This window comes from Fibrobacter sp. UBA3718 (assembly GCF_002371935.1).
Lineage (GTDB): Bacteria > Fibrobacterota > Fibrobacteria > Fibrobacterales > Fibrobacteraceae > Fibrobacter.
The window spans coordinates 1-57,671 of sequence record NZ_DFHR01000009.1; the positions used below are offsets into that span (position 1 = coordinate 1).

45 protein-coding genes and 1 tRNA gene (1 of these 46 running past the window's edge) are annotated in these 57,671 nt (G+C 55.9%); 28 read left to right on the plus strand and 18 right to left on the minus strand.

Annotated features, from left to right (window positions below):
* The first annotated feature begins 382 nt into the window (after window positions 1-382).
* The 4 genes from B4A77_RS02600 (at window position 383) to B4A77_RS02615 (ending at window position 7,914) form a co-directional block, all read left to right on the plus strand.
* The gene (locus tag B4A77_RS02600) at window positions 383-2,998 is read left to right on the plus strand and encodes a carbohydrate-binding protein (RefSeq protein ID WP_290738029.1); all 2,616 of its coding nucleotides are present in this window, start codon (window positions 383-385) and stop codon (window positions 2,996-2,998) included.
* A gap of 13 nt (window positions 2,999-3,011) precedes the next feature.
* Complete coding sequence (locus B4A77_RS02605) at window positions 3,012-5,981, plus strand: glycosyl hydrolase family 95 catalytic domain-containing protein (RefSeq protein WP_290738031.1); 2,970 nt, start codon at window positions 3,012-3,014, stop codon at window positions 5,979-5,981.
* A gap of 143 nt (window positions 5,982-6,124) precedes the next feature.
* A complete protein-coding gene (locus B4A77_RS02610) occupies window positions 6,125-6,424 on the plus strand; it encodes an ArsR/SmtB family transcription factor (RefSeq protein ID WP_290726132.1) in 300 nt (99 codons plus the stop codon).
* 2 nt (window positions 6,425-6,426) lie between these two features.
* Complete coding sequence (locus B4A77_RS02615) at window positions 6,427-7,914, plus strand: SO_0444 family Cu/Zn efflux transporter (RefSeq protein ID WP_290738034.1); 1,488 nt, start codon at window positions 6,427-6,429, stop codon at window positions 7,912-7,914.
* A gap of 63 nt (window positions 7,915-7,977) precedes the next feature.
* Here the strand turns inward: B4A77_RS02615 and ispD are convergent, their stop codons facing one another.
* Both ispD and B4A77_RS02625 read right to left on the minus strand, forming a co-directional pair.
* Entirely contained in the window at window positions 7,978-8,697 is a 720-nt protein-coding gene (gene ispD / locus B4A77_RS02620; protein ID WP_290738037.1) for a 2-C-methyl-D-erythritol 4-phosphate cytidylyltransferase, read from the minus strand.
* A gap of 18 nt (window positions 8,698-8,715) precedes the next feature.
* A complete protein-coding gene (locus B4A77_RS02625) occupies window positions 8,716-11,334 on the minus strand; it encodes a DEAD/DEAH box helicase (RefSeq protein ID WP_290738040.1) in 2,619 nt (872 codons plus the stop codon).
* A 78-nt stretch (window positions 11,335-11,412) separates the two neighbouring features.
* Between B4A77_RS02625 and rfbA the strand changes: the two genes are divergently transcribed.
* The 11 genes from rfbA (at window position 11,413) to B4A77_RS02680 (ending at window position 23,575) form a co-directional block, all read left to right on the plus strand.
* Complete coding sequence (gene rfbA / locus B4A77_RS02630; RefSeq protein ID WP_290738043.1) at window positions 11,413-12,300, plus strand: glucose-1-phosphate thymidylyltransferase RfbA; 888 nt, start codon at window positions 11,413-11,415, stop codon at window positions 12,298-12,300.
* A 166-nt stretch (window positions 12,301-12,466) separates the two neighbouring features.
* The gene (locus tag B4A77_RS02635; protein WP_290738046.1) at window positions 12,467-14,530 is read left to right on the plus strand and encodes a family 43 glycosylhydrolase; all 2,064 of its coding nucleotides are present in this window, start codon (window positions 12,467-12,469) and stop codon (window positions 14,528-14,530) included.
* A 78-nt stretch (window positions 14,531-14,608) separates the two neighbouring features.
* Window positions 14,609-15,997: a DNA methylase gene (locus tag B4A77_RS02640; protein ID WP_290729840.1), complete on the plus strand. Its 1,389-nt coding sequence runs from the start codon at window positions 14,609-14,611 to the stop codon at window positions 15,995-15,997.
* Window positions 15,990-16,208 (plus strand): hypothetical protein, encoded by a 219-nt coding sequence (locus tag B4A77_RS02645; protein ID WP_290726118.1) that lies wholly within the window; start codon window positions 15,990-15,992, stop codon window positions 16,206-16,208. The genes B4A77_RS02640 and B4A77_RS02645 overlap by 8 nt, the downstream gene beginning before the upstream one ends.
* A 141-nt stretch (window positions 16,209-16,349) precedes the next feature.
* Window positions 16,350-17,582 carry a cytosine permease gene (locus B4A77_RS02650; protein WP_290738049.1) on the plus strand — a complete coding sequence of 411 codons (1,233 nt, stop codon included), beginning with the start codon at window positions 16,350-16,352 and terminating at the stop codon, window positions 17,580-17,582.
* Between the two features lie 66 nt (window positions 17,583-17,648).
* Window positions 17,649-18,479, plus strand: a complete 831-nt coding sequence (locus B4A77_RS02655; RefSeq protein WP_290738052.1) for a pyridoxamine kinase — start codon at window positions 17,649-17,651, stop codon at window positions 18,477-18,479.
* A gap of 12 nt (window positions 18,480-18,491) precedes the next feature.
* On the plus strand, window positions 18,492-19,151 hold the full coding sequence (locus B4A77_RS02660) for a TatD family nuclease-associated radical SAM protein (protein ID WP_290738055.1): 660 nt from the start codon (window positions 18,492-18,494) through the stop codon (window positions 19,149-19,151).
* Window positions 19,152-19,177: 26 nt separating this feature from the next.
* On the plus strand, window positions 19,178-19,846 hold the full coding sequence (locus tag B4A77_RS02665) for a fibrobacter succinogenes major paralogous domain-containing protein (RefSeq protein WP_173381134.1): 669 nt from the start codon (window positions 19,178-19,180) through the stop codon (window positions 19,844-19,846).
* 121 nt (window positions 19,847-19,967) lie between these two features.
* Complete coding sequence (locus B4A77_RS02670) at window positions 19,968-20,885, plus strand: hypothetical protein (protein ID WP_290738059.1); 918 nt, start codon at window positions 19,968-19,970, stop codon at window positions 20,883-20,885.
* A gap of 70 nt (window positions 20,886-20,955) precedes the next feature.
* Window positions 20,956-22,920 carry a GTP-binding protein gene (locus B4A77_RS02675; RefSeq protein WP_290738062.1) on the plus strand — a complete coding sequence of 655 codons (1,965 nt, stop codon included), beginning with the start codon at window positions 20,956-20,958 and terminating at the stop codon, window positions 22,918-22,920.
* A 16-nt stretch (window positions 22,921-22,936) separates the two neighbouring features.
* A complete protein-coding gene (locus B4A77_RS02680; RefSeq protein ID WP_173381137.1) occupies window positions 22,937-23,575 on the plus strand; it encodes a CatB-related O-acetyltransferase in 639 nt (212 codons plus the stop codon).
* A 3-nt stretch (window positions 23,576-23,578) separates the two neighbouring features.
* Here B4A77_RS02680 and B4A77_RS02685 read toward each other — a convergent pair whose 3' ends face one another.
* The 8 genes from B4A77_RS02685 to B4A77_RS02720 all read right to left on the minus strand — a co-directional run bounded on the left by B4A77_RS02685 (window position 23,579) and on the right by B4A77_RS02720 (window position 31,652).
* Window positions 23,579-24,469: a DUF58 domain-containing protein gene (locus B4A77_RS02685; RefSeq protein ID WP_290726104.1), complete on the minus strand. Its 891-nt coding sequence runs from the start codon at window positions 24,467-24,469 to the stop codon at window positions 23,579-23,581.
* A 174-nt stretch (window positions 24,470-24,643) separates the two neighbouring features.
* On the minus strand, window positions 24,644-25,024 hold the full coding sequence (locus B4A77_RS02690) for an Hsp20/alpha crystallin family protein (RefSeq protein ID WP_173381139.1): 381 nt from the start codon (window positions 25,022-25,024) through the stop codon (window positions 24,644-24,646).
* 317 nt (window positions 25,025-25,341) lie between these two features.
* Window positions 25,342-26,865: a T9SS type A sorting domain-containing protein gene (locus B4A77_RS02695; RefSeq protein ID WP_290738065.1), complete on the minus strand. Its 1,524-nt coding sequence runs from the start codon at window positions 26,863-26,865 to the stop codon at window positions 25,342-25,344.
* A 192-nt stretch (window positions 26,866-27,057) separates the two neighbouring features.
* Window positions 27,058-28,575: a T9SS type A sorting domain-containing protein gene (locus B4A77_RS02700; protein ID WP_290738068.1), complete on the minus strand. Its 1,518-nt coding sequence runs from the start codon at window positions 28,573-28,575 to the stop codon at window positions 27,058-27,060.
* A 205-nt stretch (window positions 28,576-28,780) separates the two neighbouring features.
* Window positions 28,781-30,073 (minus strand): TolC family protein, encoded by a 1,293-nt coding sequence (locus B4A77_RS02705; RefSeq protein ID WP_290738071.1) that lies wholly within the window; start codon window positions 30,071-30,073, stop codon window positions 28,781-28,783.
* A gap of 103 nt (window positions 30,074-30,176) precedes the next feature.
* Window positions 30,177-30,251 (minus strand) — tRNA-Val (locus tag B4A77_RS02710).
* Between the two features lie 50 nt (window positions 30,252-30,301).
* On the minus strand, window positions 30,302-30,766 hold the full coding sequence (locus B4A77_RS02715) for a PTS sugar transporter subunit IIA (RefSeq protein WP_173366093.1): 465 nt from the start codon (window positions 30,764-30,766) through the stop codon (window positions 30,302-30,304).
* 121 nt (window positions 30,767-30,887) lie between these two features.
* On the minus strand, window positions 30,888-31,652 hold the full coding sequence (locus B4A77_RS02720) for a type I 3-dehydroquinate dehydratase (RefSeq protein ID WP_290738074.1): 765 nt from the start codon (window positions 31,650-31,652) through the stop codon (window positions 30,888-30,890).
* Window positions 31,653-31,748: 96 nt separating this feature from the next.
* Here B4A77_RS02720 and B4A77_RS02725 point away from each other — a divergent pair, with 96 nt between their 5' ends.
* Genes B4A77_RS02725 through B4A77_RS02750 form a run of 6 tightly spaced genes read left to right on the plus strand, consistent with a single transcriptional unit; the run spans window position 31,749 to window position 35,740 of the window.
* Complete coding sequence (locus tag B4A77_RS02725; protein WP_072809322.1) at window positions 31,749-32,330, plus strand: ATP-dependent Clp protease proteolytic subunit; 582 nt, start codon at window positions 31,749-31,751, stop codon at window positions 32,328-32,330.
* 23 nt (window positions 32,331-32,353) lie between these two features.
* On the plus strand, window positions 32,354-33,274 hold the full coding sequence (gene ftsY, locus B4A77_RS02730) for a signal recognition particle-docking protein FtsY (RefSeq protein WP_290729860.1): 921 nt from the start codon (window positions 32,354-32,356) through the stop codon (window positions 33,272-33,274).
* Window positions 33,275-33,288: 14 nt separating this feature from the next.
* Window positions 33,289-33,642 carry a hypothetical protein gene (locus B4A77_RS02735; RefSeq protein WP_290726091.1) on the plus strand — a complete coding sequence of 118 codons (354 nt, stop codon included), beginning with the start codon at window positions 33,289-33,291 and terminating at the stop codon, window positions 33,640-33,642.
* Window positions 33,639-34,130 (plus strand): thioredoxin family protein, encoded by a 492-nt coding sequence (locus B4A77_RS02740; RefSeq protein WP_290738076.1) that lies wholly within the window; start codon window positions 33,639-33,641, stop codon window positions 34,128-34,130. Before B4A77_RS02735 ends, B4A77_RS02740 begins: the two co-directional genes overlap by 4 nt.
* Window positions 34,127-35,278 (plus strand): glycosyltransferase family 2 protein, encoded by a 1,152-nt coding sequence (locus B4A77_RS02745; RefSeq protein WP_173366089.1) that lies wholly within the window; start codon window positions 34,127-34,129, stop codon window positions 35,276-35,278. Before B4A77_RS02740 ends, B4A77_RS02745 begins: the two co-directional genes overlap by 4 nt.
* A 3-nt stretch (window positions 35,279-35,281) precedes the next feature.
* Window positions 35,282-35,740 carry a hypothetical protein gene (locus tag B4A77_RS02750; RefSeq protein ID WP_290738078.1) on the plus strand — a complete coding sequence of 153 codons (459 nt, stop codon included), beginning with the start codon at window positions 35,282-35,284 and terminating at the stop codon, window positions 35,738-35,740.
* 447 nt (window positions 35,741-36,187) lie between these two features.
* Here the strand turns inward: B4A77_RS02750 and pflB are convergent, their stop codons facing one another.
* Window positions 36,188-38,449: a formate C-acetyltransferase gene (gene pflB, locus B4A77_RS02755; RefSeq protein ID WP_173382905.1), complete on the minus strand. Its 2,262-nt coding sequence runs from the start codon at window positions 38,447-38,449 to the stop codon at window positions 36,188-36,190.
* 407 nt (window positions 38,450-38,856) lie between these two features.
* On the opposite strand from pflB, the gene alaS reads away from it, so the two are divergent.
* Window positions 38,857-41,502, plus strand: coding sequence for an alanine--tRNA ligase (gene alaS / locus B4A77_RS02760; RefSeq protein WP_290738080.1), 2,646 nt, complete (start codon window positions 38,857-38,859; stop codon window positions 41,500-41,502).
* Window positions 41,503-41,512: 10 nt separating this feature from the next.
* Here the strand turns inward: alaS and B4A77_RS02765 are convergent, their stop codons facing one another.
* From B4A77_RS02765 to B4A77_RS02780, 4 genes are all read right to left on the minus strand, one after another.
* Entirely contained in the window at window positions 41,513-43,375 is a 1,863-nt protein-coding gene (locus B4A77_RS02765) for a glycosyl hydrolase (protein ID WP_290738083.1), read from the minus strand.
* Between the two features lie 157 nt (window positions 43,376-43,532).
* Complete coding sequence (locus B4A77_RS02770; RefSeq protein ID WP_290738086.1) at window positions 43,533-45,419, minus strand: T9SS type A sorting domain-containing protein; 1,887 nt, start codon at window positions 45,417-45,419, stop codon at window positions 43,533-43,535.
* A gap of 229 nt (window positions 45,420-45,648) precedes the next feature.
* The gene (locus B4A77_RS02775; protein WP_290738089.1) at window positions 45,649-47,943 is read right to left on the minus strand and encodes a glycosyl hydrolase; all 2,295 of its coding nucleotides are present in this window, start codon (window positions 47,941-47,943) and stop codon (window positions 45,649-45,651) included.
* A 150-nt stretch (window positions 47,944-48,093) separates the two neighbouring features.
* Window positions 48,094-49,062 (minus strand): aldose 1-epimerase, encoded by a 969-nt coding sequence (locus B4A77_RS02780; protein ID WP_290738092.1) that lies wholly within the window; start codon window positions 49,060-49,062, stop codon window positions 48,094-48,096.
* 34 nt (window positions 49,063-49,096) lie between these two features.
* On the opposite strand from B4A77_RS02780, the gene mnmE reads away from it, so the two are divergent.
* Together mnmE and B4A77_RS02790 are read left to right on the plus strand one after the other, a co-directional pair.
* On the plus strand, window positions 49,097-50,491 hold the full coding sequence (gene mnmE, locus B4A77_RS02785; RefSeq protein ID WP_290738096.1) for a tRNA uridine-5-carboxymethylaminomethyl(34) synthesis GTPase MnmE: 1,395 nt from the start codon (window positions 49,097-49,099) through the stop codon (window positions 50,489-50,491).
* Window positions 50,481-51,344: a GRP family sugar transporter gene (locus B4A77_RS02790; RefSeq protein ID WP_290738099.1), complete on the plus strand. Its 864-nt coding sequence runs from the start codon at window positions 50,481-50,483 to the stop codon at window positions 51,342-51,344. The genes mnmE and B4A77_RS02790 overlap by 11 nt, the downstream gene beginning before the upstream one ends.
* Here B4A77_RS02790 and B4A77_RS02795 read toward each other — a convergent pair.
* Window positions 51,325-52,236 (minus strand): hypothetical protein, encoded by a 912-nt coding sequence (locus tag B4A77_RS02795; RefSeq protein WP_290738102.1) that lies wholly within the window; start codon window positions 52,234-52,236, stop codon window positions 51,325-51,327. The two genes, B4A77_RS02790 and B4A77_RS02795, sit on opposite strands and share 20 nt — an antisense overlap.
* A gap of 33 nt (window positions 52,237-52,269) precedes the next feature.
* Here B4A77_RS02795 and B4A77_RS02800 point away from each other — a divergent pair, with 33 nt between their 5' ends.
* Both B4A77_RS02800 and B4A77_RS02805 read left to right on the plus strand, forming a co-directional pair.
* Window positions 52,270-53,049: a hypothetical protein gene (locus B4A77_RS02800; RefSeq protein WP_290738105.1), complete on the plus strand. Its 780-nt coding sequence runs from the start codon at window positions 52,270-52,272 to the stop codon at window positions 53,047-53,049.
* Between the two features lie 74 nt (window positions 53,050-53,123).
* Window positions 53,124-53,609 carry a hypothetical protein gene (locus B4A77_RS02805; RefSeq protein WP_173382683.1) on the plus strand — a complete coding sequence of 162 codons (486 nt, stop codon included), beginning with the start codon at window positions 53,124-53,126 and terminating at the stop codon, window positions 53,607-53,609.
* Window positions 53,610-53,612: 3 nt separating this feature from the next.
* On the opposite strand, the gene B4A77_RS02810 is transcribed toward B4A77_RS02805, so the two are convergent.
* A complete protein-coding gene (locus tag B4A77_RS02810; RefSeq protein ID WP_290729885.1) occupies window positions 53,613-54,998 on the minus strand; it encodes an MATE family efflux transporter in 1,386 nt (461 codons plus the stop codon).
* A 250-nt stretch (window positions 54,999-55,248) separates the two neighbouring features.
* Between B4A77_RS02810 and B4A77_RS02815 the strand changes: the two genes are divergently transcribed.
* On the plus strand, window positions 55,249-56,394 hold the full coding sequence (locus tag B4A77_RS02815; protein ID WP_290729888.1) for a hypothetical protein: 1,146 nt from the start codon (window positions 55,249-55,251) through the stop codon (window positions 56,392-56,394).
* 12 nt (window positions 56,395-56,406) lie between these two features.
* Here the strand turns inward: B4A77_RS02815 and B4A77_RS02820 are convergent, their stop codons facing one another.
* Entirely contained in the window at window positions 56,407-57,288 is an 882-nt protein-coding gene (locus B4A77_RS02820) for a GGDEF domain-containing protein (protein WP_173365801.1), read from the minus strand.
* Window positions 57,289-57,582: 294 nt separating this feature from the next.
* On the opposite strand from B4A77_RS02820, the gene B4A77_RS02825 reads away from it, so the two are divergent.
* Window positions 57,583-57,671: the 5' portion of a fibro-slime domain-containing protein gene (locus B4A77_RS02825; protein ID WP_290738108.1), read on the plus strand. Its footprint extends 4,327 nt past the window's final position; 89 of the gene's 4,416 nt are visible here — the first part of the coding sequence; its start codon is at window positions 57,583-57,585; the stop codon falls past the right edge of the window.

Sequence of the window (57,671 nt, forward strand, 5' to 3'; positions counted from 1 at the left end):
TTGCTGCGAAAGCCGTTGTTGCGGCAAGCATCGAAGTGAGAAGAATTTTATTTGAATCCATACATCCATACCTTGGTTTGTCCTAAAATTAAATCCCTCTCGAAGTGCAGGGAATGTTTTTCTCGAGCAAAAGTGTTTTCGCTTGAAAACAAAATGAGTTTTGTTTACGGGGGTGTCCGGAAAGTGTTGAAATGTATTGTAAGGACCCTTGCGATTTGAAGAAAAATGTTATAGGAAACTCTCTTTTTTTGCAAAATTTTGGGGAATTGTGGACATCTTATCCATGCAAACTCCTTTATTAGGGTGAAAAATCGGGCTTTTAGGGGGTATTTTTGGGTAAGGGATGATATTGTTGGTGTAAAAACGGGAAAAAGAGGAAATTATGGGAACGAAGTCGTTACTATCCTTCTGTTTGGTGATGTCGGGCATGTCTCTGGCCGCGACGCAGGCAACCTTCTACGTGTCCCCTTCGGGCAATGATGCCGCAGACGGCTCGAAGGATGCTCCCTTCAAGACGATTACGCAGGCCCAAAAGGCTGTGCGTGCCATAAACGGCTCCATGACGGGCGACATCGAGGTGGTTTTACGCGAGGGCACCTACGTGCTTCCGTCAACCGTCAACTTCACGGAAGCCGATGGCGGCAAGGACGGCCACTATGTGCGCTACAAGGCCGCTGAAGGTGAACGCCCGCTGATTACCGGCGGTATGCCCATTACGGGCTGGACACTGCACGACGAAGCGAACAACATCTGGAAAGCCGAAGGTGTGGAAGGCCGTTTCCGCCAGCTTTACGTGAACAACCGCAAGGCGGTTCGCGCATGCTTCCCCAACGTGATTGCCGCAAACGAAAAGGGCAACGGCGGTTTCGACCACGATTTCGTGCGACTCACGAAGGTGGACTCTACGGGCCGCGCCTTTGATGTCTCTGCCGACTATGTCAAGAATATCAAGAACATCGAGGATGTCGAAATCCACCTGATGATTGCTTGGTCCGAAAACATCTTGCGCCTGGAGAAGGCTCAGGTGAACGGCGGTACTGCAAAACTCATTCCCAAGGACCCTGAACGCACCAAGCTGTTCCACCGTGCTTACCCGATGCTTGGTACCGCTTTTGCGAGTAACCCTCCCAAGCAGCAGGTTTTCTATCTCGAAAACTCCTACGATTTGATTGACGCTCCGGGTGAATGGTACCTGGATGAAAAGAATCAAACGCTTTATTACAAGCCCCGTGAAGGCGAAAGCATGGCGACTGCCCACGTGGTAGCGCCCCGTCTCAATACCTTGTTCAGCGTCTTGGGTAAAGATACCAAGAACAAAGTTGGTTACATGTCTTTCGAGGGTCTGACCTTCGCCCATTCCAACTTTACCCGCCCCAGCGAAGAAGGCTTCCTGGATTTGCAGGCGGCAAACTTCAACGTAGACGTGCTTCCGGATCCAAGTCGCGGAAACTGGGAAAAGCTGAACAGCAACAAGTATTTGCTGTGGCGCCCCGATGCGGCGTTCCGCGTTGAAAATGCCCATCATTTCTTGGTGCAGGGGAACGTGTTCTCGCAGATTGCGGCTACGGGCCTGGACTTTGTCTCTGGTACCAACGACGACATGATTCAGGGCAACGCCTTCTTCGAAATCGGTGCAGCGGGCATTATGCTCGGCAAGTTCTATCAGGACTCCACGACCGAAATCCACATCGCCTATAATCCCAGCGACAAGGACGAAATCAGCACCCGCGATACGGTCAAGAACAACCTGGTCACCAACGTGACGAACGAGCATCAGGGTGCCGTAGGTATTGGCGCCGGTTACCCCCGCTATGTGGTGATCGAGCATAACGAAGTCTCTTATACCTACTACTCCGGCATTTCCATCGGTTTTGGCTGGACAAAGGCTCAGACCGCCATGACCAACAACCATGTGAACTGGAACGAAATTCACCATATTGCCCGCCTGCTTTGCGACTCCGGCCCGATTTACACGCTGAGTAACCAGGGCACCGGTAGCGAAATCCAGCACAACTATATCCATGACAATGGAACCTCCAAGTGGGCCGACTACTGGAACGTGCCTATTTACCTGGACGAAGGCTCCAGCGGCTTTACCGTGAAGGAAAACGTGTTCAAGAATTCCCCTGCAGGCGTGGGCCAGAATCAGGCGGGTCAGAATAATCTCCAGCAGTCCAACAACTATTACAGCGACGAAGTCGTGAACAACGCCGGTATCGAAAAGTCCTTCCGTTATATCCGCGACATCAAGGATATTCCTGTGGCGGACTTCAGCAACACCGTGACGCAGGCCGCGTTCAAGGCCGTGATGAGTGTTCCGGGTATTGTGCAGGCCGAAGACTACGATGTGGGTGGTCAGAGCGTTTCGTATAGCGACAAGGACTTCGTGAACGAGGGCAACACCTACCGCGAAGACGGCGTGGACGTGGTGGGATTCGGTTGTGCCGATTCCGCGATGACGCAGGACTGCATGGGTTATGCCATCGGTTACACGCAGGCGGGCGAATGGCTTGAATACAGCGTGAATGTTGTTACGGCAAGCAAGTACGTGTTCCGTGCAAACGTGGCGACCGGGCTTGAAGGCGGCAGCTTCCGCCTGTTCCTTGACGGCAAGGCCGTTTCGGATACTATTCCTGTGCCGCAGGGCGAAGACTGGAATACCTATGCCACCATTGACGGCGAGACTACTGAACTTGCGAAGGGTGACCACGTTCTCCGTATTCAGTTTACGGGAAGCTATGTGAATCTGGACTGGATAAAGTTTGCGCTCACTGCCGAGGAACTTTCTCCCATTCGCCAGACGGATATGCGCCTGGGCCTCGGCGAACGCGGCTACGACGTGTTCGGCATGGACGGCAAGTTTGTCTGTAGAATCGAAGGCGTCGCGGCCATGGACGGGCTCAAGGCGGCCCTCTCCGCGAAGGGAGTGAACCCCGGCATGTACGTGATTCGCGGTCTCGATAGCAAGAAGGCCATTAAAATAAATACGGTCAAGTAAAAGCAGGGTAACTATGAAATCGTTTGGAGTAATGCTGGGCGCTTTCGCCTGTGTATCCTCGCTAACTTTCGCGTCGGCGGATAACCCGCTTACCCTCTGGTACAACAGCGATGCGGCGGGCGAATTCACGAACGCCCTCCCCATCGGCAACGGCTACATGGGCGGCATCATTTACGGTGGCGTCACAAAAGATATTATCGGCCTGAACGAGAGCACGGTCTGGTCGGGCGGCCCGGGCGACAACAACAAGCAGGGTGCGGCAAACCACCTGAAGGATGCCCGCGACGCCATGTTCCGCGGGGACTACAAGACTGCGGAATCCATCGTCTCCAACTACATGATTGGCCCTGGCCCTGCGAGCTTCCAGCCGGTGGGCGACCTCGTGATTACCACGTCGCATTCAGGGGCCACGAATTACCGCCGCGAACTGGACCTCAAGACGGCCATCGCGAAAACGACCTATACGAGCGGGGGAGTCAAGTACACCCGCGAATACTTCGCGAGCTACCCGGACCATGTGATTGTTGTTCGTTTGTCTGCAGACAAGTCGGGATCGGTGAGCTTCGGGGCGACCATGACAACCCCACATCGCAACAACAAGATGTCGAATAGCGGGAACACGCTCATTTACGACGTGACGGTCAATTCCATCAAGTTCCAGAACCGCCTGAACGTGGTGGCCGACGGCGGCACGGTCTCTGTCTCGAACGGGAACATCAATGTGCAGGGCGCGAATTCTGCAATGCTCGTGCTCACGATTGCGACAAACTTCAAATCGTATAATGACGTGAGCGGCGACCCGGGCGCCATTGCAGCCGATATCATGAGCAAGGTGAAGGGCAAGTCTTACGACGACCTGCTTGCGGCGCACCTGAAGGACTACCAGACGATTTTCAACCGCGTGAGTATCGACCTGGGTACTGCCGACGCGAGCGCAGGCGATATCACCAGCACCCGCGTGAAGAATTTCAATTCCACGAACGACCCCTCGCTCGTAGAACTGCATTACCAGTATGGTCGCTACCTGTTGATTGCGAGTTCGCGCAAGGGCGGCCAGCCGGCTAACCTGCAGGGCATCTGGAACAAGGACACGAACCCGGTTTGGGGCAGCAAGTACACGACCAACATCAACCTCGAAATGAACTACTGGCCGGTAGAGACGGCGAACCTCGGCGAGTGCGTGTGGCCGCTCATCGACAAGATCAAGAGCATGGTCCCGCAGGGCGAAAAGACTGCGAAGGTGCACTGGGGTGTTGACGAGGGCTGGGTGGAACACCACAATACCGACCTCTGGAACCGTACCGCCCCGATTGACGGCGCATGGGGCTTGTGGCCCTCTGGCGCAGGCTGGCTCAGCACGCACCTCTGGGAACATTTCCTGTTCAACCCGACTGACAAGGCTTACTTGCAGGACGTCTACTCCACCATGAAGGGGGCTGCGCTCTTCTTCGTGAACAGCCTTGTGGAAGAACCTGAAACCGGCCACAAGTACCTGGTGACGGCTCCGAGCGATTCTCCGGAAAACGACCACGGCGGTTACAACGTCTGCTTTGGCCCCACGATGGATAACCAGATTATTCGCGACGTGTTGAACTACACCATCGAGGCGTCCAAGATTCTTGGCGTCGACGAGGATGTTCGTGCCAAGATGGAGGCGACCGTCAAGAGGCTCCCGCCCACAAAGACGGGCAAGTACGGCCAGATTACGGAATGGTTGCAGGACTGGGACGACCCGAACAACAAGAACCGCCATATTTCGCACCTGTACGGCCTTTTCCCGAGCGCGCAGATTACGCCCGAAGAAACTCCCGACTTGATCAAGGGTGCTGGAGTTACGCTGAAACAGCGCGGCGACGATGCGACCGGCTGGTCTCTTGCGTGGAAAATCAACTTCTGGGCCCGCATGCACGACGGCGATCACGCCTACACGATGATCCGCATGCTCCTTACCCCGAACAAGACTTACAACAACTTGTTCGATGCGCATCCGCCGTTCCAGATTGACGGCAACTTCGGTGCGGTTTCGGGCGTGAACGAGATGCTCATGCAGAGCCATAACGGCAGAATCAACTTGTTGCCGGCATTGCCTTCGCAGTGGAAGGACGGCAGCGTCAAGGGTATCCGTGCCCGCGGCGGTTTCGAGATTGATTCCATGGCCTGGAAGGGCGGCAAGCTCACGTATGTTGCCATCAAGTCCGATGTGGGCCAGACGCTCAACCTGGTGAACGGCTCCAACAAGTTCACGACCGCGACAGTTCCGGGCAAGATTTACGAATTCGACGGCAATCTGAAACTCACGAACCAGCCGTTCGAACCGGTAACGGTTCCGGGCAAGATTCAGGCCGAAAGTTACATCGCGATGGATGGCGTGCAGATTGAAGATGATACTGAGGGAGAGCCGAACCTGGGGTGGATTAACGACGGCGACTTTAGCGAATACCTGGTGAAGGTCCCGACTGCTGGCGCCTACACGCTTACGGCCCGCGTGGCATCTGCCGCCGAAGCGAAATCTACCGTTACGGTGGTCGATTCTACCGGCAAGGTGCTTGCGACGTTTACGGTAGACCCCGAAAAGACGAAGGGCTGGAACGACTGGTATGAAACTTCGACGACAATCGCGCTAGAAAAGGGCGAGCAGAAACTCCGTTTCAATTACTCCGGCGAAAGCACTTACCTCTTGAATTTTGACTGGTTCAGCATTGCGAAGGGGACGGATGCGGTACCGGCGACGCGCCGGGTTGCCACGACGCTTGATGTGCGTCCGGTGCGGATGGCGCGAGCGCCCGTGGCTCTGATGGTGCAGTCGAACGGGGATTTCGAAGTGCGCCTGTATACGGCTAACGGGAATCTGGTCGCAAAAAGCCGGGGTAGCGGTGATGGGCTTGTTGAATTCGGCAAGAACGGTCGTCTGCTCCAGGGCACCTACATTGCTGTCGTTACCAGCGGAAATCTGCAAAAAACGCTAAAAATTCACGCTTTTTAGGCTGAAATAGAAAATTTTTTAGAAAAAGGGCGGTTTGTCTCTTGACAAACCGTCGTTTAAAATGTATATATGAAAATATGAATAACTGTTCATGTATTAAAAACAAAACTCATCGTCACGATGCTGTTACGGGAATCCAAAAGATGGACGTGTCTCTCGATACCCTTTTCGAACTTTCTGAATTCTTCAAGTTCTTTGGCGATACTACGCGCATCCGCATTATTCACCTGATGCTTTCGGGTGAAATTTCGGTGAACGAGATTGCCGAAAAATTGAACCTCGAACAGTCGGTGGTGAGCCACCAGCTGCGCATCCTCCGCACGGCGAATCTCGTGAAGCCGCGCCGCGAAGGTCGCAAAATTTTCTATTCGCTCGATGACGAACATATCGGGCTCATTTTCAATACGGGCCTCACGCACATTCTCCACAAGAAGGGAAAGTAGACATGGATTCCTTCGTCGATATCTTTAAGGTCTTTGTACACGAGTTTATCACGCTGTTTTCCGAGATGGCGCCGTACCTGCTGCTCGGTTTCTTGCTTGCGGGCATTTTGCACGTGTGGGTGCCTAACCACCTGTACGTTCCCAAGATTTCCAAATCGAATTTCATGTCGGTGCTGTGGGCGGCCCTGTTCGGTGTGCCGCTCCCGATTTGCAGTTGCGGCGTGATTCCCACGTCGATTGCTCTCCGGAAGGAGGGGGCGAGCAAGGGGGCGAGCGTGAGCTTCCTCATCTCGACGCCTGCGACGGGGGTGGATTCTATCCTCGCGACGTATTCGCTGCTCGGGCTTCCGTTTGCGATTTTGCGCCCGATAGCGGCGTTTACGACGGCGCTTTTCGGTGGCGTGCTCACGAATTTCGTTTCTCGCGGGGAAGATGCTGCGGCGCAAGGTGAGGCTCACCCCGAAACTATCGACTTTGACGACTGCGATACCGATCATCACTGCGGTTGCGGCCACCGCGACCCTTCGACGGGCTCAGGGACCGAATGCGTCGAACATGACCATCACGATCATTGCGGGTGTGGCGAACATGGCTGCGGTTGCGAATCACGCGATGTGCACCGCATGTCTTTCGGCCAGAAGGTTGTGGAAACTTTCCGCTACGGGCTCGTGAACATGGTGGGCGACGTGAGCAAGTGGCTGCTCATTGGCCTCTTGCTGGGCGCCTTGATTTCGGCATTTGTCCCGAACGAGCTCTTCCTTGCCCTGCGTGAATATCCGCTGCTCTGTATGCTTGCCGTTCTCATGCTCGCGATGCCGATGTACACGTGTGCGACGGGTTCCATTCCGCTTGCGCTTGCGCTCGTGGCGAAGGGAATTACTCCGGGGGCGGCCCTCGTGCTGCTCATGGCGGGCCCTGCGACGAGTATCGCCTCGATGCTTGTGGTAGGGAAGGCGTTTGGCAAGCGGACTCTCGTGGCATACCTTGTCTCGATTGCGGTCGGCGCGATTGGCTTCGGGCTGATTGTCGATACGTTCTTCATGGACACGTTCCTTGCGGCGATGCTCCCGCATGGCTCTGCGGAATGCCATGGTCACGGGGCGCTAGGCGTGTTTGACTATGTATGTGCGGGCCTGCTTGCGGCATTCATGATTTACGCGAAGTTCGGGCACAAAGGCTGCGGCTGTGGGCACGAACATGGTGGACATTGCGGGTGCGGACACGACCACGAAGGAAGCTGCTGCCACGACCACGAAGAGGAATGCGATGAATGCGTTCTCGTGACTTACCGCGTGAACGGCATGAGCTGCAGCCACTGCAAGGCGTGCGTCGAGAAGGCGGTTCGCGTGCTGGACGGCGTGGAATTTGCCGAGGCCGATGTCTCGAAGAAGGAACTTCGCGTGGAATGGCACGATGCGCACGATGTCGATGAAGGTGCGCTCAGGAAGGCGGTGGAAGAAGCCGGCTTCGAGTTCGGCGGGAAGGTTTGAAGAAAAGATGCCCGGCCAAGCCTGGCATGACGAGAACCTATTTCGCGCGGAGTGACGTTTATACTATTTCGCGCGGCTGGCGAAAATCTCGAAGTCTTCGGGAGTGGTGAGCTTGTCGTTCGCGGCGTTGCCCTTCACGATGTAGACGCTCTCGCCGAAGTATTCGAGGATGCTCGCCTCGTCGGTGGGCGTGAAGTTCAGGGGCTCTGCGGCGATGCGCGCGTAGAGCCTTTTCAGTAGCGCGATGGAGGCGGCCTGCGGGGTCTGTGCCATCCAGACGGTATTGCGGTCGATGGTGGATTCGACGCGCCCGTCTTTAGCAATCTTGATGGTATCGACGGCGGGCTTTGCCACAAGGCAGCTGCCCTTGGTTAGAAGCGTTTCGCACACGTCGCGGATGATTTCCCTGCTCACGAAGGGGCGTGCCACGTCGTGGACCAGCACGTATTCCGCATTGCTCGTAAGTGCGTTCACGCCGTTCTCTACGGACTGCCAGCGCTCCGCACCGCCTACGACAATCTTCATTTTGCAGGCGATAAGTTCGCCGAGCTTGCCGGAGTGTTCGCTGTTGAAAATTTCCTTTTCGAAATGATCCTTCCAGTCGGAGGGTACGGCCATCACGACTTCTGCGATTTCTTCCATCTCGAGGAAAGTCTCGAGGCTGTAGCGGTAGACGGGCTTGCCGCCCAGGAGCATCAGCTGCTTGGGAATGTTGCCGCCCATGCGTTTGCCGAGCCCTCCTGCGGGGAGGACTGCCGCGAATCTGCCTTTCAAGTTCTGCATGTCGGTAAAGATATAAAATTACGCTTCGCCGATGCGTAGCATTTTCAGGAGCGGGATTCCGGCTTCGCGGCTGTCGGCGAGGTTTATCTCGAAGTCGATGCTCCAGTCGTTGAATTCTTCCTCGTCCTGCAGCATCTGCTGTATGTGCATCACGTCGCCCTCGTAGGTCACGATGGTGTGGGCGAGTGCGCGACCTTCCACGTCCAGACGGAACTTGTGGTGCTCTGCCGTGTAGGCGGCCATAATCTCGGTGAGCATCGGCTCGGTCCACGGCTTGCCTTCGCCGTCCACGAGCATCTGGCCCTCTTCCAGGTCGTCGGCGAGGCTGTCGAGAACCGCGGCAAAATCCTGCTTCGCGAGGTTGCCCATAATCTGGAAGATGCGCTGGCGCACCATGCCGAGGAATCGTTTCTTGTCGTAGGTGATGTCAGCGGCGGCCTTGTCAGCACCGAAGGCCTTCTCTGCCTCGTCTTCTGCCGTGCCCGATTCCAGTCGTTTCTGGTAGTCCTCGGGGTGGGCCATCTTTTCCCATTCCTCCAGCAGGCTCGAGTCGGTGCGGCGTATCATGTCGCCGAGGTAGTCTTCCATCTCGTGGAGTTCGTCATTCTTGTAGCCGTCGGGCACCGTCTGGCTCAAAACCTTATATACGTAGTTGAGGTGCCGGAGCAAAATCGCTTCCATGCGCTGCAGGCCGTACTGCTTCACGTAGCCGCTGAAGGTGCTGAAGTTCTCGAACATCTCGCGCACGATGCTCTTGGGTTCCACGTTCACGTCGACCCACGGGTGCTGTTCCGCAAACTCGTTGTACGTGCTGTAGATAAACTCGCGGAGCGGCTTGGGGTACTCGACCTTCTCGATTTCTTCCATGCGCTGGTTGTATTCCATGCCCTGCGCCTTGAGTTCGTCGAGCCTTGCGGTGCGCGCCTTGTTCTGCTGGATGCGCAGAATCGCCTCCGGGTTCTCTACGATGCTTTCGCACAACGTAATCACGTCGAGCGCGTATTCCGGGCTTTCGCTGTCCAGTTTCGGGAGCGTATCTACCAGGTAGAGCGAGAGCGGCTGGTTCATCGCGAAGTCGTCTTGCAGGTCCATGTTCACGCGCAGGTGACTGTAGCCCTCGGCTACGGGCTTCACGAACTCCACGATGTTCTTTTCCACCAGGCTTCGGAAAAGCTGGAAGGAGCGGTGCTGCAGCTGCTTCTTGCTCGCTGCACTCTCGTGGCAGTCCTTGATGAGCGTGCGCATCGCCTTGCAGCCGTCGGTCTCGCGGCTCAGGATATTCAGGAGCATCCCGTGATCTACGCGGAAGCTCGAGGTGAGCGGTTCGGGCTGCGCGTCAATCAGGCGCTTGTACGTGCTCTCGTCAAAGGGCACATAGCCGTGCTCGGGCGGTTTGCGCTTCTGGAACTTCTTCCCGGTCTGGCGGCTCTTCGCTTCGAGTTTCAGGTTCTCGATTACATGTTCGGGAGCCTGCGCCACCACGTATCCGATGTTGTCGAATCCCTTGCGCCCTGCACGGCCCGCAATTTGGTGGAAATCGCGTGCGGTTAATATCGCGGTCTTGTCGCCGCTGTACTTGCAGAGCTGCGTGAAGAGTACCGTGCGTATGGGGACGTTCACGCCCACGCCGAGCGTGTCGGTGCCGCAGATGACTTTCAGTAAGCCTTGCTGTGCGAGCTTTTCGCAGAGGATGCGGTACTTGGGGAGTAGCCCCGCGTGGTGCAGGCCAATCCCCTGCTTGAGCCAACGCTTGACATCGGGACCGTAGGGGCTAGAGAACCGCACTTCCTTGATGGCTTCGTTTATCTTGACCTTCTCTTCCTTGGTGCAGAGGTCGAGACTCATAAAGTTCTGCGCATTGCTTGCCGCAGCCGCCTGAGTAAAGTGAACTACATATACGGGTGCCTTGCCCTCGTTCACGAGCTTCTGCACCTCGGTCGAAATCTCTGTGGTGCTGTAGCTGAAATCGAGTGGGACGGGCCTCTGCGAGGAACGGACGGTAACCGACTCCCGCCCGGTATGCTTTGTCATCTCGCGTTCGAAAAATTCAGTTGCGCCGACGGTCGCGCTCATCAGGAGGAATCGAGACTGCGGGAGCGTCAGGAGCGGTATTTGCCAGGCGACTCCGCGTTCGCGGTCGGAATAGTAGTGGAACTCGTCCATCACTATATCGGTAATCGTGAGTTTCTCGCCTTCGCAGAGCGCCATGTTGCTTAAAATTTCTGCGGTGCAGCACAGGATGGGGGCGTCGCGGTTCACGGTCGCGTCGCCGGTAGAAAGCCCCACGTTCTCGGGCCCGAATTCCCTGCAGAGTGCCATCCACTTCTCGTTCACGAGCGCCTTGATGGGGCAGGTGTACACGCTCTTGCGGCCATGCGCGATGCTGTCGAAATGGAGCGCGAGTGCGACCATCGACTTGCCCGAACCCGTGGGTGTATTCAGGATAACGTTCTTTCCGTCCAGAAGTTCGAGGATGGCCTCTTCCTGCGCGGGGTAGAGCGTGGTTCCGCGGGACTGCGCCCATTCCATGAATGCTTCCAGGATGTCCTCGGAAGCGGGCGCGGTGCGGCCTCCTGCCGATTTTGTGGCGAATCTTGCAATGAAATCCTTGAGTGTGGCCTTGTTTTGCTCTGCCATAATGCGCAAAGATAGTTCTTTTGTCCCGACTGTAATTTTAAGATTTCTATTATTTTGAAAAAATAAAAGGAACCTAGCATGAAAGGAATCGTTCTCGCCGGGGGCTCCGGCACAAGGCTCTACCCGCTGACCATGGTCACCAGCAAGCAGCTCTTGCCGGTCTACGACAAGCCCATGATCTACTACCCGCTTTCGACCTTGATGCTTGCGGGCATCCGCGAAATCCTCATCATCTCGACGCCGACGGATTTGCCGAATTTCGAGCGCCTGCTGGGCGACGGTTCTGCGATGGGCCTGAGCCTCAGTTACAAGGTGCAGCCGAGCCCCGATGGCCTGGCGCAGGCGTTTATCCTGGGCGAGGAATTTATCGGTAACGACTGCTGCGCGATGGTGCTGGGCGACAACATCTTCTACGGCAACGGCTTTAGCCCGCTTCTGAAGGCTGCGGTGAAAAACGCCGAGGAGAACGGCCGCGCGAGCGTATTCGGTTACTACGTGGAAGACCCGGAACGCTTTGGCGTGGTGGAATTCGACAAGGCAGGTAAAGTAATTTCTGTGGAAGAGAAGCCGAAGGAACCCAAGAGCAACTACGCGATTACGGGCCTCTACTTCTATGACAACCGCGTGAGCGGATTTGCGAAGGCCCAGAAGCCGAGCGCTCGCGGTGAACTCGAGATTACCGACTTGAACAAGACGTACCTCGACAGGGGAGAACTCGACGTGAAACTCCTGGGCCGCGGCTTTGCTTGGCTCGATACCGGCACGATGGACAGCCTGATCGAAGCGGGCGAGTTCGTGAAGATGATCGAGAACCGCCAGGGCATCCAGATTTCCGCAGTGGAAGAGATTGCCTACGTGAACGGCTGGATCAGCAAAGAAAAACTGCTCGAGTCTGCCGCCAAGTACGGGAAGTCTCCCTACGGTCAGCACCTGCGCAAGGTCGCCGAAGGGAAAATCAGGTACTAGTTCAAATTTGAAGTAAAAATCCCGCTTTTTTGACCAAAATCGCCAGTTTGGCTATTGACAACTTATCCATGCGAACATGCTTTTCGCATGGAATTTTTTCATGATTTGTGGATAATTTTAGAGTGGTGAGTTATATAAATGCCTCTCGGGGCGAAAGGGATGTAACATGAAGTTCGCTAAGACTGCAAAAATTGCTGCTACCTTCATTGGTTTCGGGCTCTGCACCTCGGCCATGGCCGAAAACCCGCTTATCCAGACTTATTATTCTCCGGACCCGGCGCCTGTCGTGTTCGGCGATACGCTTTGCACCTATTCCGGCAACGACGAGGGCGGCAGCTTCTTCACGATGCACGGCTGGCGCGTATCGTGCACCACGGATATGGTGAACTGGACCGACATGAATACCCTCATTTTGGAAGCGGGTGACTTTAACGGTTCTGCCAAGAAAAACGGCGACTGGGCATCTCAATGCATTCGCCGTAACGACAAGTACTATTATTACGTGACCGTGGAATCTACCCGCGGAGGCCGCGCCGTCAACGTAGCCGTGTCCGACAAGAAGGAAGGCCCCTTCAAGGACGCCTTGAACGGCAAGCACCTGGCGGGCCCCAACTGGGACTACATCGACCCCACCGTATTTATTGACGACGATGGCCAGGCATGGCTCTACTGGGGTAACCCGAAGCTCTATTACTGCCCCCTCAAGGAGAACATGATTGAATGCGCAAGCGAAATCAAGGTCTCCGATATGAGCACCTTTAACGGCAAGTATACCGAAGGCCCATGGATTCACAAGCGCGGCAAAAAATATTACATGATTTACGCCGCCGGTGGCATTCCCGAATCCATTGACTATTCCTGGAGTGATTCCCCGACGGGCCCCTGGACCTACAAGGGCGTCATTATGCCGAGTAGCGAACCGGGTTCCGCGTTCACCGTCCACTCCGGAATTGTCGACTTTAAGGGCCGCAGCTTCTTCTTCTATCACAACCAGAAGAACGTGAAGGGCGGCGGCTACAGCCGTTCTACCGCCATCGAGGAATTCACCTGGAATGCCGACGGTACCATTCCCACTATCCGCGCCACCAACAATGGCGTCGTGAAGCCCATCAAGAACCTTGACCCGTTCGTGCGCGTGGAAGCCGAAACCAAGGCCTGGGTTGGCGGCATGACTGTCAATACGTCGGGCGGTTACACCATCATCGAGCATGTCGGTGCCGAATACGGCAATGTGTTCCTCACCAAGATGAACAGCGGGTTCTATACGAAGGTGCGCTCTGTTGACATGGGCGACGGTGCCGACCGCATTATCGTTTGCACCAGGGGTAACGGCGGTAAGCTTGAACTGCATGCCGGTTCCGAAAACGGTGCTCTCCTTGCATCCATGAATATCCCTGCAAGTTCAGCTTGGGAAGAACATACCTTCGATGTGACCGATGCCGCCGGCGTCGACGACTTGTTCTTTGTGGTAAAGCAGGGCGGGTTCGATTTCGACTACTGGTACATGGAAAGCGAAAAGACTGCCGTTCCGCAGACGGCCTACAAGGGCACTGCCGCTGCGGTTCCGGGTAAGATCGAGGCCGAAAACTATGACGAAGGCGGCCACAACAAGGCCTTCTACGACAATGACCGCGAAAACCAGGGCAAGGCCTACCGCGAAGACGAAGTCGACGTGGTTGACATTAGCGATTCCAAGTGCGGAGACGCGGCCTGCACGGGCTATGCCATCGGATACACCAACGAAGGCGAATGGGTCGAATACACCATCAATGTCGCTGCCGATGCCAAGTACGATATCACCGCGAATGTGGCGACCGCATTCGAAACATCTGCGATGCAGCTGTTCATTGACGACAAGGAAATCACCGAACCGGTGGTTGCCCCGAAGGTCGATTCCGTGTGGACTACGTATAAGGTAATTGACGTGGGCTCCGCGGAACTCAAGAAGGGCGAACACGTGCTCAAGCTCCTGATTACGGGCGCCTACCTGAACGTGGACTGGATTCAGTTTACCGATCCGAATACGGTGGCTCTCGGTCAGGAGATTCGTGTTGCTCCCCAGCATCCGTCTGCCTATAACGTGTTCAGCGCGATGGGCAAGTTCCTCGGCCATATCGATAATGCGGGTGCGGACCTCTCCGCAACCCTCAAGCAGGCGGGCTTTGCGAACGGCATCTATATCATGCGCGGTGTCGACCATTCCAGGCCCCTTCGCGTGATGGTGAAGTAAAGGTCTTTTATAACGGATGGCGCCCCGCTAGCGATAGCGGGGTGTCTTTTTTCATCCGTCGCTTCCTATATTTTCATCGTGCAATCGCGAACTTATGCAGCCATAGACCTCAAGTCGTTCTTTGCTTCGGTGGAATGTATCCTCCGGGGTATTGACCCGTTGAAGGCGAAACTCGTGGTGGCCGACGAGAGCCGTACCGAGAAGACGATTTGCCTTGCGGTGACGCCAGCCTTGAAGGCCTACGGGATTCCCGGGCGTGCCCGCCTTTTCGAGGTGAACCAGAAGGTTCGTGAAGTCGAACGCAAGACGGGCGAGAAGATAGAATTTATCATCGCAAAACCGCAGATGGCCAAGTACGTGGAGTTTTCCACGAGGGTTTACAACGTTTATTTGAAATACGTGAGCGCCGAGGATATCCACGCTTATTCCATTGACGAATGTTTCTTGGACTTGACACGCTACCTTAAGTTGTATAAGAAACCGGCGCGCGAACTGGTGAAGACGATTATACAGGATGTGTTCACGACTACGGGCATTACGGCGACAGGCGGGATAGGCACGAACCTTTACTTGTGCAAGGTCGCGATGGACGTGATGGCGAAGCATGTGGAAGCTGATGAAGATGGCGTGCGCATCGCGGAACTTGACGAGATGAGCTACCGCAGGCAGCTGTGGTCGCACCAGCCGATAACGAGCTTTTGGCAGGTGGGGCGCGGGATTGCTGCTCGCCTGGAAAAGTGCTACTTGAATGGTGGGCGTGGAATCCGTACGATGGGCGATATCGCCCGTGTGAGCGTCAAGAATCCCGATGCACTTTACAAGATGCTCGGTGTGAATGCGGAGATATTGATAGACCATGCCTGGGGTTACGAACCCTGCACGATTGCCGACATCAAGAAGGCGAAACCCCGGAGTCGCAGTACCGGCGAGGGCCAGGTGCTGCAGGACCCGTACCCTTTTGACAAGGCGAGGCTCGTGGTGCGCGAGATGGTCGATACAGTCTCGATGGCGCTGGTTTCGCACGACCTGGTGACAAATGCCATGGTGCTTACTGTGGGTTACGACCGCGAAAATGTGGACAAGGGAATTTACCGCAGCGAGACCGTAGTGGATTTCTACGGACGGACAATCCCGAAGCCTGCTCACGGGACGGCGAATATCGGCTACTACACGAGTTCGCAGGCCGTGATGGCGGAAGCCGTGATGAAGCTCTTCGACCGCATCGTGGATCCGAACTTGACAGTGCGACGCCTGAACCTTGTAGCGACGGACATTGTGGATGCGAGCTACGAACAGTACGATCTGTTTACCGACGTGCAAAAACAACAGCGCGAAAAGAAGCGCCTGAAGGCGGAACTGCTCATCAAGAAGCGCTTTGGCAAGAACGCCATCGTGAAGGGCATGGATTTGCAGGAGGGGGCTACCACCATCGAGCGGAACGGGCAGATTGGAGGACATCGTGCGTGACGACTACAGCGACATAATAAACTTGCCGTATCCGCGCGACGATTGGAACTTCCTCATGAAGCATCCGCGTATGGCCGTGGTTGACCGGGCAAAGATTTTTCATCCTTTCGCTGCTCTCCGCGGGCATGCGGAAGCGCTTGACGCGACTGCCGAAAAGAAGCAGGATGCGGTGGAAAACGAGTTTGGCTACGATGACGATTTTGGCGCGTGATTTTACAGATAGTGAAAACGCTATTGATATAGTTATAATTTATAGCTTGGCATAAGAAAGTAGTATTGTCGCGGGGCCTTGTAATGCGGGGGCCGCATTTCTATTTTTTGCGCCGTCTTTTAAACTACATGGAGGCGTTTTATGGAAAAACGTACAGGCTTGTTTTCGAATGGAATCATCTGGTTCGGTGTCGCCATTTCTGTTTCTGAAATCGAGGCGGGCATCGAAATCGGTGCCGCGGCTGCACGCGATTCCTTGTGGCTCCCGCTAATCCTCGGCCATGTGCTGGGCGGCATCCTGCTCTTTTTCGTGGGCCTCATCGGTGCGCGCGTGCGTGTGAACGCGATGGAAACGACCGCCTCCGCCTTCGGTAAGTACGGCTCCAAGTTTTTTGCCGCGCTGAACGTTTTCCAGCTGCTCGCGTGGGTGGCCGTGCTGAACGCGCAGGGCGCTTCCGCCTTGGCGGGGCTCAACCTGCCTATTTCTTTCCCGCTTACGTGCGCCATTCTTGCGGTGCTTATCGCCATCTGGGTGTTTGTCGGACTCAAGCGTTCCGCGAACGTGACGACGGTCGTGATGGCGGCGCTTGCGGTTTTGCTTGCGATTCTTTCTGTCAAGCTGTTCGGGCTCAATGGCGCCGATAGCACGACCGTCGCCGGCGCTGCCGCCGGGGCCGCCGCGGGTTCCGTAGCGTTACTCGGCTTCTGGAATATCTTCGAGATTTCCATCGCCATGCCCATCTCCTGGCTGCCGGTGATTTCGGACTATACGAAGGATGTTGAAAATCCGGTGAAGGCGACGGCGGTTTCCGCGGCGGCCTACACGTTCGCAAGCCTCTGGATGTACATTCTCGGCATCGAAATTGCGGGCATCGGTGCGAACAACAACATCGCGCAGGCCATTCTCCTTGCAGGCCTCGGCATCCCGGGAATCATCATCGTGGTGCTCTCTACCGTCACGACAAACTTCCTTGCGGCCAATTCCGCAGGCGAATCCTCAAAGGCGATTTACGGCAAAATCAACCCGAAGATTGCAGGCGTTATCGTGAGCCTCTTGAGTGCGGCGCTTGCCATCTCGGGAATCATGGAACACTACATCAGCTTCCTCTACCTGATTGCCTCGGTATTCGCGCCCATGGCAGCCGTGTTGCTCGTCTCGTTCTACTTCGGGAAGGTTGGCACAGTCGATGCCCGCGAAAACAGCGCACGCGCCGCATCTCTCGGATTCTGGCTCTGGAACCTTTTCTCTTGGCTTGCGGGTTTCATTGTCTATCAGGTCGCCGAGCACCTTGATTCCGTGCCGCTCGGCCCCACACTCCTCGCCGTTATCGTATCGGCTGCCCTTGCTTACGCCCGCGTGCTTGTGAAGCGGTAGATTCTATTGTTCCACTGCGTTCCGCTCCAGAATGACACCGCTTTAATTTCTAAATTATAACTCGCTATGCCACAGAAGAAGATTGCCCTCATCAACGATATCACCGGATTCGGCCGCTGCTCGGTTGCCGTCATGGCTCCCGTCATCTCGGCCATGAAAATCCAGGCGGTCGCGGTACCTACGGCAATACTTTCTACGCATACGCAGTTCCCCAAGTATTTCTTTGACGATTACACCTCCAAAATGCGCGACTACATCCAGACCTACAAGGACCTGGACATGAGTTTTGACGCCATCGCAACGGGCTTCCTCGGCTCCGAGGAGCAGGTGGACATCGTCATCGACTTCATCAGGACTTTCAAGAAGAAGGGCGTGTTCACGCTTGTCGACCCGGTGATGGGCGACTACGGCAGGCTCTACACCACGTATACGCCGGAACTTTGCGAAAAGATGCGCGCGCTCGTGCATTACGCCGACATCCTCACGCCGAACCTCACCGAACTCTGCTCCTTGACAGGTTCCGACTACCGCGATGGGAATCTTACACCCGCCGAAATCGAGAACATGTGCAGGACGCTTGCCGAACAGGGCCCCGAACACATCGTGGTGACGGGAATTCGCTACAGCAGCAAGCAGATCATGAACTACGTGTACAGCAAGGGCGAAGAGGCTAAAATCGTGATGGCCGACCGCATCGGCGGCGACCGCAGTGGCACAGGCGACGTGATAAGCGCAGTGATTGCGGGCATGTACCTGAACGGCCACGATTTTTACGAGTCGGTGAAGAAGGCTGCCGAATTCGCGTCCAAGTGTATTGAATATTGTGTACAAAATAATGTTCCCGAACACTGGGGCCTGAGCGTCGAGATGTACCTTCGCGACCTCATAGAAGATTAAAGGGGGGGCCAAATGATAGTTTATACCGTGACAGGGAAAGTCGGCCAGGCCGGCTATTTGGATATCGCGAACAGCGGCGACATTGCGGGCAAGAACATCTACGTGAACATGACGAACCGTTGCCCGTGCAGTTGCGTGTTTTGCCTGCGCCAGACGAAGAAGATGATGGAAGGCAATTCGCTCTGGCTCAAGGAAGGTGAACCGAGCGTCGAGCGCGTGATGGAAATTTTCGACGCATACGACCTGAACGCAATCAACGACCTTGTTTTTTGCGGGTTCGGCGAACCGCTTGAACGCCTGCACGACGTGTGCGAGGTGATTGACAAGCTCAAGGCGAAGTATCCGAAGCTCAAGGTGCGTGTGAACACGAACGGCCTTGCGAACCTGATTCACGGCAAGGATATCACGCCCGAACTCGAAGGCCGCTTCGACACGGTTTCCATTTCGCTGAACGCCCCCAACGCCGAAGAATTCCTCGCACTCACGCGCTCCAAGTTCGGCATCAAGTCTTACGATGCGCTCAAGGAATTCGCCGTGCTAGCGAAGGCCCACGTGAAGAACGTCGTCATGACCGTCGTCGAGAAGGTGATGCCCGAAGAGAAAATCGAGATTTGCCGCAAACTGTGCGATGAACTCGGCGTCACGCTACGCGTGCGTCCGTTCGAGGAGTAAATGCTAACCTGGTGCGGAGAATGCTGATGTTGCGTTTGATTGTAATGTGTTTGGCGGTGGCGCTTGCCTGCACGAATTCGTTTGCGGCGAAGTCCGGCGCAAAATCTAAACCAGCAAAAGCATCGTCCGCAAAGTCGAAGCCCGCGAAAACGGCCTCTAAATCCAAGGCGCTCGAGTACAAGGACCCGCGCGACAATCAGACCTACCGCCTTGTGAAAATCGGGAACCGCACCTGGTTCGGCGACAATCTGAATTTCAAGTCCGAAGGCAGCTACTGCCTCGATGACGACGACAACAACTGCATGGCTTATGGCCGCCTCTACACGTGGGATGCCGCCCGCAGTGCGTGCCCTTCCGGTTTCCGCCTGCCGAAGCACGAAGATTTCGAGAGCCTCTGGAACGCAGCCGGTGGCGACTACAATGCAGGCTACCTGCTCAAGACAAACTATGGATGGAAGGGCGACACCAACGGCAACGATACGCTCAAGTTCGGTGCCATGCCTGCCGGCAATCGCTTTGACGACGCCACCTACGGCAACCTTGCCAAGTTTGCCTTTTTCTGGAGCTCGGATGATGCTCTGGAAGATATCGGGCAGGGCGAAGCCCGCGTTTGGTACCTCACGAACAAGTCGATGGCCTTCGGCTACACTTCGAAATCAAAAGTTTTCGGTTTTTCGGTGCGTTGTGTCAAATAGAGCGTTTTTCCTTGCTTTATTGTAAAATTTCAATCGCTTTTACAACGTTTTTTGGGTTAAAGCATCGCAATGTTTCTTTTTTTATTTATTTTTATGGAAACACAAAAAAAAGGAAGAACATATGAAGAAAAAACTTTTCCCCCTCCTTGGATCCCTCCTGCTTTGCGCAGGCTGTGAAATTACGGTAACGGATAACACCGAAATTAGCGAACCCTCTGACACTCCGGTATCTCTTGGTCAGCTTCCCAAGGATTACTATATCAAGGACCTGATGGCCTACACTTGGTCTGACGGTGCTGGTCAGGCAACCGTTTATTCCTCGACCTGTAAGGAAGAGAATTATGAACTCGTCTGGAAGGCCGACAATCAGAAGGAATATGTCGTCACCTTCTTTGATTACCCCTCTCGTGACTCTCTCGAAATGATGATTGGTGCTGCAAGCTTCGGCATGTACTATGATGCCGACATGAGCAATCCGTATCCGGCAGGCCGTATCTACCAGGCCGACCAGATTAACAAGGATGCCATCAGCGGTTTCGTTATCGGCTACGACACCTATGCCAGCGTAGGCTTCATCAACACGGAATGCCCGGTCGAAGATCTCGATTTCGCTGACGAAATCATGGACTTCCTCAAGATCAATGCAAATGACCAGGTAAGTTACAACTGCAATACGGTCACTGCTGCTGGCGTAGATATCAAGCTCGTGTCCAACAAGCCGACCTCCGTTTCTTACTCCATTTCGTTCGAAGGCAACAAGTGTGACATCACCGAAACGCTCCGTTTCGCCTTCTATGAAGATGACTGCAAGGCCGCTTACGATGACTTCCTGATTGACGCAGAAGCCGAACCGGGCCTCCGCTTCGACATGAACGATTACAGCTACAGCCTCGAAACCGAGAGCCTCCGCTGCCTCGACAACCTCCTCGACGACTTCTACATGGACGCCCCGCTCTTCAAGGGCAAGAAGGTCGAAAAGAGGAGCGGCAAGGAATTTGCCAAGTTCCTCAACAAGATGTCGAAGAAGATCCGCAAGTAGTCTAAACGGCAAAGCTTGATAAAGGGATTCCCCGGAATGGGGAATCTCTTTTTTTGTTAGATTTGAAACGATGCCGCAATCTGTCCGCAACATTGCTATACTCGCGCATGTCGATGCCGGAAAGACGACCCTTTCCGAGCGTATATTGTTTGCGGCGGGCGAGGTGCGCAGGCCGGGAAAGGTCGAAGAGGGCCTTGCCACGATGGACTACATGCCCGAAGAAAAGGAACGCGGCATCACCATCGAGAGCGGAGTCGCGCACTTCGAGTGGAAGAACACCTGGTTCAACTTTATCGATACGCCGGGGCATGTGGATTTCGGTGCCGAAGTCGACATGGCGCTCTCGGCCGTGGAAGGCGCCGTGCTCGTGGTGAGTGCGGCAAGCGGGGTCGAAACGCAGACGGTCGCCGCTTTCAAAAAGTTGCGCGAGGCGGGAGTGCGAACCATCCTGTTCGTGAACAAGCTGGATAATCCCGACTATTCGCTTGACGAAACTCTCATCAACATCGAAGAAATCCTGGGCGTTCGCCCCGTGCTGATGACACTTCCGCAATACGAGAACGGTCGCATGTCGGGGGTGCTCGATGTGCTCAGCCAGAGCAGGCTCGTCCATTCGGAAACGGGCGAGGAAGTGGTCGATGACGGCTGGAATGTCGAAGACGGATGGGACGGTTCTCAGGAACTCAAAAAGCATTATGTCGAAGCGTCCGAGTTCGCGAGCAATTTCGACGACGAGGTGCTGAAGCTTGCCGTTGATGGTAAACGCGTTCCGCCCAAGACGCTGCTGCGAGGCCTCAAGGCGCTTGCCAATAGCGATGATTATGCGCTCTGTTATGCGGGATCTGCAATGGAAGGCTACGGCGTGCGGAGCCTTGTCACAGCGCTTTCTTTCTTCTTGCCCGAACCGCCCGTATTTGCCGATGGCGAACTCGGACAGGTGATTCGCTTGCGCCATTTCAAGGGCGTTGGCGAAATTTCGCTGTTCCGCAGCCATGCCGACATGGAGCGCAAGGCGTGGCCCGCGGGTTTTGAGTTCTCGCGCCTCAAGGCGAACTTGCTGCAGCCTGTCGACGAAATCCGTTCGGGCGATATTTACGCGATGCGCACCCCGTTCGAGACAGAACTCGGACAGGTCATCTATGCGGATGGCGCTTCGCCCTCGCCGCAGGCCGAAGCGGCGTCCGACGATGACATGCCGACCTCCATCCGCGACAAGTACCAGCCGCTTTTGCAGACGCGCGTGGAATGCCTCGGCTCTGAAGACTACCACCATGTGGAAAAGAGCCTCAATACGCTTGGCCGCATGGATCCCAGTTTCCGCGTGCAGAAGGACGATGGCGGATTCTGGTACCTGCATACTGTGGGCGAGGTGCAGCTCGATGTGTTGCTTGCCCGCCTCAAGCGCGAATTCGGTTGCGAAGTCAAAGCAGGTAGCCCCGAAGTCCGCTGGCAGGAGCGCCTGTGCCGTAACGTGGGCCCTGTCGAAAATACCTTCCAGCTTGGCCCGCACAAGATTTCGATCAAGCTTTCGGCGACGCCGCTCGAAGGTGATGCGCATGATATCCGCTTGTCTGCGGAATTCCTGGAAACCGCTCCCCGCGAAATTTTGGCGGGCGTCCGTTCGGCTCTCCTGGAATCAACCGAGGTGGGAATCCTTGGCAAGGGAGCCCTTGTCGGTGTTTGCTTCGAAGTCCATGAATTTACATGGACCGAGGGGGCCTTGCCGCCCATGATCAAGAAGGCGTGTGCCGATGCAGTGACCAAGCTAATCAAGCCTGCCGATGTGGAACTTTACGAGCCCATCATGGAACTTTCGCTGGAATGCCCCGTGAACTTTGCGGGTCTTGTCACCGGCGATATCCAGGCCCGCGACGGCAAGGTGAAGGAAATCGGCGGTGATGGCAAGATACACTTCTTGAAGGCGGATGTGCCGCTGCGGAAAATCTTCGGTTACGCTACCGGCGTGCGCAGCATCAGCAAGGGCACTGCGCTCTACAGCATGAAACTGCTTGGTTACAAGCCTGCGACGGTTTGATATATATATTTAGGCTATGAACAATAAAATCCCCAATCCAAATACAGTCCACCCGATTGCTGGCTACGACAAGGAAATCTACGTCAAGCCTACCATCAAGAACCCGAACATCATCGTCGGGGATTTTACCTACATCGCCGACTCGGAATTTGAAAGCCACGTGACGCACCATTACGACTTTATCGGCGACAAGCTCATTATCGGGAAGTTCTGCCAGATTGCCGCGGGCGTAGAATTTGTAATGAACGGGGCGAACCACCAGATGAACGCCGTTTCCACATTCCCGTTCTACACGCTAGAAGGCTGGAACATGAAACCGCCTGCCGCTGGCGACATGCCGTTCAAGGGCGATACCGTCATTGGGAACGACGTGTGGATTGGGCAGAACGCGACTATTTTGCCTGGCGTGCATATTGGCGACGGTGCCATCATTGGTGCAAACAGCGTCGTCGGCAGCAACGTGGAACCCTACGCGGTCGTGGTCGGGAATCCTGCTGAAACAATCCGTCACCGCTTTGACGGCGAATTGACTTCGCTGCTGCTAAAGTTCAAATGGTGGGACAAACCCGTTGAAGAAATCAACGCGTTGATTCCCTTGCTGACGAACGGCGATTTGGAGGCCGTAAAGCGGGAGTTGAAAAAAAGGATGGTGTAAGTCCTACATTCTCGCGGCTTTCGCGCGGCGCCTGAAGTGCTCGATGAGCGGGGCAACGGTTTCCTTGAAGTCGTCGTGGGTCTCGATGCGCACGAAGTCAATCGACATGCGTTGGAACAGTTCCTTGGTCGCCTTGCCCTGGCGCTTTGCCTCGCGGGCGAACGCCTCGCGGAATGCCGCATCGCCGGTGTCAATCAATAGTGTTTCGCCCGTCTCGGGGTCTTCGAGCTCCACGAGGCCTGCGGGCGGGAGTTCCATTTCGCGCGGGTCCACCACGGAGACCGCAAGCACGTCGTGGCGCTTGCGAAGAATCTTGAAGGCGTTCTCGAAACCTTCGTCCAGAAAGTCGCTCATCACCACGACCACGGCACGGCGGTTCAGAATCTTGCCTGCATACTCCAGCGCCACCTGCGTGTTCGTGCCGTGGTGCTCCGGCTTAAAGTAAAGGATTTCGCGGATGAGTCGCAGCACGTGCTTGCGGCCTTTTTCCGGCGGGATGAACAGTTCGACCTGGTCCGTATAAATTAAAAGCCCCACCTTGTCGTTGTTCTTGATGGCGGCAAAGGCAAGGAGCGCTGTGAGGGTCGCCATGACCTCTCCCTTCATCTGCTTGCCGGAACCGAATTCCGAAGAACTGGAGGCGTCGACCATCAAAAGCATGGTCATTTCGCGCTCTTCGATAAACTTTTTCACGTACGGCGTGCCGGTACGCGCGGTCACGTTCCAGTCGATGGTGCGCACGTCGTCGCCCGGCATGTACTCGCGGACCTCGCTGAACTCCATACCGTTTCCCTTGAACGAACTGTGGTAGGCGCCGGTCATCACGGTGTCGAGCGTGCCGCGAACGCTGAGTTCGATGCGGCTGACGGTCTTTAGAACTTCTTTATCAAGCATTATTTTGTCATGCCCGCCTTGATCCTATCGGCCTTTGGCCTCCAGGATGACAGGGCATCTCCATTTTCTCATGTGAATATACAAAATTCGTGCGCAAAAGTCCAAAAAAAGAACTCCCGGCGTAAACCGGGAGCCCTCTAAGGAGAACAACGATTGGAGTACATTCTTAATCGATTAGCCGACGGTCAGCTTGCGGGCTGCGGCCTGGGCCTTCTTCGACAAGTCGAATTTCAAGATGCCGTTTTCGAGCGATACCTTGATGTTCTCGGTGTCGATGTCGTCGGCCAAGCGGAAGCTGCGCTCGAAGGTGAACTTCTCGTCCTTGCTGCGGACACGCGTCGCCTTGACGGTGATGATGTTCTTTTCGACCTGGATGTCCATGTCTTCTTTCTTCACGCCCGGGAGCTCGACTTCCAATGCGAACCCGTTTTCGGTCTCGTAGTAGTCGGCCTTCGGCGTGTAGGTGCATTCGCCCTTGGCGGCTTCGGCGTTGAAGTTGTCAAGGAAGTTCTGGATGCCATAGAATGCGGTCGGGAGAATCTGTGCGTTGATCATAATTTTACCTCTTTTGTTGCGGGCCCTTTTGGCGGGAACCCATTGTTTTTTGTCTTCGCACTACTATAAGCGAACTCCGTGCCAAAACGGGTGCTTGCTGCGTTCTGAAACGAAAATTGCCATTTTTTTGAGCTAAAAAAGGCGATTTTGCCGTCGCACCGTGCCAAAATACCCAAAGGGCATTTCAAAAAGGGACGCCCGGTGTTTCGTCCGTAAAACAAGAGCCTTTTCAATCTGAAAAGGGCCTAGGACATTTCGCGAAAAAAAACGGCCCCCTGATGAAGGGGGACCGCTTGGGTTGGTTATGGAGGAATCTTTTAGAACTGTTCGAAGAACTTGTGGACTTCTTCGGGCACCCAGGTTTGTTCCCAGTTCCAGCCGATGCTCATGTTGCCCGTGTCGTGGGCGGTCCACTGGTGGTTCCCGGGCCAGCTGCACCACTTGACGGGGAAGCGTTCGTCCACTTTCTTGAAATCGTAGCACACGTGGCCGGTGTTCCCACTGATTTCCTGCGGTTTTTCGCTGCTCGCGTCGGTGAAGTCGCCGTTCGCGTCGGCCTTGCCGTTCCTCTTCAGGATTCTCGGCAGTGCGCTGTTCTTGGCGCGGTTGTAGTCGCAGCGGTCGTCGTTCACGCCGTGCACGTTCATCCAGGCGATAGGCAGGTTCTTCATCGCGTTACCCTCGGGCAGCCAAATATTGTAGTCGGCCACGGCGTAGGTGGCCGCTGCGCGGACCCGGCTCTGCATGTCCTGCATCAGCGAGTAGCTGAACATGGCTCCGTAGCTGAACCCGGTGATGAACACGCGGCTCGTGTCGATACAGTAGTTCTCGTTCAGGGTGGTGAGTGTCTGGGCGAAAAAGTCATGGTCGGCCTGGCCCTTGCTCCATAGGCCGCCAATCGCATCGAGAGAGACGAAGATGTAGTCGCCGTTCTTGTCGAGCACCTGCTGGCCGTAGTAAGGCGTGGGGTGGTCGTAGTCGGGGTCGTGGTGCACAAAGTCTTCGCCTTTGCTGCCGTAGCAGTGCAGCGCGAATAGCACCTTGTGCGGCTTCTTGTTGTCGTAGTTCTTGGGCAGGGTGACGAAGTAGGTGCGGTTGTCGCTGCCTACCCGGATCTGGAACTGGTCGCCGTTCTCGACGCTCTTGACCTTTTGCAGCTTGGAATTGGAGCCGCAGCCCTTGCTGGGCGTGGGGTCGTTGCCCAGCGCATAGCCGAACTTGAACTGCGGGGCGGTTTTCGTGAGTTTCACATCGAGCGTAGTGTCGAGAGTACCGAGCGGCACGGTAAGCGTGTCGAAGCCTTCGGCCACGAAGCGGATGGATTCGCCCTGCTGCACCTGTTTCAGGAGGGCGCGGCCTTCGCTGTCGAGGGAATTGGTGTAGGAGCCGTTCGCGTTGAAGCGGAGGGTCTGTGTCGCGCTTCCCAGGGTCACCTTGGCGAAATACGTGCCCTTGGCCTTCACGCCGGAGGTGAGGTCCACCTGGCCTGCGCCATAGAGGGTCTGGGCGAACACCCGGTTTCCGAGCGAGTTGAAAATCATGACCTCGACGGGCTTGCTGCCGCTCTGCGCATAAGAGAGGATTCCGTTGCTTATGCCGATGTAGCCGGCGGTGGCGCCTGTAACCGGCCTGATTCCCGTTTCCTCGTCCTCGTGGATGGTAAACTTGCCCTGGTCGTCGGTCGTAGCGGTCTTGCCTTCCTTGAGGAGGCTCGCTGTGGCGCCCTTGATGGCTTTGCCCTGGTCATCGGAAACGGTTCCCGATACGGTATATGCAGAAACGGTCCCGCAGAATGCGAAGAGGCATGCTGCCGTGAAAAGACTGAAACCCTTGATTGTCATGAACACTCCTTTTCCCAAAAAACTATTAGGAACTACACCTTGCAATAAACTAATCTAAATCGTGATATATGAAATGTCGTGTGCTCGCCCGCCCTATTCATGGATGAATTGTCTACAAAAACAAATTTACAGGGATAAAGAAACGGCCCCCCGATGAAGGGGGACCGCTTGGGTTGGTTATGGAGGTACTCTTTAGAACTGTTCGAAGAACTTGTGGACTTCGTCAGGGACCCAGGTGTTCTGCCAGTTGCCGTTGTCGTAGGCGGTCCACTGGTGCTGACCGTTCCAGCTGCAGAACTTGACCGGGAAGCGTTCGTCGACAGTTGTGAAATCATAGCAGAGGTGGCCGGCGCCGCCGACTTCCTTCGGCTTTTCTGCGCTGGCATCGGTGAAGTTGCCATCTGCATCGGCCTTACCGTTGTTTTTGAGGATGCGCTTGAGTGCACTGTCACGAGCGCGGTTGTATTGGCAGGTGCCGTCGTTCTTGCCGTGCACGGCCATCCAGGCGATAGGCTTGCCCTTGTTCTGCGGCAGGTAGATATTGTAGTCGGCCGTTGCATACACGGCCACGGCGCGCAGGCGGTGCTGCATGTCCTGGGCCATGGAGTTGGTGACCATGGCGCCGAAACTGAAGCCCGTCATGAAGATACGGGTGGTATCGATGCAGTAATTCTCTTCGAGAGTCGTAATCAGCTGGTCAATGAACTTGTGGTCCTTGTCGCTGCTGACACTCCACGGCATGCCATCGGTATCGCCACGCGGGGCGACAAAGATGTAGTTGCCTTCCGTATCAAGCTTCTGCTGGCCGTAGTACGGAGACGGATGGTCCTGGTCCGGATAGTGGTGGACGAAGTCCTCGGCGTTAGAGCCCATGCAGTGCATGGCGAAGAGCAGCTTGTAAGGTTTCTTGTTGTCGTAGTTCTTCGGTAGCGTGATGAAGTATTCGCGGTTGTCGCTGCCCACTCTCATTTCGAAGCGGTCGCCGTTTTCGACGCTCTTGGTCTTCTGCAGCTTTGACGTCGTGCCGCAACCCTTACTCGGGCGCGGGTCGTTCTTCAATGCGTAGCCGAAGGTGAACTGTTCTTCGCCGCTGGTTATCTTGTTGAGGAAAATGTTGAGATTCGTGTCGAGCGTGCTGAGCGCCATGGAGAGCGTGTCGTAGCCGTCGGCGGAGATGATGAGTTTTTCTCCCGGTTGGACTTCCTTCAGCAGGGCACGGCCTTTGCTATCGAAGGAATTGGTGTAGGTTCCGTTTGCGCTGAAGCGGATGGTCTGCTTCACGCTGCCCATGGAAACCTTCGCAAAGTAGGTTCCTTTCGCCTTCACTCCGGAGGAAAGGTCCACCTGGCCTGCGCCATAGAGGGTCTGGCCAAACACGTTGTTGCCCATGGCGTCAAAAATCTTGACCTGGATGGGGTTGCTCCCGTTCTGGGAGTAAGAGAGGATTCCCGAATTGATGCTGATATAGCCTGGGGCCTGCATGGGGTGCAGCGCGTCGGGCGGCGGGGTAATTGTATCCTGTTCGTCTTCGTGAATGGTGAACTTGCCTTCCGCATCTGTTGTCGCGGTCTTGTTCTCCTTGAGAAGCTGGACCTTGGCTCCGCTGATGGCAGGGCCGTTTATACTACCGTCGGTGACGGTGCCGCTTAGGGTGTATGCGGATGCGGCAGATACCGCGAGGGCTACTCCAATAACCAGAAGATTCTTCATCTTCAACTCTCCTTTTTTTAGAATATCCCAATACTCCACCCTCAAATCTACCCATATTTATGTTTAAATCCACCGCATGTAAATTTTAGTTTATGGATAAATTGTCCACGCTATTTTGAGAATCGAAACGCGAAAAAATGAAAAACATGAAAAAAAAGAACGCCGCTTTTCCCGGCGTTCCTGAACTTTTTTCGGTGCCTTGGAACTAGTCCAGCTTGCCCTGGTACAGGTCGAGCACCTTACGGGCGAGCAGGCTTGTGTATTTCGCGTTCACGAGCGTCACCTGCGCCTTCTCGAGGTTGTTCTTCTGGGTGAGGTAGTCGGTATAGGTGAGTGCGCCCGCGCCCCGCTGTTCCTCGGCGACTTGGAGTGCCTCGTTCTCGGCTTCCACCTGGAGGATTGCCGCCTTCCACTGCATGTCGGCGCTTACCGCGTTCAGGTAGAGCTTCTCGATGTTGTTCTCGAGGTTCTTTGCGGTCTCTTGCATGCCGAGCTGCGCTTCCGATTCGCTGACCTGCGCGAGGAGCACCTTGTTGTTCGTGGATCCGCCGTCGTAGATGGGGATGTTGATGCCGAGCGATACGGAGTTCTGCCAGCCGTACTTGAGCTGGTCGCCGTATGCGCCCGACTCCCACGCCTGGAGGCCCGTGCTGGAGTTTGCCCCGAGCGTTACCGTGATGGAACTTCCCTTGCCCGCGACCTCGGTGTTCTTCTTCGCCGCGCGAACCGAGATGCTGTCGGACTTGAGGCCCGGGTGCTGCTCCCTGACCGCCTTCTTGAGGTCGGCGAGCGCGGGTAGCGGTTCGAGAGAATCGGGGGAGGCGATTGCGGATTCCGGTGCGGAGATATCGAACTCGGCGTCGTCGCTTAGTTCCAGCAGCTGCCGGAGAGTCGTCTTCGCGGTACTTACCGCAAGCTGCGCCGAGAGTTGCGCCACCTGCTTCTGCAAAACGTTGGACTGGCTCTGCGTGAGGTCCTTCTTGGTGATGGAACCCGCCTCGAAAAGCTTGCCGTAGTGCTCGAATTCCGCCTGCGAGAGTTCCACGGATGCGTCTGCGGTACGGAGGTTCTCCTGTGCGGCGAGCAGGCTCATGTAGGCGTTCAGCACGCCTTCCTGGATGCTGCGTTCGGTCTGCTTTGTGGCGAGTGCGGCGGACTGCTTCTTGAGCTGGTTCACTTCGACGGTGGCGCCGCTCACCCCGCCGTCCCATAGCGTGTACGAGCCCGAAATTCCGAGGCTCAGGCGGTAGTGGTCTTCGTTGTGGACGAAGGGGTGGTCGTAGAGCGTGTTCTGGATGCTGGCCGAAACGGTGGGGCGGTTGCCGATGCTTGCCTGCTTGATGTTGATTTCGGCCTGTTGTTCGCGGAGTTTCGCGGTCTCGAGCGAGAGGCTCTTTTCCTTCGCCTGCTTGAGGCATGCGTCAAGCGTCCAGGTGTCGGCCTGGGCGAGGGTTGCCGTCATGAGGGTCGCGAGAATGATAGCCTTTCTGTTGTTCATGCCATTTAGATGCGCGGATGCAACGGTGCGTTGCGTGTCCGGGGTGTATAAGATAAAAAAAACAGAAACGGAAAAGGCCCGGACGATGCCGGACCTCTTCGAGTGGACGGTACTGGATTTGAACCAGTGACCTCTGCCGTGTGAAAGCAGCGCTCTAAACCAACTGAGCTAACCGTCCAAAATGGTAGCGCAAATATAAAAAAGGTGCTTGACCTTGTCAAGGGGTGACTACAGGTACTTGTCTTCGGCGCCGCGGAGGATGGTAAGGAACTCGGCCGGGGTCTTGGCGGCGATGAGGTCCTTGCGCACGTTGCCGTCGGCCAGGAGGCGGCTCACGGAAGACAGCGCCTTGAGGTGGGGGCCCACGGTGTTGCCCGGGCTCACGATGAGGATGAGCAGGTAGACCGGTTCGCCGTCGAAGGAAGCGAAGTCGAGACCGTTCTCGACAGTGGCGGCCACCATGCACATGCGGTCTACGTAGTCGATCTTTGCATGGGGGACGGCCAGCCCGCAACCGATACCGGTGGAGCGACTCTGCTCGCGGTTCCAGACGGCTTCGAAAATCTCGTCGCGGTGTTCAAGTTTGTAGGCGCTGCAGAGCGTGTCGACGAGCTCGTTGAGGATGTCCTCCTTCGTCTTGCTCGCAGAGTTGATCAAGATGCAGTTGTCTACGAATCTTTCAGAAAGTCGCATTTTGTTTTTCCTTATTCTATCCCACCAAACTTATATTTTAGAAAAATTTAACACAAATTTCGAGATTGTATTCATAAAATAATTTTTGGACCCTGCGAAGAGGGGCCGAAATGTCGAATTATTAGAATTTTGACAGCAAATCTGCAGTTTCGAAAGGCGAATTCAGGTTTTCGAGTTCCCTGATGGCCTTTTCCATGCGCGCGACGTCCACCTGGCCGGGGGCCTGCGCCTGCCCGATTGACCCGTAGGTGAGGTTCGCCCCCTCCTTGAGCGACCAGATGCGGCTCGCCTTGCCCGTTTCGCCCATCCCGAACGCGGCGAAGAGCTCGAAATTCTGCGAATGGATGCGCGCGAACTTGTACAGGCGCTCGCAGTCGGTTTCGCTGTTGCTCATGGCGGCAATCTTCAGGCCGTCGGCCTTCATGCGCAGGCAGTCGCGGGCGAAGTCGTCCAGTTCCTGCAGGTTCGGAATGCGCAAAAAATTGTGCTGCGATACGAGAATCTTTGTCTTGCGGAGGTCGGCGAGATTCTTGAGGTTCTTGAAGTCGTACAGGCAGTCCTGCTCCAGGTCGAGCCATTCGGGCACATCGCCTTCGGCAAGAATCTTTGACCAGAGCGGGATGCGCGAGTACGCGTCCTTGTCGGGGAACTTGCCGCCGTCCCGTTCCAGGCGGATGGTGCCTACCTGCATGGCGCCCGGGGCAATCTTCTTCACGCGCCTTGAAAGCGCGGGCCATTCCTTTTCGGGAAAGAAGTCGTAGCGGATTTCGAGCGCGTTGCATGCCTCGATGTCCAGGAACACGGGGTTCATGGAGTCTTCTTCGATGGCGGAGAGGACTTCGGGGCCGATGAGGCCGACCAGGATTTTTTCGTTGCTCGCGGGCATGCGTTAAATATAGGAATTTGGCGCTTTACAATCCGTGCTTCCGGGACGATAATAAAATGAAATTTCTAAATTATACCCGAACAAAAAGGATTTATTATGGCCGATTGCAACGAAAAGAAAGAAAACCAGACTCCGGAAATGATGAAGAAGGCGGAAGAATTCCTCGCCTCCAAGCGCCGCATCTTCTTGTGGGGCGGTGTCGATGACGAGAGCGCCGAACGCATCGTGAAGCAGCTTCTGTACCTGGATTCCCTGAACCACGAAGACATCGTGTTCTTCATCAACAGCCCGGGCGGCGTGATTTCTAGCGGTCTCGCCATCTACGACTGCATGAACGCCATCCAGAGTGACGTCGTGACGGTCTGCTGCGGCCAGGCGGCATCCATGGGCGCCGTGCTCCTCACCGCCGGTGCAAAAGGCAAGCGCGTCGCATGGCCGAACGCCCGCATCATGATTCACCAGCCGCTCATTCACGGCGAGATTGTGGCACCCGCGAGCGACATCCAGATCCAGGCCGAAGAAATGCTCCGCATCCGCGGCATCACGGGCAAAATCCTTGCCGAGACCTCGGGCCACACGATCGAGGAAATCGACCGCGACACCGAACGCGACAACTTCATGAGTGCCGAAGAGGCCAAGGCCTACGGCCTGGTCGACAAGGTCGAGAGCCTCGTCTAACGGCGCGTTAAAGGATTCTAGAAATGGGCCTGTTTTCTGCCATCAAGAGCGGTCTTGCAAAGACGCGCGACGCCCTCATGGGCGAACTCAAGGGCATTGTCGGCGCGGGCAAGATTACCGACGACACGCTCGAGGAACTCGAGGAACACCTGATCAAGGCAGACGTGGGCGTGGAAGCCGCGTTCCTCTTGACGGATGCCCTCCGTGAACAGGCGCTGGGCAAGTCGCTCACCACCGAGCAGGTGCTCGACATCATGCGGAGCGAGGCGGAGCGCTTATTGAAGGACCCGCCGCTGTTTGAACTCAAGGGCAAGCCGCACGTGGTTCTCGTGATTGGCGTGAACGGCGCCGGCAAGACGACTACGATTGGCAAGCTCGCCGCCCGCTGGATAGGCGAAGGCAAGAAGGTGATGATTGCGGCCTGCGACACGTTCCGCGCCGCGGCCATCGAACAGCTGGAAACTTGGGCCGAGCGTAGCGGTGCAGAATTCGTGAAGCACCAGGAAGGGAGTGACCCGGCAGCCGTCGCGTTTGACGCGTGCCAGGCCGCCGTCGCCCGCGGGTGCGACGTGGTGCTGATTGATACCGCCGGCCGCCTGCACAACAAGGACTACCTGATGGAAGAGCTCAAGAAGATAGTCCGCGTGGTGAAAAAGGTGAACCCGGATTTTCCGCACGACATGTGGCTCGTGATAGACGGGAACACCGGACAGAATACCATCAACCAGACGAAGATTTTCAACCAGAGCTTCCCCCTGACGGGCCTCGTGGTCACCAAGCTCGACGGGACTGCGCGTGGAGGTGCCGTGCTCAGCATCGCAAGTTCGCTCCAGATTCCCATCCGCTGGATTGGCATGGGCGAGCGCATCGACCAGCTGGTGCCCTTCAGCAAGGCCGAATACGTGGAAGGCCTTTTCGAGAACGCGCTGGAAGAGAAAAACTGACGGAGCGGATTGCGATGGCGTTGCCGGTGCGAAAATTCCTTGTTCCTCTATGCTGCGCATTTGCGCTCCTGGCGGGCTGCTCCGACGATGCCCCTTCGGTCGATAAGAAACTGGTGAAGGCGTTCGTCGAGGTGCGGATGGCCGAACAGGCCTATGGCAAGGAGGCTCCGAACGTGAGACTGGCGCGCCGGACTATCCTTCAGAAATACGGCTACGACACGGAGTCGTTTGCGGCTGCCTGCGACAAGGTGCTTGAAAATCCCGAAAGCTGGGTCCCGTTCCAGCAGGCCGTGGTGGAACATGTCGATTCCCTGCTTGGGATTCCGAAACAGCCCAAGGATGACAAGAAAAAGGGGAAGAAAAAGTGAGCCCGCGCCGCCTCTCCATCGCTGGCCTCGTCTGTGCGGTTCTGCTGGTCCTTTCTGTTCCGGCATTGTCGGCCGTGCCCATGCAGAAGCCCCAAGTCCATTGGATGAGCTATTCCAAGGCCCTCGAAAAGGCGAAACAGAATCCGAAGCTCATCTTCGTGGACCTGTATGCGGACTGGTGTCTCCCTTGCCGAGTCATGGATGCGAACGTCTATTCCGACTCGACGGTCGCCTCTCTCCTGAACGACAAGTTCTATGCGGTGAAGCTTGACGTGGAATCCAAGGAAAAGATTGCGTGTGACGGCGAGCATAAGATTGTGAAGGATTGCATGACCCAGGTGTGGGAATTGAGCACTTTGCCGTCGTTCGTGCTGCTCGCTCCCAAGGGGCTTTCTATATTGACAGTGACGGATTCCATGAGTCCGCAGGAAATGCAGTCTCTCCTGTACCAGTTTTTGGCGAAGGAAGAGGAATGGAGCAAGCGATGAACGAACAGGTCCTTTTTTACATACAGGTTGCCTACTGGGTGCTGTTCTTCTTGCTTGCGCTTTGTTACGGGATATTCCCGGTGACGCTCCCGTTCGTGAGTGAACTGTTCAAACGCCGCCGTCGCCACATAGACGAACATTTCGAATTGCCGAATGTCTCGCTCCTCATATCTGCGTTCAACGAGGAAGGCGTCATCGAAAGGAAAATTCAGAATATCCTCGAAATCGACTATCCCAAGGAAAAACTCGAGGTGCTGATTGGCGACGATGGCTCTGCCGACCGCACCGCGGAGATTGTCGCGCGCTACGCCGACAAGGGCATTACCCTCGTGAAGGCGCCGAAGAACGCGGGCAAGGCGGCGATGCTCAACCGTCTGCAGAAAATTGCGAAGGGCGATATCCTTGTATTCTGTGACGCGAACACGATGTTTTTCCCGAACGTGGTCCGCAAGTTGGTGGAACCCTTCAAGGACAAGAAAATCGGTTGCACCTGCGGTCACCTGATTCTTTCGGACAAGAGCGGGACCATGCTTGGACAGGGCGAAAGTTCGTACTGGGACCTGGAATCCGAAATCAAGAAATTCGAGGGAATCCTGGACCGGCTCATCGGCGGTAACGGCGCCCTCTATGCCATCCGCCGGGAACTCTATACGGAACTGCCCGTAAAGAAGAGCGTCATGGACGACTTCTTCATTACGACGAAGATTCTCCAGAAAGGTTATTTCTGCACGTTTGTCGCGAGCGCCATCGGAACGGAGCAGACGTCGAAGGAAGGGAGCGGCGAGTTCCGCCGCAAGGTGCGTATCGGGCGGGCGAACTTCAACTACCTGCTTTCTTACCTGCCGCTCCTGAACCCGTTCAGGCCGCTGCTTGCCTACCTCTTCTTTTCGCACAAGATTCTGCGCTGGTTCTCCCCGCATATCATTATCCTCCTGTTCGTGCTGAATGCACTGCTGCTACCCCTGGGCTTGTTTTACCAGGTGTCGTTCGGTCTCCTTGTGCTCGCGTTCCTCATTTGCGTCACTAAGGCCGTACCCAGCGCCTATTATTTCATGTCGATGAATTTCGCTCTCCTCAAGGGGTTCTTCCTTTCGTTCTCCCGCGAAAAGAGCGGCGGCTGGGCTCGCGAAGCCCGCAGCGACGAGTAGCTTATGAAAAAATTCCTGACTGCTATTTTGTTTGCGATTGCGTTTGCCGCGATTCCGGCGAACGCCTTCACGATGGATGTTCAGGGTGGAGTTGTAAACCATGTGAGTGAACTCTCGAAGTTCAACATGAGCTTTTACGGGCACCTGTGGTATCCTATCGACCAGATGCTCTTTGTGGGTTTTGGCGGCGGCTACCAGGAGCTTGATAACGTGGGCTATGTCCCTCTTTCCGGTAGCCTCTGGGTGCGCCTTCCTTTTGGGCGGCAGGTGATGCCGGTCGCGACGGGCGATATCGGATACATGATAGGTGAGCGCCACCAGATGTTCTGGCGTGCGGGTGGCGGCCTCGATATCAAGAACGGGGACTACTCCTCTATTCTGCTTATGGCGGGATACCAGTACCTGCATCACGAAGGCCGCGGCTTCGTGTACCTCCACGCAGGAATCCTCGTGGAAATCTAGAATCGCTCTTGCGTTTTGGAAATGGGGATCGAAGGTAATGACAAATAGAATAATCGCCATACTCGTCTTATGTTGCTCGTTTTCGATGGGCTGTTTTTATGATGATGCGTCCATGCTATTGTTTTCGAAGGATACGACTGTAGATTGCACCAAGGTAAAGATTCGTTATTACAAACCCATGGGAAATTGTCATAGTTTGCTTGTTGGCTCGTCTGTGCCCTCAAATAGAAAATGTAGTGACCCCACAGTTACGAAGGGTGCTGAAATACCCGTTTACGATTTGACGGTAAATGATACCCTGTACAAGATTAAACTGAAGCGGATATATTCTGCCGATACTTTGATAAAACGAGACGTGATAATTGATACGGTCGACTTGAAAGGAAACCGTCAATAAGATTGAAAAAAGCCCCCTTGCGGGGGCTTCTTGATAATTGCGATAAACGATTACAGCACGCCGTGAGCTTGGCGGGCGATCACGTCGAGCTGCTGTTCGCGCGTAAGCTTGATGAAACGCACCGCATAGCCGGATACGCGGATAGTGAAGTTCTGGTATTCTTCCTTTTCCGGGTGTTCCATCGCGTCCTTCAGCTTTTCGATGCCGAATACGTTCACGTTCAGGTGGTGGCTGCTCTTGCCGAAGTAGCCGTCGAGCACCTGCATGAGCTTTTCCGTGCGTTCGGTGTCGTTGCTTCCGAGTGCCGCGGGGTTGATGGTCTGTGTATTGCTGATGCCGTCGAGGGCGTATTCATAGGGAAGTTTCGCCACCGAGTTGAGGCTTGCCAGCAGGCCGTTCTTTTCGGCTCCGTAGCTCGGGTTCGCACCCGGGGAGAGCGGTTCGCCTGCCTTGCGTCCGTCTGGGAGCGTGCCAGTCGCCTTGCCATAGACAACGTTGCTTGTGATAGTGAGGATGCTGGTTGTCGGCTCGGACTTGCGGTACGTGGGGTTCTGGCGGATTTTCGCCATGAACGTCTTGAGCAACCACACGGCGATATCGTCGGCGCGGTCGTCGTCGTTTCCGTAACGCGGGAAATCGCCTTCGATCTGGAAATCCTGGGCAAGTCCCGTTTCCTTGTCGCGGATGACCTTCACCTTCGCGTACTTCACGGCGCAGAGGCTGTCGACCACGTGGCTGAAACCTGCAATGCCGGTCGCGAACGTACGGCGCACGTCGGTATCGATGAGTGCCATCTCGGCGGCCTCGTAGTAGTACTTGTCGTGCATGTAGTGGATCAGGTTCAGCGTGTTCACGTACAGGCGGGCAAGCCAGTCGAGGTAGAGGTCGAACTTGTGCACCAGTTCGTCGTAGTCGAGGTATTCGCTCGTGATGGGCGGGTACTCGGGGCCAATCTGCTGCCCCTTGCAAATCGCTTCGTCCTTGCCTCCGTTGATGGCGTAGAGGAGCGTCTTCGCGAGGTTCGCGCGGGCGCCGAAGAACTGCATCTCCTTGCCGGTCTGCGTTGCAGAAACACAGCAGCAGATGCTGTAGTCGTCACCCCAGATGGGGCGCATCGTGTCGTCGTTCTCGTACTGGATAGCGCTTGTCTTCACCGAGATTTCGGCGGCGAACTTCTTGAAGTTCTCGGGCAGGCGCGGGCTGTAGAGCACGGTGAGGTTCGGCTCGGGCGAGGGGCCCATGTTCACGAGTGTGTGGAGGAATCGGTAGTCCGTCTTCGTTACCATGTGGCGTCCGTCCTGGCCGATACCTGCGACTTCGAGGGTCGCCCACACCGGGTCACCGCTGAAGAGTTCGTTGTAGCTCGTGATGCGGGCGAACTTCACCATGCGGAGCTTCATCACGAAGTGGTCGACGAGTTCCTGGGCTTCCTCTTCGGTGAGGATTCCCTTCTGCATGTCGCGGTTGATGTAGATGTCGAGGAACGTGGAAACGCGACCCACGCTCATGGCGGCGCCGTTCTGTGTCTTGATGGCGGCGAGGTATCCGAAGTAGAGCCACTGCACGGCTTCGCGGGCGGTCTTCGCGGGCTGCGAGATGTCGTAGCCGTAGATCTTTGCCATTTCTTTCATGCCCTGGAGCGCCTTGATCTGTTCGGCGAGTTCTTCGCGCTGGCGGACGACTTCTTCGGACATGTCGGTCTCGTCGGTGAGGGCCTTGTCGGCCATCTTCTTCTCGATGAGGTAGTCGATGCCGTAGAGTGCCACGCGGCGGTAATCGCCCACGATTCGACCGCGACCGTAGGTGTCCGGAAGCCCGGTGATGATGTGCGCCTTGCGGGCCGCGCGCATGGCCGGGGTGTACGCGTCGAACACGCCCTGGTTGTGCGTCTTGTGGTAGTCCGTGAAGATGTGGTGCAGTTCTTCGCTCGGCGTGTAGCCGTAGTTCTTGCACGATTCTTCGGCCATCTTGATGCCGCCGAACGGCATGAACGCACGCTTCAGGGGCTTGTCCGTCTGCAGGCCCACGATCTTTTCGAGGTCCTTCATGGCGTCGTCGATGTAGCCTGCCTTGTGGCTCGTGAGGCTGGAAACCACGTCGGTGTCCATGTCGAGCACGCCGCCCTTCGCAATCTCTTGCTTCTGTAAGTCTTGGACCTTGTTCCAGAGCTTGTTTGTAGCGTCTGTCGGCCCTACGAGGAACGACTTGTCCCCGTCATATTGCTTGTAGTTCTTCTGGATAAACAGGCGGACGTTGATGTCCTCTTTCCAGCGCTGGCCTACGAAGCCATCCCATTCTTCCTTGACAATCATGCTTTACCTTCTTTGCATCCTTATTCAAAAAGTCCTTGTTTTTTTCAAATTTACCAAAAAGAAAGGGCAGTTCTGGGGTGTTACGGGCCTTGCTTCTCGGTTTTCTTGTTTTTGTAATTATTACAAATATAAACAATAAATTATAAATTTGCAACCGGGAAATGTCTTTTTTTTGTAACTTGTTGAACCATAATGACATATTGAAATGCGAAGTTTTGGATATATGATACTGTTGATACAGTCTGGTTTGGGAATTTACGTTTTTTTTACGTTGAGAGGAAAAAAAATGTGTATTTTTAAGGCATACTAAATGTTCTCCTCCTAAAGGAATCCCTGGACTTGTCCGGGGGTTTCTTTTTTTGGGATGAAATTTCTATCTTTGTGCCGAAAAATAAAAGGGACACATTATGCCTACTATGACTTCTGCGCAGGTGCGCGAATCTTTCATCAAGTTCTTTGAATCCAAGGGCCACCTCTTTGTGCGTTCTTCGCCGGTGGTCCCGCATGACGACCCGACGCTCATGTTCACGAATGCGGGCATGAACCAGTTCAAGGCCATCTTCCTGGGCGACAATCCGAAGGGCTGGAAGCGCGTATGCAACAGCCAGAAGTGTCTCCGCGTGTCCGGTAAGCACAACGACCTCGACGTGGTGGGCCGCGACAACTACCACCACACCTTCTTCGAAATGCTCGGCAACTGGAGCTTCGGCGACTACTACAAGAAAGAAGCCATCGCCTGGGCATGGGAACTTTTGACCGAAGTGTGGAAGCTCCCGAAGGAACGCCTGTTTGCAACCGTGTATCAGGACGATGACGAAGCCTGGCAGATTTGGAAGGACGTGTCCGGCCTCCCGGATGACCGCATCATGCGTTTTGACGCCCACAGCAACTTCTGGGAAATGGGCGACACCGGTCCGTGCGGCCCCTGCTCCGAAATCCACTACGACCGCGGCGACCTCGCTACGCAGGCCGAAACGTTCAAGGATCCCATCAAGGGCGTGAACGGCGAAAACGACCGCTACATCGAAATCTGGAACAACGTGTTCATGCAGTACGAACGCGTGAGCGACGGCAGCCTCATTCCGCTGAAGGCTAAGAACGTCGATACCGGTATGGGCTTCGAACGTATCTGCGCTATTCTGCAGGGCAAGACCAGCAACTACGACACCGACGTGTTCACCCCGATTATCGCAAAGGTTGCTGAACTTAGTGGCGTGCCGTACAACGATGGCGAAGCCGGTACTCCGCACCGCGTGATTGCCGACCACATCCGCGCAATCTCTTTCGCTATTGCCGACGGCGCACTTCCGAGCAACGAAGGCCGTGGTTATGTGCTCCGCCGCATCCTCCGCCGCGCCAGCCGCTTTGCCCGCCTGCTCGGTCAGAAGAAGCCGTTCATTTGCCAGCTCGTGCAGGTGCTTGCCGACACGATGGGCGACGCCTTCCCGGAAATCCGCGAACGCAAGGAATTTGTTGCCTCTGTGATCAAGAGCGAAGAAGAAAGCTTTATCCGCACGCTCGACGCCGGCCTCGAACGCTTTGCCGCAATCTCCGCCGAACTCAAGAAGGGCGACAAAATTCCTGGTGATAAAGTCTTCCTGCTTTACGATACCTACGGATTCCCGCCGGACCTTACCGGCATTCTCGCCGAAGAAAAGGGCCTTGCGATTGACGAAGAAGGCTACAACAAGTGCATGGAAGAACAGAAGGCCCGTGCCCGCGCCAACATGAAGCAGGGCATCAACACGATGGGTACCGAAGGCTGGACGCAGTACAGCGAAGAAAGCACCAAGTTCGTGGGCTATGAACTCTCCGCTTGCGAAACGAAGGTTGTGCGTTGGCGTGAAGACAAGGGCGTGCTCAGTATTGTGCTCGAAACTTCTCCGTTCTACGCCGAAATGGGTGGCCAGGTCGGCGACAAGGGAACGCTGGTTTCTGCTGATTTGGAAATCGACGTGTTCGACACCGTGAAGGTGAACGACACCGCCCTCTGCCGCGGCAAGGTGAAGAAGGGTACGGCCAACGAAACGACGATGGGCGCTGTGTTCATGGCGACCGTCGATAACGACCGCCGCGCTGACATCCGCAAGAACCATTCCGCCACCCACTTGCTGCAGGCGGCTCTCCGCCAGGTGCTCGGCACTCATGTGCAGCAGCAGGGTAGCTTTGTTTCCAACGAACTCCTCCGCTTCGACTTCAGCCACTTCAACGCGATGACCGCTGAAGAAATCCAGAAGGTGGAAGACATCGTGAACGCGAAGGTGATGGAATGCCTGCCGGTCAACACCCAGGTGATGGGCGTTGACGAAGCAAAGGCAAGTGGTGCCATGGCTCTGTTCGGCGAAAAGTATGGCGACGAAGTCCGCGTGGTTAAGATGGGTGACGCTGGCGTCGAATTCTCCCGCGAACTTTGCGGTGGCTTGCACGTGCAGAACACCGGTAACATCGGCCTCGTGAAGATTATTAGTGAATCCAGCGTGTCTGCTGGCGTGCGCCGTATTGAAGCAGTCTCTGGCCGTGGCGCGCTCTCGCTGCTCCGCGCCGGTACGCAGATTTTGACCGCTCTCCGCGAACAGCTCCGCTGCAAGGACGTCGAAGTTCTCGACCGCATCCAGCAGACCTTCTCCAAGACGCAGAGCCTCGAGAAGAGCCTGCAGTCCGTGAAGCTCGAACTTGCGACCCTCATTGCGGCCGAAGTGTTGAACGGTGGCATCAACGTGATGGGCGTGAACCTGTTTGTGCGCGAACTCAACATGCCCGAAGACAAGTACAAGGACTTGCTCGACGGCATCCAGAACAAGCTTGCAACCGACAGCGTTGCCGTGATTGCGAACAAGGTGAACGGTAACGGAAGCATCGCCGTGATGGTGGGCAAGGACGTTCAGGCCAAGGGCATCAAGGCCGGAGACCTCGTCAAGGACCTTGCCGCTGCTTGCGGTGGCCGCGGCGGTGGACGCCCGGACCGTGCTCAGGCCGGCACCAAGGAAGTCGACAAGATTGCCGGTGCCATTGCGAACGCCAACAACTGGATTCGCGCGAAGCTCGGCGCCTAATAAGGCTTCCTTATTTTATCTGAATCTTCTGCGCGAATCTCTCGTTGCCGGATTTGACTTGCACGATGTAGCTGCCTTGTGCAAGGCCCTGCAGCGAGAATGCGTGCGTGCCGGCATCGAGAACGCCTATGTTCAGCGTCTTGATGCGGTGTCCCGTAATGTCGAAAATGGCGATGGCGGTTACGCCCGCTTGCGGTAATGCAATGGCGAGGTCTTTGCCCTGCAAGGAGATTTCTGCTTTTCTGACAATGTTTCGGCCTGCGCGGATGACGTCCGGGGTGATTACTTTGTCCCAGCCGGGCATGTCGTCGAGTGCGATGATGCGTTCGTCGTCGAGGTTCCTTTTCCACATGTCGGTAGGAGTCTTTTCAAGGAAGTTTCCGCTCCACGTCTGGCTCCAGGTCATCCAGTAACTCCAATAGGCCTTGTCTTCGGCGATGCTGTCGATATCCGGAATGGCGCCGTTTTCGCTCAGGGCGATGAGTTTCTTGGTTCCGACGTCGCTCACTATCTTGTTGAAGTAGTTGGCGGCGGAATTGTGGTTGTTAAGCGGGTCGTAGATATCGACCGCGACAATGTCCACGTACTCGTCACCCGGGTACCATTCCGCATTGAGCGCGCTGTAGTCGTAACCGAATTTCGGGTCGGTGTTGATGTTCCATACCCAGATGAGGTTTGTGAGTTTGTTTGTGTTCACCATGCGGTCGAATACGAGTCGGTAAAGTTGCACGTAGCACTTGGGGCTAGCCGTGCCCCACCAGAACCAGCCACCGCTGGCCTCGTGCAGCGGGCGCCACACGACGGAGATTCCCTTTCCCTCGAGTTCCTTGAAATAGCCTGAGACAATGTCCACGTCGGCGACGATGTCCTTGTAGACCTGCGAAGTCAAGTCAATCTCCTTGCAGGTGGAATCCTTGAAGGCCTTCGTGTAGTTGAAGCAGGTGTTGTTGTCGGCCGTCTTCGTGACGCCTTCGGTGCAACCCGCATTCCTGTAGCCTTCTTGCTGCGTGTAGAAAATCGTGTCTTCCCCGACTTTCCAGTGCCATGTGTAGGTCGGGATGCCGCCCATTTCCCACAGCTGCTCGGTCATCACCAGGTTGTTCTCGGTATAACCCCGGAACCAGCCTTCCTCGTGATGCCCGCCCGCGGCAAAGAGCATGTCGAACCCGCCCACGGCAGGGTAGTGGCCGCTGCGCTTGTAGAACTCGGCGATGTCGGTCTGACCCTTCCACGAGACTTCCTCGTCGCTAAACTTGCAGGAATCCGCCGGAGTGCATTCGCCTGCCTTCAAAAGCTTCATGTTGCCGTAGTCGTAGTTGAAGTTCTGGTCGCTAATCATCATGCCGCTTACGGTCTTCTTCATGAAGTTGTTGCGGAGGAATGTGTATATTTTTTGGGCGCTTTCGCTCGCGTTGGGCGATACGGGCAATTCGCTGATGTTGAAAACGGGGTCAGGATGGCGTTCCACGGTAATGTAGTCCACGCCGATGGCACCGTTCCCTACGGTAATCGTGTTTTCGCCGGCACGCATCTTGGCGGATGCCGCCACCACGTAGCTGGAATCGCAGTTGCGCGGGGTGGTGAGCATCGAGCCCGCCTCGACTCCGTTCACGAGGATCTTGGAGGTCGTCCAGTCGTACTGCTTGATGAGCACCTTGGTCGTGATGTCGTACATCGCGGTTTCTTCGACCTTGATCGTGAAGGTGAACTCGGTACCGGAGGACTTCGTCACGAACTTCGCTCCGGTGGAATCCGCCGAGACGTCTCCGGCATTTACGCCCGGCTGCGCTTCGGCTTCGTAGACAGTGGGGGCGGCAAAAACGGATGCCGTCACGGAGAATGCGGCTATTGCCACAAAAGACTTGAATTCCATAAGCACTCCATACATCTTATGCTCTAAATATATCCTAAAAAAGGGCTGGTTGTTTTTTTACAAGAAAAAAGAAAGAAAACCTGTTGCGTGGCGCACAATGTCAAAAAAAAATGCCCCCGCAGGCGTGAACCCGCAGGGGCGAGGAGTCAGAAATCCGTTATCTCACAAGTACGGGTTGCGTCGCGGTGATGCCTGCTCCCTTCGCTCGCACGATGTACATTCCCTTGGGCATGTTCTCGAGGCTAAACGCGTAGCTGCCCTGCGCAAGCGCGCCGTGGAAGAGGGTTGCGATGCGCCTGCCATTCATGCCGTAAACGTCCACGCTCACGTCGCCCGCCTTCGCGGTCACAAGCGAAATCGTGCTACCGTAAATTTTGAAAGATGCTCCCGCCTTGACTGCGGCCACATGCGGTTCTTTCCCGATGGATGTTGTGCCGAATACGATCTTGATTTCGGGGATCATCTCTTCGGTGTTCTCGAAACCGCGGCTGAAGGCATCGTACTTGTCTTCGTTGAAGTCCCAGAGAACCTGGTCGCCCGCCTTGAAGTTATCGTACAGGAGCGTTCCGGTGTAGCCCGGCGCGTAGTTCGCGATGACGACGCTCAGAGTCTGGTTGCGATCTGCAAAGCTGGAAATATCGAAGGAGCAGACGGTCGATTCGCCCGCGGGCACAACGCAAGCACTGGCATCGTCGTTCACCGGAGTCCAGGTCCAAGCATCCGTCAGCTTGAAAATCAGGTGCAGTTGCGCATTGGTGGCGCCCGTGTTCGTTACCTCGAACGTGAACGTGCTGGCCTTGCTCAGGTCCCATGTCTTCTGGTATTCGATCTGCGCGTTGTCGCCACCGTAGGTCACCGACATCTTGCCGTCGCCGCCTTCTTCGCTAATCGACACATCCTTAATCTTGATGCTCGCCTCTTCCGTTGCGGCGAGTGCCTTCATGGCGTCAAGCGCGGGGTCAATCGTGTAAGTGTAGCCGCCGAAGTTCGATTCGGTCTTGTCACCGATGTACTGCCAGGCGAGTGCGCCCGCATAGCCGCCGTCAAACGCCTTGCGGTAGCATTCCTCGGTCGAAATCTGGGTCTTTGCCGCCATGCTTGCGGTATAGGTATCGCCCTTCCAGCCGCTTGCGGGGAATTCGCCGATAATCATCGGCTTGCTATCGTAACCGTACTTGCTCGCCATCTGGGCTGCCGTATTCACGAACGGGCTCACCGCATCGTTCTGGTAATACGGGTAGTAGTGCGTCTGGAAAAAGTCGAGCGTGCCGTTCGCCTTGCCGCCCGCCGCCACGAGGGCCGCGTCGTTCCAGTGTTTTTGATACTGGATGTTCACGCTACCCGTAGAAACGAGCAGTTCCGGGTTTTCGGTATGGATGGCTGCCGCTACCTTGTTCGTAAATGCCTGGATCTTGGAAAGCGCCATCTTCTTGGAGGTCCAGCCGCTGCATTCGCTCGTCATGCCCTCGGGCTCGTTGAAAACTTCCCAGGTCATGAGCGCCTTGTGGTTGCCAATCGCCTTCACCACCGGGATGAGCGCGTTGTCGATAAACGCCTGCGTGCCCTCGTCCTCAAACAGGTTCGTATTCGCGGTGATGTCGAGCTTTTCGTCGTAAAGTCCCCACTGGTTGGGTTCCATCAGGTTGTGGCTGAAGAGACACATCGAGACCATCACGCCGTATTCCTCGGCGATGTCCAGAGCCTTCTTCATGTTGTTGATGGTGTTTTCCTTGAGGCCCGAAACCAGGTGCGTCGTCTGGTCGATTTCCGGGCTCTGGCTCATGTTGTTGAAAAGCCACCAGCGGATAGCGTTACCGCCCGCGGCGCGTGTGCCTTCCACAGCCTTGCGCCAGGCGTTCTCGTTCAGCGGGGAAGCTCCCACGTCGGAATTGTAGTCGCTCCAGGCGAGGTTTGTGCCCGAAAAGAAGATTTTCTTGCCGTTATAGAGCAAATCGGTGCCGCTCACCGTGAGGCCCGGAGCCGCAAAAGCGGTTCCACCGAGCAAAAAGGCCCCGCAAAGAGCCGCAAAACTCAATTTTTTCATATAACTCCTCAAAACGCCCCTTCGGAGGCGTTTACCCGAAAACTATAAATCGCTGGCGCAAAAAGGACATTTTTCGCCTCGGGGTGTTGACAAAAACCGCCGGATTTGTCCACACCGGGCGAGCGCGAAAAAGCTGAACCTGCGGCCATCTTGCGCTTGTTTTGCGGCTTCTATACGAAAAAAGCCCCACAGGCGAAAACCTGCAGGGCTTTGGAGTTAGGAGGAAACTTTACTTGACGAGAATCGGCTTGGTAGCGGCAATACCCGCGCCCTTCACGCGCACGATGTAGCTGCCCTTCGGCATGTTCTCGAGGCTGAACGCATAGCTGCCCGCGGCGAGGTTGCCCTTGTAGAGTGTCGCGACGCGCTTGCCGTTCAGGCCGAACACGTCGACCGATACCATACCCGCCTTCGCGGTAGAAAGCGAAATCGTGTTGCCCTGGATGCCGAACTTGGCGGCAGAGGCGGCCACGGTCTTGACAGCGTCGGAATTGCCGTTCTCGTCCACGAGCTCGATTTTCGAGACGAAATCCTTGCTCTGGGTGGCGGTCGTGAAGAGTTCCGTCTTCTTGTCGAATGCGGAAATCACCTTCCCGTTGTCGGCGACGAGGTCGTCAAAGGTAATGGTGCCCGAGAATCCCACGGCGGCGACCATCAGCGTGACGGAGAAGAGGTTGTCGAGGTCCGTGGGATGTTCCACGCCAGCATCGTCTTCGTACTTGGTGATGTCGAATTCGCAAGTAGAGGAGGCGCCGTCGTTGAGCCAGCATCCGGTAGAGGGGGACATTTCCCAGGTCCAGAGGCTATCCTTCATGCCGTTGCGCACAAAGGCGAGGCCTACCCAGACACCACCGTCTGCACCGCCCGAACCATTGTTCGTAATCTTGACGGAGACTGTCGATGCGCCAGTCAGATCCGGCACCTTCTGCAGTTCGATGTTCGCACCGTCCTCTCCGAGTGTCTTGTAGGTCACGGCCATCATCATGTTCTTGTAGTCTTCCGAAGAACCGCTACCTGCTCCGTATTTGGCGTTTTCTGTAGAGGTGGGGCAAACCTTCGTTGCGGATGCTGCTTCGTTGTAGTTGTCCCAGCCGGGCATTTCGTCAAGCGTGATGATGCGTTCGTCGGCGAGGTTCTTCTGCCATACGCTTGCGGCGGTCTGGCTGACGAAAGCGCTTCCCCAGGATTCGTACCACGGCATCCACCAGCTCCAAGCGGCTCCCTCGTCGTACATCTTGTCTACATCGGGGATGGGGCCGTTTTCGCTGAGGGAAATAAGCTTGTTCGTACCGCCCTTGTTGGCAAAGTCGATGAATGCGGCGCTGTTGCTCTGGTGGTCGTTAGCCTTGTTGTAGATATCGACGCTCAGCACATCGTAGTAGGTTTCGCCCGGAGTCCAGGAAATCTTGGAGGCGTCCTGCGGGTTGAAATCCCAGATAAGGTTGTTCACGCCGTTCTTGAACACCATGCGTTCGTAGAGCAACTGGTAGAGCGCAGCGAACTGCTTGCCCGTGTGCGTGCTCCACCAGAACCAGTTTCCGCCGGATTCGTGTAGCGGGCGGAAGATGGCGGCGACACCTTCAGTCTGGAGGCCGAGGAAAATTTCGGAAATGCGGTCGATGTCACCGACGAGCGCCTTGTAGGCTGCCGAGAGGGTATCCCAAGTGGTAGTGCCCTTTATGAATGCTTCGGTGAAGTCGAATTCAGTGTAGGTTTCGTGTGCGCCCTTCACGTAGAATTCCACTTCGTCACCGGGGCGCCAGTGCCACGTGAAAGCCGGAATGCCGCCCTTCTTCCAGGTGGTCTTCGCGATGTCGACGGCCTTTTCGGTGTACTGCTGGAACCAGCCTTCGTCCTTGTTCGCGCCGGTTGCGTTCATGAGGTCGGCGCCGATGAGTGCCGGATACTTGCCACCGGCCTTGTAAACTGCCTGCACGTCTTCGTGCTGGGTGGCATCGCCCATGGTGTAGGCATCCATATTACCGGTCATCACGCCGGAGATGGTCTTTTTGCCGAAGTTGTTGACGAGGAAGTTGTAGAGTTTCTTGGCAGCGGGGGTCGCGTTTGCTGTGACGGGCGCATTGCAGAGATCGAAAGCCTTCGCTTCGTAAGGCTTGACTTCGATATAGTCCACGTCAATCCAGCCCCAGCTATTGGTGATGGCGATTGTATTTGCGCCTGCGGCAAGGGCGAGGACTGTTTCAACGTCCACAAATTTGTCCTTGTCCGTAACGGGGAAGGAAACCTGCGCGGAGGTGCTTCCGACACCGACATTGTTGATTTTGTCTCCACCGTAGTTGTTCATGTAGTGGATGACGACCGTGTATTGGCCTGCCGCATCGACAGTCACGGTCGGGAATGTGATATCGCCGCCGTTCATCTTGACATACTTACCGCCGGAGGCCGCTGTGCTGGTAGCGACAGCGGCATCTTTGGTAATCGTTCCGTCTTCGGCCTCGTATTGTGCGGCGAAACTGCTGACCGCGGCGAGACCAAACATCCATGCAAATTTTGTGATTTTCATACACGTCCTTTTTTGTTTTTCTTGAATATATATTAATAGTGGGTGTCCCGGCCCCCTTTTTTGGGGTCGCTGCAAAAAGATGTTGGGTAAATCACAACAACAAAAATGGCGAAATTTGCGTAAAAATGGCAAACTTCGTTTGCCGAAGGATTACTTGTACTCTGCGCCGAAGGTGAACGTGCGTTTTTCGCCGGGCGGGATGACGATGAGTCCGCGGTGATGGTTCAGCGCGTCGGGCTCCGATGTCATGGGCTCGATGGCGATGCTCTCGCGGGTCGGGGGCGTGTATATCTGGATGGCGTTGTACTGCCCGAGGCGGGCGTCCTGCCAGAGGGTAAGCTTGCCGTTCTTGCCTTCGAGCGTAACGATGCCTCTTCCTGCTTCTCTCGGATTGCTGTTGTCCACGAGGCAGAAGCAGTCGTTGATGAACTCGTCGTTAATCTTGCGGCCTGCAGTAAAGCGCGTGTCCGCATGGAAGTTGCCTGTCGGGAGGTCGGCGCTGTCAAGTTCCGCAAGGAGCGATTCGGGGAGTGTCATTACCAGGTCGTTGATTTTTTCACCTAGCATGTAGTACGGGTGCCAGCCTTCGGAATAGGGCATGTCCGTGTTGCCCATGTTCTCGACGGTCGATTCGACCTTGTACGCGTTCCCGGAGAATGTTATTTTGTTTGTAGCACGGAACGGGAAGGGGAATCCCGCGAAGGCACCCGGCCAGTCGCAGGTAAAAACGGCAGAGCAACTTTCGTTATCGCTTTCGAAACGCTCGAATTTCCATTCCTGGTTCTGCAAAAAACCGTGCAGGGCGTGCGGGGCCCAGCTTACGTTGTTGATGAGCTGGTAGGTCTTCCCGTTCCAGGTGAACTTCGCGTAGGCGGTGCGCCCGGGGTAGGGGGCTAGCCTGCAGCCCGCGTTGGTGTCGGGGCCCATCTTGAAGATGTCGTCGCCTTCGCGGTAACCGAAGAGCAGGTCAAGCGTTTTTTTGCCGGAGGCGGGGATGCGCCAGGCGTTGAGTCCGCCGCCGTAGCCGCTCAAGACTTCGAATTCGGCGCCGTCGTCGCGCTGGAGGACAAAACACTGCACTGTGCCGATAGGGCGGGAAATCAGTTTGTAGTTGCTCATGTGGGGTAAGATAGAAAATGCTATCTTTCTTGCCATGGATTCCCAGACGATAGTCGCCCCGATGACACCTGCCGGCGTGAGTGCCGTGGCCGCGCTTCGCGTGAGCGGTCCGAAGGTGCGTGAAGTTGTCCGAGCCCTGTTTGGCGAAAAGCGTGCAGCTGCGCTTGAACCGCGTATGGCAAATCTCGGCAGTACGCGAGACCCGCAGTCGGGCAAGCTTATCGATAGCCTATTGTATATCTTCTTCGAAGGCCCGAATTCCTATACCGGCGAAGACGTGCTGGAACTCTACCCGCACGGGAACCCGCTTATCGTACGCGACCTGCTGCAGGCAATCCGCGGGCTCGATGGCGTGCGTCTTGCCGAGCCCGGGGAATTCACGCACCGCGCCTTCCTGAACGGCAAGATGGACTTGACGCAGGCCGAATCCGTGGCCGACGTGATTCACAGCGCGAACCGCGCAGAACTCGAGAACGCTCATCGCCTTCTGGGGGGCGCCCTCTCGAAAAAGATTGCGGCACTCGCTTCGCAGGTCAAGGACATCTCGGCGCGCCTCGAACTCGATGTGGATTTCGCGGAAGAGGAGGCCGACCCGGACTTTGCGGGCTGGGAAGCGCGGTTTGTCGCTGTCCGCGAATCCATCCAGCAAGTTTTAAACAGCTTCCACGGGAAGGCTTCGCTCAGCAGGCTCCCGCTGGCCGTGCTCTACGGCGCGCCGAACGCGGGCAAGTCAAGCCTCGTGAATGCCCTCCTGGGCGAAGACCGCGTGCTCGTGAGCAACGTACCGGGTACGACGCGCGACTTTGTGGAAGTGCGCCTCTTCTTGCCCGGTGGCGAAATCCGGCTGGTCGATACCGCGGGCATCGCTGCGCAGGCAACGGACGAGCTCGACGCGCTCAGCCAGAAGAAGAGCAGGGAAATTCTCGAAGAAGCCGACATGAAGATTCTCGTGGTGGACGGCAGCTCGCAGGAATGTCATTCTCGCGAAGGCGAATTAGCATCTCGTCATTCTCGCGAAGGCGAGAATCTTAGGATGTCCGCTTTCGCTGACATGACAAATAACGCGGACCTTGTCGTTTATTCCAAGTCCGACCTGTGCGCATCCCCGATTCCCGATGGCGGACTGAGCGTTTCTTCCAAGACGGGCGAGGGCCTTGCGGAACTTCGCCAAGCGATGAACGCCTACTTGTTCAAGCAATCTGCGGACGCAGAAGACCTCTGGATTACAAGCGAACGCGAGAAGGCCTGCCTCGAAGACGCCCTTGCGGGTATCGACCGCGCGCTCGACCTGCTCCGGAACAATCCGGCGGTGGAACTGCTCGCCTTCGAGATGCAGGTGGTGCGCCGTGCGCTCCAGAGCATAACGGGCGAAATTTCGTCCGAAGACATTTTACAATCTATTTTCGCGGGGTTCTGCATTGGCAAGTAGCACTCTCAGTATTATCGGCGTCCTGATCGGCGTCTTCGCGTTCGGGACATACATGGTCCCGCTCAAGAAATACCCGAACTATTCTTCGTGGGCGTTCCTCGCCATGATGGCCGTGGGCGCGCTTGCCTGTTCTGCGATAATCGCCTGCGTCACCGGACAGTTCAACCTGCAACCCGTCGGCGTGATTTGCGGGCTCCTCTGGGTTATCGGCGGTGCGCTCTGCTTCTGGGCGGTGCAGGCCGAGGCGGACCTCGCGGGCACGGGACTGCGCTCCATGAGCGTGAGCATCTTGCTTTCGTTCATTACGGGTGTCACGCTGTTCGCCGAGCACTCGCTTTTCTACTTCTCTATCCCAGCCATCGTGTGCATGCTCGTGGGTATCTGGATTCCGGCGGGGCACATCAAGCATATCTGGAAAAACTGGCGCTCGCTCCTTTCGGGAGCGGTGTTCGGCTCGTACCTTATCCCGTACAAGCTAAGCGGGCTCGGGGACATGGAATTCCTGTTCCCGTTCTCGGTGGGCGTGTGCGTCGGGAGTGTCGCTCTCTTTATCGTGCTCTCTCTGGCCCGCGGCAAGCGTTTTGAAATGCCTGCGGTACCGTCGCTTTTCGCCTTTGCTGCCGGCATGCTCTGGATGCTCGGGACACTCGCCATATTCTGGGCCATCGCCGACGATGGCATGTTCGGATATGCGGTGGGCTACCCGCTCCTGCAACTTAATTTGGTTGTAAACCAGATGTGGGGAGTCTTTGCTTTCGGGGAATATGCGACCCGCACTGAACGCTTGAAACTGGCCGCGTCGACGGTCATTATCCTTGCAGGTGCCGCCCTGCTTACACTTTCAAAGATGTAATTTCCGACTCGAATGCTTCGGCGGATTTTGCGTCCTCGTTGTAGAGGGCGCAGATTTTTTTGGTACTCAGTTCCAGAACCTTGCGGGCAAGTTCGTTGTCGCCCTGCTCGCGCAGCATGCGCAGCGATGCGTCGATGCGCTTCACGTCCAGCGGCTCGGGGTAGTCCTTCATGAACTTGTACAGCAGTTTCACCTGCCGGTCGTAATCCTCGTCGGTTTCGCAGGCGAGCAGGAAGGGTATCACTTTCACGTTCAGCAGGTTCCCGAGGTCGCCCACGAACGTGTTGAGCGAGGCGCCTTCGGGGAACAGCTCCACCGTGTCGCTCATGATGTCGTCGTTGTCGAGGAACTGCCCGTTCTCGAACTGCGAGAGCATGTCGTTCAGGAGTTCCATCTCGTGCTTCTTCGTCTGCTCGCGGTAACGCGCCTGGTAGTAGATGGGGAGCGTCGTGAGGCAGAAGTGCGCCTGGTTCGCGCCGATGAATTCACCGACGTAGTAGATGTCCGCGTCTTCGTTCAGGATGTCTTCTTCCTTGGTGAAGTTGCCGATACGCGCCGGAATGGGGATGACTTCCATGTTCGAAAGTTCATGCAGCCTGTCGCGCATGGTTTCCACGTCGAGGTTCTCCGGCAGTTCGACGCCGTTCTCCTCCATCGTTTCGAGGAGTTCGTTCAGGCGCTCGTCCATTACCTGGTTCCTGCGGTGGCGCGAGGGTACGGTCGGGTTGAACTTGCGGAAATCGCCTTCGAGCGTCAAGAGCCCGTTCTTGATCATGTCGTCGAACGGCGTGTTGCTTTCTTCGGCGTCGGGCGTGGGCAAAATCCTTGCGTAGGCAATCATCCTGCCGCAAAGCTTATCGTCGTTTCCTTTTTTCTGTTCAATACCGAGCATGCGCATAATATAGCAATTTCTATCTTTGCGTTTATGGAAAGCGCAACCAGGCAAAAGATTCTCGACCTGTGTAACAGGCTCTCGAACGTCACGTACGAGAACCTCACGAAAATCATACGCCTCGAATCTACCGGCAGCGCTACGGCCGCGCGCAATCTCGACGACAGCGACCAGAACGATATCGATACCTGGATGGGCGGCGGCACCTGCTTCAGCATGACTTGGCACCTGTACCAGAGCCTGCGCGACATGGGGTTAAACCCGCGGCTCGTGATGGGCCACAAGCGCAAGGAAAGGAACATCCACTGCGCGCTGATTTTACCGGATGCGGATTCAGATTTCCTCTTCGATCCCGGCTACCTCATCTTCGACCCGCTCCCCATCCCGCTCCCGAAGCCCTTCGGTGCAGGTGAGGCGCTTTTTCCGCTGGTGCCGAACAGCGTGCGTCTCGTGCGGCCCGACATGGATTCCATGGAACTCTGGACCGGCGGCGCGCTCAATGGTGCAGGGAAACTCAGCTCCCCGATGAAGTTGCGCTTCGAATACCCGGTGGCAGGCGTGAGCGTCGAGGAATTTAAACAGCACTGGTCCGAAAGTTTCTACCGCGAGATGATGACCTACCCGGTGCTGAACCGCCTCGACCGCGAGCGCGGCGTGCAGTACTATTACCAGAAGGGCAACCTCGTGACCCGCGACGCAAACGGCAGCCGCATGGAACGCATCGCCGAACCCGAAAGGGTTGAAAAATTGAGCGAAATTTTCAGGCTTTCGCCCGAACTCGTGTCCAAGGCGCTTGGTATCCTCTCGAAATAAGTATATATTTGTTTTATCGTCATCCCCGCACAGGCGGGGATTTTTAAGCATTTCAGGAACATAAGGAGTCCCATATGAAAAAGATTCTGGCCGCTTTCGCCATCCTCGCTTCCGCAGCCCTCATTGCCTGCGGACCTTCCAAACTCGAAATTCAGGAAATGTCGTCTGCGTGCGATGTGTCCGTCGAAGTGGGCAAGGTGCTCGACGATACCATCAGCCTCTATGTGGGCAACATGTTCTTCCTGAACGCGAAGCAGACCGTGAACGAGGAACTCTTCCCGCTTTCGGCCAGCATCCGAGACCCGATGAACATCGACGTGAAGGGCCGTACCGACGTGATTGCATCCGGTGCCGACTTCATTGCCTATCTCCGCCGTTCCGCCCCGAACGCCGTGAACTTCGGCATAGTCGTGAACGAGGCCGCGAAGAACGAAATCGGTTTTGACGAGACTAAGACTGTCAACCGCCTGGTCGAAGTTTTCAAGACCCTCGAAGGGGGCTCCGTCATCCTCTTCCACGAGAAGGACGGCCAGCTGACCGACGCGAAGAAGTTGTTCTAAGGTTTATTTCAGCTTCTTCAGTTCGTGCCGGAGCATGAGCACGCCGATGATGGCCGCACCCGTGTCGGCGATGGGCTGCGCCATGAACACGCCCTTCAGTTCAAAGAAGTGCGGGAGCACGAGCAAAAAGGGAATTAGCAGAATCACCTGCCTGCAGGCGTTCAGGAACATGGACCTGAGCGCCTTTCCCGTACCCTGGAAAAAGCTGCCCGAAACGAGCCCGAGCGGAATCATGAAGAACGCCGCCCCGAAAATCCGCATGGCCCACGCGGCGACTTCTTGCAGCTTGAGGTCGGTAGGTGCGAAGGGGGCCACGAACACTTCGGTCTTCCACATCAGTATCGCCCACGCCACGAGCATAAAGCTCCCCGCGTAGATGAACGTGAACTTGAGGGTGCCCTTCACGCGGGCGTTGAGGCGCGCGCCGAAGTTGTACCCGATGATGGGTTGCGTCCCGTGCACAAAGCCGAGCAGCGGGAGCAATATGAACGAGGCGATGCTGTTCACGATGCCGAATGCGGAAATCGCGAGGTCGCCGCCCGAGAGAGCCCCCGTATCGTGCAGGCTGATCGCCCCATAGGTGGTGAGGCTCCAGTTGAGGATGGCGTTCATCAGGCTGTTGCACACCTGCATAATGCTGGGCGGAATGCCGAGGATGATAATCTTCCTCACGTACGCGAAGCGCAACTTCATGTGGCGCCAGCGGATGCGGATGGGGGTATCTTTCTTTACGAAGAACTGCGTGATGAGCGATGCCGCCACCAGCTGTGAACCGATGGTGGCCCACGCGGCGCCCTCTATGCCCCAGCGGAACTGCACAATGAACAGCCAATCGAGCGCGATGTTCGTGACAGCTCCGATGACTTCGCGGAACATGGCCGTCTTGGGGTGACCCATGCTACGGATAAAGTGGTTCATGCCCGGGGCGACCGTCTGGAATACCGCACCGCAAAGCAATATGCGCATGTAGCTACTGGCAACGGGGAGCGTCTGATCGCTTGCGCCGAACAGGCGGAGCAGGGGCTCCATGAATATCTCGCCGAGCGTGAACGTGGTGGCGGCCATCAGTAACAGGAGCGAGAACGAGTTGTTCAGAATGATGCTTGCCTGGATGTACTTCTTTTGCCCGAGGCGGATGGCGAACAGCGTGTTGCCGCCTACGCCAATCATCATCGACATCGCCATGATGAACAGCATGATGGGGAAGCACAGCGTGATGCCCGCGATGCCGAGGCTTCCGACTTCGTGGCCCACGAAGAGGCGGTCTACTATATTGTAGAGCGCGTTCACCAGCATGCTCACGATGGAGGGCACCGAGAACTGCAATACCAGTTTCGGGATGCTCGCGGTACCAAAGGAATTGAGGCGCTCGGAATTCAGTTTCGACATTTCGGCGCCAAATATAGGAAAAGCGCGCAAGACGGGTAAGGCGTGAAAACTTGTTTCCCGAACACTGGTGTCCGGCCTGCATATGAAACGACTGTTGCATATAGGGATAAAATATGTAAAATAAACAAAAAGTTTGTGATTTTGATTAAATTTTATTGATTTTGTTTTATAAACTATTGCTTTTTTTGAATGAGGGTTGTATATTTGGAAAAGAATCGAACATATATTTAATAGAAAAAAGGAGAATGGTATGAAAAGGAAACTTTTGAAATCGACATGTAGCATTGCTGCGGTGGCCCTTGCCGCGTTCATGTTCGCTGCCTGCGACGAAGACAGTCCGAGCGCCCCGGTCGGCGGTGACGAGAAGTCTTCTGCTGTCGAGAGTTCCGATGCGAAATCTTCGGGCAATGATGAGCCCGCTTCTAGCGAGACGGCTCCCGAAAGCAGCTCCGACGTTGCGGAAAGCTCCAGTTCCTTGCCGGAAACGCTGTCCAGCTCTAGCCTGGAGGAACGCTCTAGTTCTAGCATCTTCAAAGCGTGCATCGACATGGATGGGATGTGCCCGCCTTGTGAAGGTGACTTTTGCCCTGTGACAAATGTGGCCTGCAACCATTGCGATGTAGACGGCGAAGTGGCTCCTGACTGCAAGGGTGGCCCTGACTATGTATGCAGCGACAGACTCTGGAGGCAGATAAAGTCTACCTGCGAACATATTACCGATTACGACGGGATGAGCGCAGAAGGAAACTGCGTCGGGAGAAACGGTGAGGTCGTTACCGACTGCGTGACCGAACAGCAATTCAAGTGTGTCGATAATTACTGGAGTGTCATGAATGTTGTCTGCCTTCCGGGTGGCGACTGCAACGGCGACGGCATCCCCGACGGAATTCGCAGGCCTGACTTGGAGCCCTGCGACACGGACACCCTGCTGGAGTTCTTTGGCCGCGCTTACCAGTGCATTGAAAACAAGTGGGTGTACCTGCCGCCTCCGACCACGTACATTAATGAAAAGGCGACCGACGTCTCGGCCATGTATCGCGGCGGTCCGGCGGTTTCTCCGCGCGTCGTGAAGGTGGAAAGCGCTAGCGGCGCGGTTACCTTCCGTGACGATGGTGTGCTTGTGGACGACCTTTGCACTTTCAACGGGCTCAATGCCGAACTCAGGGGCGATACCCTGGTTGCTACCATCCTGTATCCGGGATGCACGACGACCGGCGGCTCCATGGGCGTCATCACGTTCACTCTTAGCGGGACATTTGCCGACGTGAAGTACATCAAGTACTCGAACGAATCGAAGATCAAGCCGGTTGACGAAGCCGAGGAACTGCTGCCCTGCGGGAACACTTCCTCTTGTGAGACTTGCGGTGGAGACCGTGACGGCGACGTGGGCTGCTAAGGGCCCTGCGTCTTAAAAGGCCACGCGGTTCCTGCCGCTTTCCTTGGCCACGTAGAGCATCTTGTCGCACTGCGCGATCATCGCTTCGATTTGCGGAATGTCCTCTCCCTGTTTGGAGCAGAGCCCGAGCGAAATGGTCACCGGGATGACCGTATCCTTCCACGAGAACTTGTGGCGTTCCACGGCCTTGCGGAGGCGTTCGGCGCTCTTCTGCGCGTCTTCGGGCGAAATGTTCGAGAGCAGCAGCAGGAACTCCTCGCCGCCGTAACGGGCGAGCAGGTCGGATTCGCGTTTCTCTTCCTTGAGAATTCGCGCGATTTCCTTGAGAACCATGTCGCCGCACTGGTGGCCCCAGGTGTCGTTCACGCGCTTGAAGTGGTCTGCGTCCACCATGATGGTGTGCACGAATTCCCCGCTGCGGCGGGCGAGCGCGAGTTCTCCGAGGCTTCGGTCCATAAAGCTGCGGCGGTTGCTAATCTTGGTGAGCGGGTCCATGGTGGCTGCTTCGTAGAGGGCGCGGTCGAAGGCTTCTTCGCTCTTGTCCTTGAATTCCACCTTCAAGACCATCTTGCCGACCTGCAGGCGCTTTTCGGAATCGAGTTCTGCAATCTGCACGGGCTGCCCGTCCACGAAGGTGCCGTTGGTGCTGCCGAGGTCGCGCACGGTCACGTGGACCCCGTCAAAGTCGATGGCGCAGTGCTTGCGGCTCACGAGTTCGTCGTCGAGTCGGACTCCGGCATCCTGCCCGCGGCCGAGGATGGTCGTACCTTTTTCAATGGCGATTTGCCGGAACTGTTCCTGCGGGTAGAGCACTATCAAATGCGGCCTCAGTTCGAGCCTCTCGAACTTGATTGTCTTGCCTGGGGTCACGATGGTCTGGTCCAAATCTTGCATAGGAACTCCGGTTTAGGGTAAAAATAGAAAAGTTAGATAGGAAATATGTAAAAATTCATTTACAAAACGGCGCTTTTTTCTTGTGATATCTTGTGATAATTTGCACTTTCTTTTGTTGACTGGCCGGTTTTTTACCGAAGTAAACGTATTTTTAACAAAAAATAAAAAAAGAGTTGGCTTTTTTTCAAAGAAAAGAATAAATTTGAGGTCGGTGTGGCATATTAAAAAGGCCGGTCTTTTTGGTATGCTTAGTTGGAAGGAAAACCATTGATGGAAACAAAAATGATGAAATACATGAAGATCTCCCTGTGGAAGTGGGTTTTGGGTGCCTGCATGCTGTTTGTTGGCGTGCAGAGCGCTGCAGCCGCATGTACGGGTACGCT

What these genes read in the sequence shown, in the direction of transcription:
- B4A77_RS02770 (WP_290738086.1), bottom strand. Translation starts at nt 45,419, where the DNA reads ATGAAAAAATTGAGTTTTGCGGCTCTTTGCGGGGCCTTTTTGCTCGGT.
- B4A77_RS02695 (WP_290738065.1), bottom strand. Translation starts at nt 26,865, where the DNA reads ATGACAATCAAGGGTTTCAGTCTTTTCACGGCAGCATGCCTCTTCGCA.
- B4A77_RS02690 (WP_173381139.1), bottom strand. Translation starts at nt 25,024, where the DNA reads ATGATCAACGCACAGATTCTCCCGACCGCATTCTATGGCATCCAGAAC.
- B4A77_RS02820 (WP_173365801.1), bottom strand. Translation starts at nt 57,288, where the DNA reads ATGCAAGATTTGGACCAGACCATCGTGACCCCAGGCAAGACAATCAAG.
- B4A77_RS02775 (WP_290738089.1), bottom strand. Translation starts at nt 47,943, where the DNA reads ATGAAAATCACAAAATTTGCATGGATGTTTGGTCTCGCCGCGGTCAGC.
- rfbA (WP_290738043.1), top strand. Translation starts at nt 11,413, where the DNA reads ATGAAAGGAATCGTTCTCGCCGGGGGCTCCGGCACAAGGCTCTACCCG.
- B4A77_RS02805 (WP_173382683.1), top strand. Translation starts at nt 53,124, where the DNA reads ATGAAAAAGATTCTGGCCGCTTTCGCCATCCTCGCTTCCGCAGCCCTC.
- B4A77_RS02610 (WP_290726132.1), top strand. Translation starts at nt 6,125, where the DNA reads ATGGACGTGTCTCTCGATACCCTTTTCGAACTTTCTGAATTCTTCAAG.
- pflB (WP_173382905.1), bottom strand. Translation starts at nt 38,449, where the DNA reads ATGATTGTCAAGGAAGAATGGGATGGCTTCGTAGGCCAGCGCTGGAAA.
- B4A77_RS02750 (WP_290738078.1), top strand. Translation starts at nt 35,282, where the DNA reads ATGAAAAAATTCCTGACTGCTATTTTGTTTGCGATTGCGTTTGCCGCG.
- ispD (WP_290738037.1), bottom strand. Translation starts at nt 8,697, where the DNA reads ATGCAGAACTTGAAAGGCAGATTCGCGGCAGTCCTCCCCGCAGGAGGG.
- B4A77_RS02735 (WP_290726091.1), top strand. Translation starts at nt 33,289, where the DNA reads ATGGCGTTGCCGGTGCGAAAATTCCTTGTTCCTCTATGCTGCGCATTT.
- B4A77_RS02765 (WP_290738083.1), bottom strand. Translation starts at nt 43,375, where the DNA reads ATGGAATTCAAGTCTTTTGTGGCAATAGCCGCATTCTCCGTGACGGCA.
- B4A77_RS02670 (WP_290738059.1), top strand. Translation starts at nt 19,968, where the DNA reads ATGAAGAAAAAACTTTTCCCCCTCCTTGGATCCCTCCTGCTTTGCGCA.
- mnmE (WP_290738096.1), top strand. Translation starts at nt 49,097, where the DNA reads ATGGATTCCCAGACGATAGTCGCCCCGATGACACCTGCCGGCGTGAGT.
- B4A77_RS02780 (WP_290738092.1), bottom strand. Translation starts at nt 49,062, where the DNA reads ATGAGCAACTACAAACTGATTTCCCGCCCTATCGGCACAGTGCAGTGT.
- B4A77_RS02700 (WP_290738068.1), bottom strand. Translation starts at nt 28,575, where the DNA reads ATGAAGAATCTTCTGGTTATTGGAGTAGCCCTCGCGGTATCTGCCGCA.
- B4A77_RS02795 (WP_290738102.1), bottom strand. Translation starts at nt 52,236, where the DNA reads ATGCTCGGTATTGAACAGAAAAAAGGAAACGACGATAAGCTTTGCGGC.
- B4A77_RS02615 (WP_290738034.1), top strand. Translation starts at nt 6,427, where the DNA reads ATGGATTCCTTCGTCGATATCTTTAAGGTCTTTGTACACGAGTTTATC.
- alaS (WP_290738080.1), top strand. Translation starts at nt 38,857, where the DNA reads ATGCCTACTATGACTTCTGCGCAGGTGCGCGAATCTTTCATCAAGTTC.
- ftsY (WP_290729860.1), top strand. Translation starts at nt 32,354, where the DNA reads ATGGGCCTGTTTTCTGCCATCAAGAGCGGTCTTGCAAAGACGCGCGAC.
- B4A77_RS02635 (WP_290738046.1), top strand. Translation starts at nt 12,467, where the DNA reads ATGAAGTTCGCTAAGACTGCAAAAATTGCTGCTACCTTCATTGGTTTC.
- B4A77_RS02600 (WP_290738029.1), top strand. Translation starts at nt 383, where the DNA reads ATGGGAACGAAGTCGTTACTATCCTTCTGTTTGGTGATGTCGGGCATG.
- B4A77_RS02745 (WP_173366089.1), top strand. Translation starts at nt 34,127, where the DNA reads ATGAACGAACAGGTCCTTTTTTACATACAGGTTGCCTACTGGGTGCTG.
- B4A77_RS02720 (WP_290738074.1), bottom strand. Translation starts at nt 31,652, where the DNA reads ATGCCCGCGAGCAACGAAAAAATCCTGGTCGGCCTCATCGGCCCCGAA.
- B4A77_RS02810 (WP_290729885.1), bottom strand. Translation starts at nt 54,998, where the DNA reads ATGTCGAAACTGAATTCCGAGCGCCTCAATTCCTTTGGTACCGCGAGC.
- B4A77_RS02680 (WP_173381137.1), top strand. Translation starts at nt 22,937, where the DNA reads ATGAACAATAAAATCCCCAATCCAAATACAGTCCACCCGATTGCTGGC.
- B4A77_RS02725 (WP_072809322.1), top strand. Translation starts at nt 31,749, where the DNA reads ATGGCCGATTGCAACGAAAAGAAAGAAAACCAGACTCCGGAAATGATG.
- B4A77_RS02650 (WP_290738049.1), top strand. Translation starts at nt 16,350, where the DNA reads ATGGAAAAACGTACAGGCTTGTTTTCGAATGGAATCATCTGGTTCGGT.
- B4A77_RS02705 (WP_290738071.1), bottom strand. Translation starts at nt 30,073, where the DNA reads ATGAACAACAGAAAGGCTATCATTCTCGCGACCCTCATGACGGCAACC.
- B4A77_RS02605 (WP_290738031.1), top strand. Translation starts at nt 3,012, where the DNA reads ATGAAATCGTTTGGAGTAATGCTGGGCGCTTTCGCCTGTGTATCCTCG.
- B4A77_RS02625 (WP_290738040.1), bottom strand. Translation starts at nt 11,334, where the DNA reads ATGGCAGAGCAAAACAAGGCCACACTCAAGGATTTCATTGCAAGATTC.
- B4A77_RS02655 (WP_290738052.1), top strand. Translation starts at nt 17,649, where the DNA reads ATGCCACAGAAGAAGATTGCCCTCATCAACGATATCACCGGATTCGGC.
- B4A77_RS02660 (WP_290738055.1), top strand. Translation starts at nt 18,492, where the DNA reads ATGATAGTTTATACCGTGACAGGGAAAGTCGGCCAGGCCGGCTATTTG.
- B4A77_RS02815 (WP_290729888.1), top strand. Translation starts at nt 55,249, where the DNA reads ATGAAAAGGAAACTTTTGAAATCGACATGTAGCATTGCTGCGGTGGCC.
- B4A77_RS02685 (WP_290726104.1), bottom strand. Translation starts at nt 24,469, where the DNA reads ATGCTTGATAAAGAAGTTCTAAAGACCGTCAGCCGCATCGAACTCAGC.
- B4A77_RS02800 (WP_290738105.1), top strand. Translation starts at nt 52,270, where the DNA reads ATGGAAAGCGCAACCAGGCAAAAGATTCTCGACCTGTGTAACAGGCTC.
- B4A77_RS02665 (WP_173381134.1), top strand. Translation starts at nt 19,178, where the DNA reads ATGTTGCGTTTGATTGTAATGTGTTTGGCGGTGGCGCTTGCCTGCACG.
- B4A77_RS02715 (WP_173366093.1), bottom strand. Translation starts at nt 30,766, where the DNA reads ATGCGACTTTCTGAAAGATTCGTAGACAACTGCATCTTGATCAACTCT.
- B4A77_RS02675 (WP_290738062.1), top strand. Translation starts at nt 20,956, where the DNA reads ATGCCGCAATCTGTCCGCAACATTGCTATACTCGCGCATGTCGATGCC.